Origin of the sequence: Oceanobacillus longus (genome assembly GCF_042650085.1) — a bacterium.
GTDB classification, from domain to species: domain Bacteria; phylum Bacillota; class Bacilli; order Bacillales; family Amphibacillaceae; genus Oceanobacillus; species Oceanobacillus longus.
Map to the genome: position 1 here is coordinate 1 of NZ_JBHSAO010000008.1, position 57,671 is coordinate 57,671.

Consider the following 57,671-nt stretch of genomic DNA (forward strand, 5'->3'; position numbering starts at 1 on the left):
TCCATCTTACCGAGGGGCTCTATTTTTTTCAAACCTTAAATTTAGCGTTCTACAGGAATGCTACGAAACAAAAAAGTTACTTCGGCGACCGCTCTGGGAAATATACTTCGCTTTCCGTGGGCGGCTGGTGAGCCCTCCTCGTGCTTCGCACTCCGAGGTCTCACCGATACCTTTCCTCCCACTGGAGTCTTCGTATATTTCCCAGAGCTGGTTTTAAGCTTACAAACGATTAACTGCATTAGTGATTGTTATAAAAATCTCATCACACAGCTTCACCAGTCCGGGTGAGCGAAGGACGGTGACTCCTGCGGGAACAAATGTTTCCGGTGGGGCGAGTAATCGCAGTCCCAGCACGTGTCCGAAGACCAGAAGAGCGGTTTTCTCTTCGGGGCTGAGGCCGTGCCCTAAGGATGCGCATCCGCCCGTAGCGATCCCGGACGGCAGCAATAGCACACATCTTAGAATACCACCCAGAAGTTAGATAGGATCTAATAAAGATAGAAGTAAGTTCGCATTTTATCTCAACTCTGCGATGATTAAATGCAACAAGCATTACGAAAATAGCCTTTTATTAAGGGAAAAGGTCCAGTCCATACGCATACGTCGTTAACCTAGCTTTAAGCTTTTGTTCTCAATCTCAATCATCATCAATTACAAGTCTTCTTTCAAATCTTGATATATCCTTATCTGCTCCAATAACAATCAGTATATCATCTTCTCGCAGTGCGTCTTCCGCACTTGGCGATACATTGATATCGCGTCCGCGCTTTATTGCTACGATGTTACACCCGAAATTTGCACGGATATCCAAATCGATCAAGGATTTTCCAACCATTTTTTTTCCGGCTTTTACCTCAACAATACTATGTTCATCCGATAATTCGAGATAATCCAAGATATTGTTTGAAATAATATTATGAGCCAATCTTCTTCCCATATCACGCTCAGGATGTACTACTTGATCAACACCTATTTTGTTCAGTATTTTTTCATGATAATCATTTTGAGCTTTAACAGTAATTTTTTTTATCCCAATATCCGTTAAAATTACTGTCGTCAAAATACTAGCCTGAATATTTTCTCCAATCGCAACAATTACATGATCAAAATTCTTAATTCCAATTTCCCTTAACGTATCTTCATCAGTTGAATCTGCAATCACTGCATGATATGCAATGTTTTTATATTCATTAACTCTATCCTCATCAGAATCGATGGCTAGAACCTGCATTCCTTCTTGGCTTAGTTCACGGCAAATACTTCCACCAAAGCGACCAAGACCGATTACAGCAAAATCTTTTGACATAGTTTATCCCCCATTAAAAACGTGATCTCCTACAATAATACTAATTCATAGGAAAAGGAGCAACCTTCAGTAGGAAGATTGCTCCTTCGTTTATGCATATCTACTAATTAAATAGCATCAAGCATTGTAAACTGCGATTTAACAAGATCGAAGTATTTACCATGTTGCTTCATCAGTTCCTCATGATTCCCCCACTCTAAGATACGACCTTGTTCCAAAACAAAGATATTATCTGATTCACGGATAGTTGATAGTCGGTGTGCGATGATAATTGATGTTCTGCCTTTTAATAACTTACGTAATGCTTTTTGTATTTTTACTTCTGACTCCGTATCTATACTTGCTGTTGCTTCATCGAGAATAATAATACTAGGATTAGCAAGCAGTGCTCTCGCAAACGATAGAAGTTGTCTTTCTCCGGCAGACAATATATTTCCACGCTCCTCTACTTCTGTCTGATATTCACTTGCCAGACGTTGAATAAAATCATTTGCGCCCACTATTTTTGCTGCCTGGATAACTTCTTCATCGGTTGCATCTGGACGGCCGAAGCGAATATTCTCCATTATCGTACCTGAGAAAATAAATGTATCCTGCAACACAACACTAATTCGTTGACGTAAACTATCCAACTTCATGTCCCTTAAATCATGGCCATCGATTTTAACGGATCCTGATGTTGGATCATAGAAACGGCTAATCAAATTAGCTATCGTCGATTTCCCACTACCTGTATGACCGACTAGCGCTATCGTCTGACCTTCTTTGATATCAAGGGATATATCATGCAAGGCAATACGATCTTTGTTATAAGAAAAACCAACATGATCAAATTCGATATGACCTTTCATATCTTTAAACACATAGCTATCTTTTTTCTCTTTTACATTTGGTTGTTCATCCAAGAATTCAAATATACGTTCAGAAGAGGCCATCGCCATCAACAGTTGATTGTACATCTGACCAAGCCTTGATATCGGCTCCCAGAACATACCAAGGAAAAACGCAAAAGATACGAAGGTACCAATTTCAATCGTACCATTTAATATCAAGTACGCCCCAAAAGCAATCAGAATAATTGTCCCAGCAGCATCACATATGTCTACCAGCGGACGGAACAAAGCGCTTTTTCTTGATGCATCTTTAAAACTGTTGAAATAACCTTTATTAATTCCATCGAAAAATGCAGCATTTTCATCTTCCTGCGAGAATGATTGTGTGATTCTTATTCCCTGAATCCCCTCATTTAAATGGGAGTTTAAACGCGATTGATGGAGACGAACGTCCTGCCAGGAACGCCTAATTTTTTTCCTGAGTTTTGTTGAAATAAGGAACATAAGCGGAATCACTATAATAACGGCAAGAGCAAGTGGCGGACTCAATACAAAGAGAATAACAATAATTCCGAAAAGCATAACTGCATCCATTAACAGATTAATGATTCCGTTTGTGAACAGCTCTTGCAAGGAATTGATATCATTTAAAACCCGAACTAATATGGACCCGGCTGAACGAGTATCAAAAAAACGATGTGATAGTCGTTGTATATGTGAAAATAACTTCTGCCTGATATCATAAATAACATTCTGCCCTAATATATTCACCCACTTAATTCGAAATGTGTTAGCAACAAAGTTGACTACGTACATGATTGCAATTCCCAGTACTAAATATACGAGCAACGGCCTATCTTCTCCTAATATTGCCATATCGATTGCAACCTTACCAATTAATATAGGTACAGTTAAACGTATAATGGTTGATATCAACATGGCGATAATTGCTGCTGGTAAATATGTTTTTGAATATGGTTTTACAAATTGAAGCAACCGCCCCATTTGTGACCAATTAAATGGCTTTTCAATTACCTGGTCTACTGTATAAGAAAATCGCTTTAAGTGCCTGTTTTCTTCTTTCTTTTGTGCATGTGCCATGAAAGACACCTCCTTATTATCCTACTGTGTTCATAATTGCTTCACGATCCTGATACTGGATATTGTAGATGCGCTCATATGGCCCATTATGCTTCAATAAGAAATCGTGTGTACCACGCTCGACAACTTTTCCTTTTTCTAGAACCAATATTTCATCCGCATGTTTTAAAGAAGATATGCGATGTGCAATAATAAATGTTGTTCTGCCTATCATAACTTCCCTTAAAGCCTTTTGAATTTTAAATTCTGTCTCCATATCAACCGCAGATGTTGCATCATCAAGAACAAGAATACTCGGATTGATACATATTGCACGAGCAATGGCTATTCGCTGTTTCTGACCACCAGAAAGACCCATTCCACGCTCACCAAGCATCGTATCGTAACCATTAGGTAATTCCATTATAAATTCATGTGCCTGCGCTCTTTTTGCAGCACCGATAATTTGGTCATCAGAAATATCCGGACTGCCGTAAGCAATATTTGCTTTAATTGACGTAGAAAATAAAAATGGCTCCTGCAATACAAACCCGATATGACTTCTCAAAGATTTTAGTTTGTAATCAGCTGCTGGTCTGCCATCAATTAGTACATCTCCAACTTGTGGTTCATAAAATCTTGTAATTAACTGTGTAATACTTGTTTTCCCTGCACCTGTTGCTCCAATCAAACCAATTATTTTTCCTGGCGGTGCATCAAAACTAATATCCTTCAACGCTGCATCATCATCTTCCATATAATTCAGTGAGACATTCTTCAACGTAACGTGACCCTGGATTGGAACCTCCATCGCATTTTCTTTTTCGATAATATCTTCTTCCGCTTCGAGAATTTCAATTAATCTTTCTCCAGATGCTTTTGCCTGGGAAAATTGGTTCACAATAAATCCAAGATTCATTAATGGTCCAAGGATATACCAAACAAGGCTGAAAAAGGCAACAAGCTCCCCTAACCCCAGTCTCCCTTCCATAACCAGGAATCCCCCATATGCCAGCAGTGCAACAACACAAACATTACCGATGAATTCCATAAACGGAAAGTACTTAGCCCAAAGTTTAGAAGTTTTAAGATAGTTTTGGCGATAATTATCATTGCTTGAAGAAAATCTTCCAATCTCAAATTCTTCTCTCGACAACGATTTTACGGTATTCATACCGCTTATGTTCTCCTGCACTCTAGTATTGAGCTTACCAAACGATTTTCGAATCTCCCTAAATGCTGGATGCACCCGTTTATCAAACTTGAATACGACAATAGCCAGAAACGGAATAGCAGCCATTGTTACGAGAGCCAATGGAATAGAATAATAAAACATGATACTTAAACTAATCGAAATCAGTAATACTACTCGAATCAACTCTGCAAATCCTACGGAGAGAAAGAATCGGAATCCTTCTACATCAGCAGTTAATCGTGACATTATATCCCCTGTCTTAGCGTTATCATAATAGCTGAATGCCAATGTCTGGAGCTTGTCATACAACGCCCCCCGTATATGATAAACGGTGGTCATCCCAAAAATATCCCCTAAATATTGGAATGAAAATGTAGATAAGCCCTTGAAAACCATCAATCCAAGAAAAGTAATGCAGATCCATGGTATTAATTCATACCTATCCTGCAGAACAACTTCATCTATCGTAACCTGCAAAATAATTGGATAAACCACTGTGATAACTGTTACAAATAATAAGAAGAATAATGACCATAGAAAGTATTTTTTATGGGGCCAATAAAATAATTTTAATTTTTTAAATGTATCCATTTAATTCCTCTCCCTCTTTTGTACTTTTACCGTAATTATTAATATAACGGTTTCCGAAATAAATTGCTATACTTATTTCTAATTTTTTAAAATATTATTTAAATTATTAGGTTCTAAAGTAAAAAGCACGCTTACTATCTCAGTAAGCGTGCTTTTTATCAGTAGTTTGTTTAAGATTCTGCCTTCTTTAATATACGATTTAAACGTCTCTGGAGTGTCTGGATTCCATTTCGACCAGATTGAAAATATCTTAATTGGCCTTTCTCATCAAAAATAAAATAAGCTGGAACGAATTTCACTTGAAATGTTTGAGATAGTATTTCATCCTGGTCCGCAAATAGTGGTTCGGTTAAGTTAAATCTTGCTGCTTCTGATCTAATATTGTCTAGGTCATTATCCTCTTTGTTTAAAGGGGTGTGAATACTTATGACATTCAATTTATCTTTAAATTCATTACGCATTTGGTTTATAAGTGGCATCGCCCCTTTACATAAATGGCAACTTACTGACCAGAAATAAATTAATGTAGGTTTTTTCCCCATTAGTAGGTCAACAGTTTTTATCTCCCTTGAATTTATCCATTCTCCACTTGCTTTAAGATCCGGCATATGTTCCCTTATTCTCAAATTAAGAACCCCCTCGATTTCAAAGAATCCATATAGGAATCTTTTATAAGTTCTTATTTTATATATGTGTACAGCACGTATGTTGATACAAAAAAGCAGCGTATCCTTATAAGGACACGCTGCTTATGCTTTATTAACTATTCAACTTAATTTCGCGTTCACCATTTGACAAACATCTTCAGCACTTTGCCCTTGAGCATTAATTACCGGGCCTTCTATGCTTGTGGATTGCATACCCATCACATCTTTATCCTGGCCGGAAATAACACAACAATCACAATTAGCTGCATCGTTTTCAGTGCGGAGGTCAATAATCTCGTGACCCATTTCCATTAATGCAGTTTTTACATCGGTTAATGTTCCTTCAACACCAATTCTCGCCATACGTATTTCCTCCTCTGAACATGTACATTTACAATCATAGTTTTTACTAAACTATAAACAATATACACATTACTTCGTGAGGGTTTTCAACGTACTGATAACAGATTTCACACCTATTTCAAGTGCGTCTTCATTCGGGTTCAGTTTAGCATGGTGTAAGCCGTATGGTGAATCGACTCCAAGCCAGAACATAAATCCAGGAATTTCTCTAAGCATATCCCCAAAGTCTTCTCCAGTCATGGCTGCATTGGCTTCCTTATAAGTTATATCATTTTCATCCATCGTTTTTTGAAATAGATCAACATAATTCCCTTGATTGTATACCTGATAATAGTTCGCACCATAATCCACCTTGATACGACAGTCGTGACTGATTTCAAAGCCTCTCATGAGTTTCTCCAATTTTTCTTTAATTATCCCGATTGTCTCTGGATTTAATGTCCGAATCGTACCTTCCAATCGTGCTGTTTCTGCAATCGCATTTTGGACAAAGCCACTTTCCATCTTTCCTACAGTAATCACGGCACTGTCCAAGGGATTTAAGCTTCTGGAAATAATTTGTTGCATTTGTACGACAAAAGAGCTCGCTGCAACCGTCATGTCACGTGTTAAATGCGGGTATGCAGCATGTCCACCTAGACCTTTAAAGTCGATAAACAATTCACTTGTATTGGCGAAAAGTAATCCTTTTCTTGAAGATACGGTTCCTACTGGTAGTTCAGGAGCAATATGCAATGCAAATAAACAATCCGGTTTCCATTGCTGAAATTCATCCGATTGCAACATAGGTAAGGCTCCACCTGGGCCTTCCTCTGCCGGTTGAAAAATAAACACGACGTCATCATTAATTGGTTCGGTAATTATTTGCTTCATAACACCAAGGGCAATTGTCATATGAAAATCATGACCACAAGCATGCATTCTCGCATCATGGGTCGATTGGAAATCGAAATCAGTTGCCTCCGTTATTGGCAGACCATCCATATCACTTCGAAATCCAATTGTTTTTCCTGGTGATAAACCATCAATCTTAACAAGTATTCCTGTTCTCCATAATTTTATGGAAACACGATCCGTTTTCATGCTCTCAATTTTCTTCACTACATATTGTTGTGTTTTAAATTCCTGAAACCCTAATTCCGGTATTTGGTGTAACTCTCTTCTAATTTCTTGTAATTCCGTTTTATCCATAGCCATCGTACGCTTAGTTATCCAGTTTGCGAAGTTCTTGTTTAATTTCCGTTTTTGTTTTTGTTTGTTCATCAATTTCTTTAAGAACTCTTGCTGGTGTTCCGCCAACAAGGGTATTCGGTGCAACATCTTGTGTAACAATTGCCCCAGCTGCTACAATAGCACCTTTTCCGATTGTAACTCCCTCAAGTACAACAACATTAGCACCGATAACTACATCATCTTCAACAATAACCGGCTTCGCAGATGGTGGCTCGATTACACCCGCAAGTACAGTACCTGCACCAATGTGACAATTTTTACCAACAGTAGCACGTCCACCTAAAACAGCATTCATATCAATCATTGTACCTTCGCCAATGACTGAACCGATATTAATAGAAGCTCCCATCATGATAACTGCACCATCACCAATCACCACTTGATCACGTATGATTGCGCCCGGTTCAATTCTTGCATTGATTTCTTTCAAATCAAGCATAGGGATGGCCGAATTTCTGCGATCATTTTCGATAACAAAATCCGTTATTACATCTTTGTTTGTTTCCAAAAATGTTTGAATCGTTTTCCACTCACCAAATACTACACCACTATTCGGTTCAACAAAGGATTTAATTGAATCATCCAATTTTAAATTATTTAAATCACCTTTTATGTATACTTTAACCGGTGTGCTTTTTTTACTATTTGAGATAAAGCTGATAATTTCATTCGCATCCATCATTTTCATGTCTATTCCTCCTGATTTTATATAATCTCTTCCTTACTTTAGCAGACAGCATATTTACTCGCAAATATTTTAACATTTAGTAGAAACGAACTCTCAAAAAAAGCCCAACCATTGATATGGAAAGGCTGGAATTTTTTTACTTTTTATACGAATTAATATAAATGTTTTTTTTTATTTCTTTAAGGATTGCTCTTCTCGTTAATATTCCATCAAAGAATCCTTCATCGTCAATGAGACAAATAAACGTATGATCAATAACCGCATTCAAACCATCAAGTAACGTATTTTCTCTAGTTAACGTTGGGGTATTTCTGTCCATCACTTCTTTGACCTTCATCTCTGAAAGTTTTTCGATTTCAAAATTTTCTAATCCTAATATTTGATTTAAAATAACAGTTTTGCCAATAACACCAACAAATTTATAAGAAGCATCCAATACTGGAACGGCTGAATAACCTGATTTCACCAAAACTAATAACGCATGTTCCAGCGGATTATTCAATTGAACATGGGCTACTTTCTCAGAGGGAATCCTCAATTCATCTATGGATATCTCAACTAATTTTCTATCTTGTATGACACTCATTCTAACACACTCCCTTTAAAGAAACTTTCAAACTAATCACTATTTAGAAAGACGCAACTTTACATATATATTACCATATCGCAAATTTTGATACATCATTTACGCTAAACCTGTTGAAAAAGCCATGCACATATTTTATAATATGAACATATGCTCATATATTAGAGAGGGGTAAACAACTTGGAGAATCATTCCATGGACGATCAATTAATTGAACACACATCTCAAATATTTAAAGCTTTGTCCGACCCTACAAGAATTAAAATTCTACAGTTACTTCTTCTAAAAGAATGTTCTGTTAATGAAATCGCAAAACAACTAAATATGAACCAATCGACCATTTCACATCAATTAAAATATTTAAAACAATTGCATCTCGTGAAAAAGCGCAGAGAAAAAACAATGCTTTACTATTCGCCAGATGATGATCACGTAATGAACTTGTTGGAGCAAACAATTGAACATACTAAACACACCCGTTAGGAGGTAACTTATGACACATCACCACCATCACCCAGATGAACATGGTCACAATCATGGACATCATCATCACCATACAAATAATACCCGTGTACTGTTTTGGAGTTTTATTTTCATTTTCACTTTTATGATTGTTGAGGCAATCGGCGGTATATTGACAAATAGTCTTGCACTGTTATCAGATGCCGGTCATATGCTAAGTGATGCTGCAGCATTGGGCCTCAGTTTGCTAGCTTTAAAAATTGGCGAAAAAAAGGCTACTGGAAACAAAACTTTTGGCTATAGAAGATTTGAAATTATAGCTGCTTTTATTAATGGGATTACACTAATTATCATTTCGCTTTATATATTCTATGAAGCTTTTCACCGGTTTGCCAATCCACCAAACGTAAGTGGAAATATGATGATTATTGCCTTCATCGGGCTTTGTGTCAATATAGTGGTAGCCTGGATGCTCATGCGTGGTGATTCGAAAGAAAACCTGAATATACGCAGTGCATTACTTCACGTTTTAGGTGATTTACTTGGATCTGTTGGTGCCCTCATTGCAGGTCTTCTTATTATTCTTTTTGGTTGGAATATTGCGGACCCGATTGCCAGTGTGATTGTCGCACTCTTAATTGTTATTTCCGGGTACCGGATTACAAAGGATTCTTTGCACATCTTAATGGAAGGAAAACCACAAAATGTTAACATGGATTCCATGATAAAAGTCCTTGCCACGATCGAAGGAGTTGAGGATGTGCATGATGTTCATATTTGGTCAATTACTTCTGAGTTTTCATCCATGAGCTGCCATCTTGTTGTCAATGAATCCATTAATCGTGATGAATTATTAACAAAAGCGAATAAACTCATTAAAACTCAATTCGATATTTCACATTGCACCATACAAATGGAGGGTATTCATTCAGGTTACCATAATGATTGTGATTCCTGTAATTGATGTAGTGGTTGGTTACTATTATAATATGCTTACTATCCATGATTCAACTTATTAAAAGGCCCAAATGTCATCCGGCAGAAAAAAACAAACTAAACGTATTAACCTATTTTCGGTTAGTACGTTTTCTATATTCCCCTGTTATTTACAGCACCATCTGTCTTTTAGGATAATAGCAACTGAATATAAAGTCAAGTATTTCACTGATTATTTCAAATACAAAAACTATTGTTATTTTAGAATTTGAATTCATGAAATTTGTACATCTACACGACTACATTCTAATTTTCTCATTAGGCCCTTTCCCTAATCTTTGTTACTTTATAATCCTCCCAGTTGAGATAAACTCCGAACTAGGATAAGTTACTTCGGCGACCGCTCTGGGGAAATATACTTGCGGTTCGCGGGCGGCTGGTGAGCCTCCTCGTGCTTCTTCTTTAGGGGTCTCACCGATGCCTTTCCTTCCGCTGGAGTCTTCGTATATTTCCCCAGAGCTGGTTTTAGGCTTACAAACTGATAACTGCATTATTGATTTATAAAATTCATATCTCCAAGCTTCACCAGTCCGGCATCGCTGTGGGCGGTGACTCCTGCGGGAACAAACGTTTCCGGTGGGGCGAGTAATCGCAGTCCCAGCACGCGTTCGAAGACCCCGCAGAGTGGGTTTCTCGAGGAGGCTGAGGCCGTGCCCGCAGAAAGCATCCGCCCGCAGCAATCCCGGACGGCGAGGCAGCAGTTACATCGTAGTTTATAGATTTTGTGACAAAAACAGTGGGATGAGTAACCGCTGTCCGAATTTCCTAGAAAACAGCCTTTCATTAAATAGAATTTTATATAATCTAAACTACATTTCATGCTATACTCTAACCATCTGTTTTTTTATTATCTGAAAGGTATGAGTAAGATGAACCGACGCGTTTTTTTGAAGAATACTCTCGGAAGTCTGCTGGCTTTTATTGGCATCAGTGGTGGTACTTATTATTATTCCAGAAACATAGAACCATCTTTATTAAAAATTTCAGAAGAAACTATTTCTTCTCCTAGGATAAACACAGCATTTAATAATTTTAAAATCATACAATTTTCCGATACACATATTGGTTTTCATTACTCTTTGGAGCAATTACAGGAATTGGCAAATAAAATTAATCTTCAAAATCCAGATATTATTGTCTTTACAGGGGATTTGGTTGACGAACCAAATCATTATAATTGGGATTCCAGATTGACAACTATCCTGCAATCAATGAAAGCAAACCATGGTAAATATTGGATATATGGCAATCACGATCATGGAGGATATGGTACAGATATTGTGCATGACGTAATGGAAAAATCTCACTTCCATTTATTACAAAACAATCATGTTTCTGTAGAACAAGGTGGATCCACTATAGTGATCGCAGGGGTCGATGATGTCATGCTTGGAAAACCTGATTTAGATGCAACATTACAACATACGGATCCAAATCTCTTTACGATACTATTGGCCCACGAACCTGATTTCGTGGAAAAAACTTTCTCATATCCAATTGATGTGCAACTCTCCGGACATAGCCATGGTGGACAGGTACGATTCCCTTTTATAGGAGATTTGTACACACCAGCTTATGCTGAAAAGTACGTTCAGGGAAAATATATTCTAAACGACGAAAAGCTATCCTTGTATGTGAATAGCGGAATCGGAACGACAAGACTTCCATATCGTTTCCTTTGTAAACCTGAACTGCATGTCTATACACTAAAATCTCAAATGTCATAAAGATTTCAAGGTTCCGTAAATCAAAGTATGTTGTATTAATGATATAATAGCCCTGAATCCATTGAACGACCGCAATAGGTAATAGATCATTTAGAAAGGAAGATAGAATGAAGTACTTATTTTTGATATTGACGCTTAGCATTTTTTTAACGGCTTGTGGGGATTATCCTATTGAAACAACGATGTCACAAGACGTCGAAGCATTTGAATTTACGACACAGGATAATGACAAGTTAAGTCTAAATGATTTAGAAGGAGAATGGTGGATTGCAGATTTCATTTTCACTAATTGTACAACTGTTTGTCTACCAATGACATCCAATATGGCCTCCTTACAAACGAAATTGAATGAAGAAGATATTGATGCACAGCTCGTATCCTTTAGTGTTGATCCTGATTATGATAGCCCAGAAGTTCTAAAAGCTTACGGGAAGAGTTATAATGCTGATTTTAGCAACTGGACATTCCTGACAGGGTATGACTTTAACACAATTAAAGAACTTTCCATTAAGTCTTTTAAAAATTTAGTTGCGGAAGCACCGGATGGAACTGATCAGGTAACACATGGTACTTCATTCTTCCTCGTAAGTCCGGAAGGTAAAGTTATTAAAAATTACAGCGGAGTGGAATCAGCAGCAATTGATACGATTGTCCAAGACTTAAAGGAAGTTCAATAATAATAAATAAAGGAGAGATGAATTATTATTATTTTCACTCTTCTTTTAATTTCTATTTGCCAGCGGACAAGCTTTACGATACGATAGAAACAGAATAATTTTACAGAAAGGAGACGAGAACATGAATCATGAAAATTCACTACGCGATCTAGCACAAGCTATATTTACGATTAATAGACATGCGAAGACAGCTCCAGAACCACAGCATTTATATCAAATAAAAAAAGACACCATTAGTAAACTATTAAATGAAAAGAAAGCGAAAAAAATTGGGCTGCATTTCTCTGACCATCCAAAACTTAGTAATCAGCATTCTACATTACTTGTTAAGGTCGATGATTATTATTTTCATATACCTCCATCCAAAGACGACTTCAAAGCACTGAAACATCTCGGTTCCCTTGATCAAAATTATCGGAATCCCCAAACAAAGATGTCATTGTCACAGGCCAAAAGAATTGTCTATCAATACATTGACTGGAAACCGGGAAAGAAACCACAGACCAGACAAAAACGACAAACTTCTTCCTATTATACTCCTTCCTCTCTAGGGAAAATGGAATGGCCTCCTAGTAGATCACATCGAAATTATTAATTCAGCTTCTTCTCTCTTTTTTACATGTTTTATTACCATGTTATTTAGGGTAATGTACAAATAAAAGGAGGCTGTTAAATGAATTTACAGGATTTCATTTATGAACTTCATCGATACGCCGAGCAGACACATGTTCTAAAGGATAAATTTGAGAAATTATCTGAAACGGAGAAAGCTTTAATAATGGATGCAGCTCCACCTGGTCTGAAGACACCAGAGGAATATTTCGAGCCCGTATATCAATGGTTGGAAAATGTTAATCATTTAATGGATAGATAAAAGCGCATACAGCCTAGGCTGTATGCGCTTTTATCATCAATTCGCCTTTCTAATAAATCGCTGAATCAGAATTCCAACCGAATATAAAATACCGTAAACAGACATACTCTGTAAGGTTATTCTCATAAATACAAGCTGATTCATATTTTCAGCAAAAAACGAAATACTTAAAATTGCGAGTACCGCAAAACAACTACTAATTAAATAACGTAAAAATTTTTGGAGTTTAAATCTGACCGCCCACTCTACCATAGGCTTTATACCGTAAGAAATGATAATAATGCTTGCCAAACCACAAAAAATGTATAAATAATCTTCCTCTATCCCAACGTTTCCTATATGTATGAAGTCCATTAAAATAAACGTTTGCAAGACAAACTACCTTCCTTCTCGATGCAATACTGTAAACTAACCATTTCGTACAATCGTTCCATTCCAACAGCTTTAGCATTCTCTCCCTCTAATTATTGAATTATACCTTTATCTTCCCACTTATTTGTTATAATTACATATAATTACGGAGCTAAGGAGGCTGAAATAATTTGAATAAATATTATCTATTAATTATATTGGGAGCCACACTTTGGGGGACGATTGGCTGGTTTGTGAAACATCTGTACGAATTGGGCTTTACGCCAATGGAAGTTGTCACATTGCGGGCATGGACTTCTGCAATTTTACTGATTACATATATGATTATTGTTTCACCAAAGGATGTGAAACTACAATCAATTCGTGATTGTAAATATTTTATAGGAACTGGTATCTGCAGTATTATATTTTTTAATTATTGTTTGTTTACAGCTATTGAATTATCAACCATTCCGGTAGCAACAGCTTTATTATATACTGCTCCTGCATTTGTAACAGTCATCTCCTTTTTTCTATTTAAAGAACCCCTTACTCGTTTAAAAATGATTGCACTTGTTCTAACAATAATGGGAACCTGTCTAGTAGTAGGAATCACTCCTAACAGTATTCATAACCTGGAATTTGCCAGTATTATTTTAGGACTTGGATCAGGGCTTGGATATGCGCTCTACAGTATAATTAGTAAATTTGCTTTAAAAAAATACTCAAGCTTAAGCGTAACAACTTTTACATTTATCGTTGCTGCAGTTGCCCTTGTACCATTTTTTCCTTATTCGGAAAAATTTCTATTGCTGTTTAATCCTACCGTCTTGTTTTATGCACTAGGATTAGGATTTCTACCAACTGCTATAGCTTATATTGTTTATACTTATGGGTTGATGTATACAGAAGCTTCAAAGGCCTCTATTTTATCTACAATTGAACCAGTAGTAGCAACACTCATTGGTATTTTCGTATTTACCGAGCCTTTTACAGTTGTACAAATGCTCGGAATGGGATGTATTATAGGAGCTGTACTATTGATTCAATTATATGGAAATAGAAAGCTCGTGTACGAATAGAAAAGCAGAAATGATTTATAATCATTCCTGCTTTAATGAGTTAATTTTTATATTCAAGTTCTTTTCGTTGAGCCAAAGCTATTGCTTCCTGTTTCTTTTCTAAACGTAGCTCTATTTGTGTTATACTTTCTTCATCATTTAGAAGCTCCTGTCTATTTTGTTTAACTAATTGTTCAAAGTTTAATGATTTTGGTCGCATATGTGACACTCCTTCTTATATTCTAATTACAGTATACCCTATTTTTCGCACTATAAATCGAAATTGTTTGAACATTTTATTAAATTTTTGTCACATTTAAGGAAATATTTATGAAAAGGTGGTTATTTTGTGGAAAACTTGTTGAATGAAAAGGTAAAAAAGATTCAAATTTCGGGAATACGGAAATTTTTTAATATGGTTGCTGATGAGAAAGATGTTGTTTCGCTTACAATTGGACAACCTGACTTCTATACACCTGACCATGTAAAAAAAGCAGCAACTGATGCATTATTTCATAATAAAACGACATATACAAATAATGCCGGTATTATAGAATTAAGAAAAGCAATCGCAAATTTCAATGAAACCCATTATGGAATTAGTTATGACCCAGAATCAGAAATCATTGTCACAACAGGGGCTTCTCAAGCAATAGATATTACATTCCGAACGATTCTTTCTCCTGGGGATGAAGTTATTCTCCCAGGTCCAATTTATCCAGGCTATGAACCGTTAATTACACTGGCTGGGGCAAAGGTAGTTTATGCGGATACGACAAATACAGACTTTAAATTAACGGCAGAAACCCTGATGAATCAAATAACATCCAAAACCAAGTGTGTTGTCCTCCCCTACCCTTCCAATCCGACAGGCGCATCTTTTTCAAGGGAGGAATTACAGCAGCTAACGGATGTATTAAAGGATAAAGATATTTTTATACTTGCTGACGAAATCTACAGCGAGCTTGTATTTGACAGGAGTCATACTTCCATTGCAGGATTTGACTCTGTAAAGAAGAAAACCATTGTTATCAACGGGGTATCAAAATCACATTCGATGACCGGGTTCCGTATTGGATATGTACTTGCTCCAAAATGGTTGTCCAGCCACCTACTGAAAGTGCACCAATATAACGTATCCTGCGCTTCATCAATCAGTCAATATGCAGCACTGGAAGCATTGTCAGGAAACACTGATAGTACTACTCTTATGCGGGAAGAATATCGAAAAAGAAGAGATTATGTATATAGTCGTTTAATTAAAATGGGATTGCAGGTTAATAATCCAGAGGGGGCTTTTTACTTTTTCCCTAAGTTTCCAATTAAAGAAATGACCTCTTTTGAATTAGGTCTGGCTCTTGTGCGTGAGGCTAAAATAGCTCTCGTTCCAGGTGATAGTTTTTCTATGCTTGGTGAAGGCTATATGAGACTTTCATACGCCTATGATATGGATACGATCACACAGGGGTTAAATCGTTTAGAAACATTTCTACAGAATGCATACTTACGTTAATCTTTCATGTCTGATTTAGATTTATCTTTGACTTCCTCATAAAGATTCAATAACAAGTCAAGTTCCTGACTGATGTGGACAGACTCGATATCGGTAAAACCTTTATCCATGGCCACCTCAGTCATCTTTTTCCGAAGGAATTCAATGCGATTAAGAATATTTTCTACTGTATACATATAAAATAAGCCTCTCTATATTCTAAGATTAGATTCTGTGCTACTATTAAAGTGAAACCTGTAGAGGAAGGATGACTTCTGTGACGGAAGTAAAAAACAAAAACGAATGGTATGAATGGGCAAAAGCAATTATTATTGCAATTTTAATCGCTCTTTTCCTTAGAACATTTATATTCGCTACTTCCATCGTTGAAGGTGAAAGTATGGACCCTACATTGGAAGATGGAGAAAGAGTAATCTTTAATAAACTCATTTATATACTGGATGAACCGGATCGTGGGGAAGTTGTCATCATTCAGAGACCAACAAAAAACTATGTCAAGAGAGTTATAGGTTTACCAGGTGAAACGATTAAATTGACTGGAAATAATTTAATTATAGATGGTGAGGAATATAGCCAAACATTCCTATCTGATGAAGCGCAATACAAAACAGGCAATTTCGGACCGATTCGTATACCGGATGACAGCTATTTTGTAATGGGTGATAATCGTGCAATAAGTAAAGACAGCAGAAACGGACTCGGATTTATTCACAAGGAAGAAATCATTGGCAGATCCGAATTAATCATCTATCCATTTAGCGAATGGGAACGAACAAAGTAATGTGAAGGGGTGGCTTACAACTGCCACCCCTTCTTATCTACTCATGATCAAGAATACAGTATCCTATGTTAACTACAAGAATCCCAAAACAAACTACACCAAGCAATAACTCCATGTAAGTGGCACCCCTTTCATTTTCCCTATTACGAAAAATCATTCATTTCCTTTTATGATATCCAACACCCTCTATCATACCAATAGCCCCACCCTAAATAAAGCAAAATATGATAAAATGAGTAAGAAAAGTATAGCGGGCTTGCCAAGCGACGCGGTACTGGACAAAGAAATGCTGCGGCGACTGTTTAGGGGCGTATGTGCTGGACTGAACCGCAGGAGATAAAGGAAACACGGTAAGCGTAAGCGAACCGATGTTGACTTATCGCACGGAGGTCTCAGGAAGCGCAATAGCCCCTGGTCGCCGAAGCTGGACAAAGAAATGCTGCGGCGACTGTTTAGGGGCGTATGTGCTGGACTGAGCTGCGGGAGAACAAATTGGTTTTGGAGGTAAGTATGATGATTCACTGCCCTTATTGCGGAATAAGCGTAAAGGAAGAAGAACAGTATTGTATTAAATGTGGAAAACGACTACCTAAAGACATAATGGATCGTATATATAACAAGAAAAAAGTGAATAAATTCTGGTATCTACCACTAATAACTGCAGTATTAATTGCTACTTCTGGTGGCGTTTTTCATTTATTTCTAAAAAGTGAATCAGCTGATGCAAAAGACCTCTACATGCAGGGGGAACAACAACTAGTAGATGGTAACTATAAAGAAGCCAGAGACTTATTTTCGCAGGCTTTGGACAAGCACAGCCATTTCACAGCGGCAACAACTTCAATGGAATTCGTGGAATTGGCTATAAACATTGATAACTCCCTAGATAAAGCAAGACAATTTGAAAAAGAGCAGAATTTTCAACAAGCTGCCTCTTTAACATCTGAGGCTTCAGCAACTTTAAAAAATTATGATGGTGCAGCTGTCGACCACATCATCAAAGAAATTGAAGGTCTTCGAAGCAATATAAAAGTGGATGAGCTAAACTACAAGTTAGAACAAGATCCGGCAATTGAGGAGTTAAAACTAATGCTTTGGGATGCAGAATCTGTCAACCATGATGAGGCAGAAGTAATTACCCAAAACATCCGTAATCAGATTATAGATTTTTATTTCTCAAAAGCCAGTGAACAACTTAACCAAAAACAGTTTAATGATGCCCAGCTATTAGTTGAAGATGGGTTGAAATATGCTCCACAATCAGAAAAACTAGAAAGTCTTCAAACAACAATTGATAAAGAAAAATCAGCGTTTGAAACAGCACAACAACAAAGAATTGAACAAGCAATTAATAGCGCAGTCGAAGAACACGAACTAAACGAGAATGATGCTATAAATCTCGTATCTTCAAGTTTGGAAAATAACGATCAAGGTAATCTCGTCGTGAATGGAGAAGTACAAAGTGTTGCCACTGTGCCAATCACTTCTGTTGTTGTGGAATATTCGATTCTCTCTGAAAGTGGTATGGAAGTGCTTTCCAATGAAGTCGTCACCTATCCGGATACACTGTATCCGGATGAAGTCGGGAAATTTGAGTTTACACATTTTGATTTGGACACCGAACCAAAAAATCTCACATTGGAAGTAAACAAAATATCTTGGTATACAGAATAGTAAATACAACTTATTTCAGTAAAGAGGTGTTCATCATAAGAAATAAACGATATCCCCCTATAATTATAGCTCTCATATTAGTATTGATTGGTATTATTGTAGCCTTACAAATCTATGATAATTGGAATTCCGAAGATATAACCATAAATAATCCTGTTGTTAATGAAGTAGCAACCGACAATACTTCCTTGGATCTTAAATCAATAATTCACAAGGCGGAAAAAAATGTCGTTCAAATCGAAGGCCAAAATGAGGTCAGTAAGATAACTGGATCTGGTTTTCTTTATAATGAAAAGGGCGATATTATCACGAACGCCCATGTTATACAAGATGCAGAAGCCATTCACGTAAGAACAGCAAATGCTCAAATTTATCCAGCAGCTGTGATTGGGATTAGTGAGGATGTCGATATCGCTGTAATAAGAGTCCCACAGCTCGCTGGACTTTCTCCCCTTCCGATTGCTGAAGAAACAAATGCAGAAATAGGAGATGAAGTAATTGCCTTAGGAAGTCCACATGGCTTTCAAAATACGGTCACACTAGGGATTATTTCAGGTACGGAGCGTAATTTTTCTGTTGATCGCTTTGATTATTCAAATGTTTATCAGATATCCGCCCAGATATCACAAGGAAATAGTGGAGGGCCTCTCATTAAAAGAGAAACGGGTGAGATGATCGGAATTAACTCTGTTGGCACCCAGGACGGGACAATCGGTTTCAGTATCCCCATTGTTGAGGTGTTCGACCAGGTAACCAAATGGTCAAATGAAGCACAGAATGATCAATTGGATTTTTCAAGCGTTACAGATATCATTGGTTTCTCTGATCCCGATCAGGTAATAGAGGGAGCAGAATATTTAACTACCTATTTCCTTGAGAACCTGTCTATCAGGGATTATGTTGGAGCGTATACGTTACTCGGCAGCTCACTGCAGTTGGAATTAAGCTATCAGGAATTTAGAAATGAATATATCAATATTATAAATCTTGATTTTTCCGAACTAAGCAGTACAATGCTGGAAAACAACCACATTGAAACAATTGTAGAAGTTACGATTGAATCGAATGTCCCGAATGAACAGGATACGATAAAAGAAACTTTTCAATTTGAGTTTGTTATTGGGTATGAAAACGATCAGTTGAAAATTCTTGATTATTCCGGCCCCGAAAGTTGATCACGCTTGAACGGCCTGTGCGAATGTTGAGTTGTTTACAATTATATTTTCTAGTTAAAATGTCTATACACATTATCACCAGATGCATACAGTATTAATGTACCATCGGGAGGTGAAAAAGCATGGGCTATGGATCTGGCGGATACGACTGTGGAAACTACGGCGGTTACAGCGGTGGTGGATACAACAACTTTGCATTAATTGTTGTGCTTTTTATCCTACTAATTATTGTAGGAGCAGCATTTTACTGCTAACAAAACAGGCTTGTGCTATAAATATAGCACAAGCCGTTTTTAATTAACACTTATCCAATAATAATTTTTTCCTTTGGATAATGGTAATTTCGTTTTTCTTTCTTCCCTTTAAATATGAGCAAGAATGTTATGATACCGACCCTACCTATAAACATAAGGAACATGAGCAACATTTTACTCACCGTCGTTAAATCCCCCGTTATACCGAGAGAAAGCCCCACGGTCCCAAAGGCAGAAGTTACTTCAAACAAAACTTGTCCCAAAGAGAACGGTTCAATCACCTTTATGAATAGTACAGAACTAAATACCAAAAAGATTCCAACTAATGTTACTGCAACTGCTTTTGCTAAATCTTCCTCGTAGATTTCCCGATTAAAAATACGAATACTTTTACCTCCACGAATATATGTAAAAACATAAATTGCCGCTAGTGCAAATGTAGTGGTACGAATCCCTCCACCAGCACTGCTCGGAGATGCTCCAATAAACATTAGAAATGACATAAACAACTGATTAGGTTCAGAAAGTAAGCTAACATCCATGGTGGATAGACCGCCACTTCTCGTTGTTACCGATTGAAATAAAGCATAAAAAAAAGATTCATGCCATGATTTGTCCGCAAAAAAAGCATTCATATCTAAGAGGTAAATGCCCATCGTACCCACCACGATTAAAATAAGAAATGTGGATGTTGTTACTTTTGTAAACAAAGTAAATCGAAATAAACTACGTGATTTATTCTTCATAAACAGATATTCCTTTACTTCAATCAGCACCGGAAAACCAATTGCTCCAAAGATAATTAGCAGTATATTGATAAATTGGACAAAGTAATCATCCCGAAAAGGAATAAGTGATGCACCGGTAATATCAAATCCCCCATTCGTTATTGCACTGATTGTACCAAAAAAGCCATGTAAATAGGCTTCACCTGCTGTCGGAAAATATTGTAGAAAATATGTTCCCAAAATAAGAAAACCAATCAACTCAATAACCAATAGTACATAGACAATACCCTTTACTAAACGAACCATCCCTTCAAAACTGGTCTGATTCTGATCTGTCATAATGAGACTTCTTTCTTTCAGCCCTATTTTTTTCCCTAGTAAAAGCCAGATTAACGTACCCATCGCCATAATTCCAACTGCGCCCAATTGCATGATTAGTGCGAGCAATATGATTCCTGTTGTACTTAACGATTCTGCAATTGAAATGGTACTCAAGCCTGTTACACTGATTGCACTTACTGCTGTGAATAATATATCAATAAAAGGAATTTCCACTCCATCCTGATGTGCTACTGGCAAAGCAAGAATGATGGTGGAAAAAAGAACGGCTAAGAGGTAGAAAGACAGTAACATTTGAACTGGTGTTAATTTATTAATCCATCGGTATTTCGCGTAATACAATTTCATATTATTGCTCCTAGCTACTAGAATATTCCGTTTCTATCATTATTAAGCCAATTCTTTAAACTTTTCAAGTAGTTCCTTCCCCTGGAAGCCTTGATTTATTAAATCGGTCAACAAATCTTCAACGATGTTTTTTCTTCTGTCAATAATTTTCCCCATAAACAATACATTCATATCGTCACCAATTTCATTTACACCAAGTACTCTTGTAATAAATGTAGCTGGCTCATTGCTCTCTTTTGTTATCGTAGCCTGTACCATAATTTCATCCTGTTTTTCATATAGCTTACTGAAATACTCGAAGTTTGATTTCTCTATATATGCTTCAATAATCCATTGACTATTGTCGTCTTCTCTATTTATGATGAGTCCATCAAGCAACGTAATATTATTCTGCTCGATTTCCTCGTTGTGATCTAGTATTTCCAATTTCTTTAACTTAAAAGTTTTCAAAGTATTCCCCTCGTTCCTCTATATATTTCAGCTAACTAGAGTGTACCAAAAAAAGAAATAATTTAATATGAATCTTTTCTATTTTATCCTTCAAAATGTTTAGTACTTATTTACCCAGGGTATTTATTAGCAAATAATAAAAAAACTGGAGGTGTTCGTATGGATATAATTGAATCCTATAAAATTCAACTCAACGATACGTTGCATATGAAAGAAATCATGGATCTCCATCAGCTTGCTTCCGACTGTAAAGCTAATATTTATTTATACCGTAAACATATGATAGCAGATGCAGAAAATCTTCCCAAACTATTATCCTTTTTTTTAACTACTAAGAGAGAAGAAACTTTTACAATAATTAATGATAGGGATCCAGAAGAACAAAATAATCTAACTAATTTTCTCCAACAAAAACCTGTACATGTGTTGCTAAAAGTTGATTATAATACAAGTCAAAACGAGTCTTTTGTAATCTAAAACTATATTTTTAACGACAGAGATCGATGAGGTCTCTTTTTATTTTGTAAAAAAATGAAAATGTCCTCCAAATTATTGTATAATTAGATGTATTCACAAAAAAATAATTTGGAGACTTATGTATGATTAAAAAACTTATACTGATTAGTGCACTCCTGCTTATTACAGGGTGCTCGAATTCTTCATCAAAAGTCATTGAAAAATTGGATACGAATTTAAATGAACCAAACCAACAACCGACGCTTTTTGAGCAACGGAAGGAAGAAAAAGTTGAACAGTTTATCGAATTTCCCCTAGAAGATGAACAAGTTCTCATTAATTTAGAAATGGTTCCTATCCTGAGAGAATATCTCAATGGAGTTAAAAGTCGCACTGATTCCATAAGTGAAATGAAATTGGAAAAGTTGCCATTGGATAATCATCAAATTTATCTGCTTGAGTTTTCCTGCTTTCATGACGCTTGTTCCTATTTAATATTTAATCAAACTGGTGAAAATCCTGCTTACTTAGTTGCGGATTTAGCTAAGTCAACAAATTTATTAATATCCCCGGACCAATCTAAAGTCGCACTGCAGTTTAGTCGTTTAAACGGACAGAACATGCAATTAAATAACCTTGTTGTAATTGATTTAACGAATTGGCAAGTTCTCTCTTTGGAAAATGAAACAAGTGATGCTAATATCTTAAATTATACATGGCCATATGTTACAGTTGAATGGATCGATGAACAAAAATTGACAATAAGTACACCAGATGTACTTGAACCAACCTACCAGCATCTTTCAGAGTGGTATGGAACAAATACTAAAATACGATTCGATACGACTTTATCTGTTGCGAACTAAAATAAGGAGGGCCTTCAGAGCAATGAACCAAGTTATTCATACGTTACTTAATCACCGTTCTATACGAAAATTCACAGATCGAAAGCTTTCTCAGGAACAAATTCATACAATTGTAAAATCAGCACAGCAAGCTTCCACCTCTAGTAATGTTATGGCATATTCTATTATTGGAGTAACAGATCAAAATTTAAAAAACGAGCTTTATAAAGTGTCCGGACATACTCATGTTAAAAATAATGCACATATGCTTTTATTTTGTGGAGATTTGCATCGCATAAATCGACTCGCTAATACCGAGGATAACCAACAAACCATTGACAACAATTTAGAGAGTACCGAACAATTAATAGTCGCAACCATCGATGCAGCTCTTGCAGCCCAGAATGCCGCTATTGCTGCGGAATCAATGGGGCTAGGTATTTGTTATATTGGAAGCCTCCGAAATGATATTAAACGGGTAAATGAACTGCTAGAGCTTCCGGGTCATGTTATTCCATTATTTGGACTCGTTATAGGCTATCCAGATCATAATCCTGAAATCAAACCGAGACTTCCAATCGATTCCATTTATCATGAAAATAAATACAAACCATTTGCTGAACAGGAACAATTTATTGAAGCATATGATAATGAAATGAGAAGCTATTATGGAAATCGCTCTTCTAATACAAAATTAGATACTTGGACAGACCAAATGATTCGCAAATTCAGTACACCAACACGCATGGATGTAACCCCATTTGTAAAAAGTAAAAATCTGAATAAAAGATAATCAAAACCGGCGCATATTGTAAATATGTGCCGGTTTATTATTGAAATAACAATTCTTCATCATGATCTATGTGTATTAGGTTTCCATTCGCTTTAAATGTCGCATTAATATAGATATTAGTATCACCAGCTTCGGGAAAAGGCAATATTTCTGTTGGCTGATAATAAATATCTCCACTCTCCAATTCCTGTGAAATAAAACGATCACCTTCTGTAAAATTATGAATCGTATTAGTAAAAGATACAGATACTAATGGTAATTGATGTTCAATCAACATTCTGTCTTCACCAATAAATTGGAGCGAACACTGTACTTGAATGCCCTGATTTGATTCCTCAATCCTTATGTGCAGTAAAAAGTCTTCTACTTTACTTAACGTAGACGTTGCAGTTACAACGGTCCTCTGTCCCCCTACATCAAAAAAAATACTGTACCCAACAAAAATTAGAAATAAAATAAAAACAGATCCGCCCACTTTTAATTTGATATTTTCCCCTCCCCCACTTTTTAATCACTATCTGTATGACGAAATCATTTTAAAAAAGTTTCATATTTACCATATATTTATTTTTATTACAATTAATGGTAGTTGTTATACAGTATATTTACCTCTTTTTTCTGCAAAATAATCAATGTATTTATGAGGAGGGATGAAATGACCGTAGCCACTCAAGTCAAACAAACGATAGCAGGATTAAAAAGTGCTCAGGCAAGTTTCGAACAATTCGCACTCGAAACTGAAAATAAACAAGCTAAACAACTATACCAAGATGCTGCACAACAAACAATGGCAATACTAAACAACGTTGAACCAAGAGTTACCCAAATAGAACAAGAAGAACCACAATACAAACAATAATTAAAAATGAAGGCAACCAGTTAGGTGCAGGTGAAGGGGGCAGATTTTTAATGCCCCTTACATACCTTAAATGATAGAGATGGGTGTGAGATATGCGAAAAACCACAATGATTTTTTACTGTTGTATTGCTCTTATCTTGACCGCTTGTGGTAATGAACCACCAACGGAACAAGGTCAAATAAATAATGATTCCATTGATATTACAAAAATTTCTAATAATAAACTAGTGAGTCAGCAACCATCGAACAAAGCGAAAGATATTTTAAGCGATCATGAAGAAATTACTGCCGTAAAAGCTGTGAATACGGAGGACACCCTATTTGTTGCAATTGAAGTTGAACATCATGAACGATTTACACTGTCACAGCTCGAAAAGAAATACAAAAAAGAAATGAAAGATAAATATAAAGACTTGAAGGTCGAATTTTCAACCGACAAAAAGATTGTTATTGAACTGAATAAGCTTGAGCAGGACATCAATAATAACAATATCTCAAAAAAAGAAATGGAGAAAAAATTTAAACAGCTTGTTAAATTGGCAAAGGAACAGACCTAAAAGAAAGAGTGAGTACGCTATGGCTGATCAGAAAAAGAAAAACTTACCACCCGAGGCACAGAAATACCAGGACTTTCAAACAAAAAGGGAAGTAAAAAGACCCTTGCTGAAAAACTGCATAAAAGCTTTTTTAGTTGGCGGGATCATATGCTTTATTGGACAAATTATTACCACATTTTATATATACAATTTCAATTTCACTGAACAAACAGCCGGCAACCCTACAGTGGCAACACTTATTTTCATTACCATGCTTTTAACAGGTTTTGGTGTTTATGACCGTATCGGCCAGTTTGCTGGAGCAGGTTCGGCAGTTCCTGTAACAGGGTTTGGGAATGCCGTCATAGCATCCGCAATAGAATATCGTACAGAGGGATTTGTACTTGGAGTTGGTGGAAATATGCTTAAATTAGCGGGTCCCGTTATTGTGTATGGTGTATTTTCAGCTTTCGTAGTTGCTTTAATAAAAACAATTCTAGTTCAATGGGGTGGCTTATAAATGCTAGCAGGACATCAAACTTGGATATTTAATAAAAAGCCAGTTATTCTAACCACTGGTACTGTCGGTGGTCCCTTTGAAGCTAATGGTAATATCCCAGAAGCATTCGATACACTACATGATGATATGTGGTTGAAACAAGCTTCTTTTGAAAAGGCCCAGCAGAAGATGATGGAAGAAGCTTGTCAAATAGCTATTAAAAAAAGTGCGATTGAAAAAGAACAAGTAGAATTTTTTATTAGTGGGGACCTAATTAATCAAATCACTCCGACTAGTTTTGCGGCAAGCACAATGGGTCTTCCCTATTTCGGATTATTTAGTGCTTGTGCCACCTCTATGGAGAGTCTAGCTTTATCTGCTGCTATTATTAATGGGGATGGTGCTAATTATATATTAAGTGGTTCTTCCAGTCACAATGCTGCCACAGAAAAGCAATTTCGTTATCCTACTGAGTATGGTGGCCAGAAACCTCCAACCTCCCAGTGGACTGTAACTGGTGCTGGTTGTGCATTGGTAGCAAAAGAAGGTGTTGGTCCAAAAATAACTTCAGCTACCATAGGAAAAGTTGTCGATATGGGTATGACTGACCCTTTCAATATGGGTGGCGCAATGGCTGCTGCAGCTGCTGATACAATCGAAATTCATTTAAGAGAAAGAAATGTTGATCCCTCTTACTATGATCTAATTATAACCGGAGACCTCGGTCATATCGGCAGAGAGGTCTCATTGGATTATATGCATAAGCAAAATATTCCGATAGACGAAAAAAAATATGTGGATTGCGGACTTACGATATATCGAGAAGGTCAACCAGTTCTTGCAGGTGCAAGTGGTTCTGCTTGTTCTGCAGTAGTAACTTATGGGCACTTTCTCAAGCAAATGGCGCAAGGCGAAATTAAGAAAATACTAGTAGTTGCCACTGGATCATTACATTCCACATTAAGTGTACAGCAAACTGATCCTATACCGTGCATCGCACATGCTGTATCAATTGAATCAGGAAGTGATACGATATGATATTTTTCTGGGCATTCGTCGTAGGGGGACTTATTTGTGTTATCGGCCAGATTATGTTTGATGTTTTCAAACTGTCCCCCGCACATACATTGACTATTTTAGTTGTCAGTGGCGCCATACTCGATGGATTTGGCTTGTATGAACCCCTTATTGACTTTGCAGGTGCTGGCGCCACCGTACCGATTACAAGCTTCGGAAATTCACTTGTTCATGGTGCAATGCAGGAAGCAGAGAAACATGGGATTATTGGAGTGGTGACTGGGATGTTTGAAGTTACAAGTTCCGGTATTTCTTCCGCTATTATTTTTGGTGTAATAGGCGCCTTAATTTTCAAACCAAAAGGATAAATGGAGTTGATTTGTATGACTGTCGGGTCACAGGTTAAAGGATGTTATTCATCGATTAAAAGTATAGAAGCAAGTCTCGATATTTTAACAAACAAAGCACAGGAAGTAGATTCAAAACAAGCATTTGAAAATGTTGGACAAATTATTGAAGAAATTAAGAATGACCTTCAAAAACAAGTGGTAGAGCTTTCAAAAGAAGAGCCCCAATATAAATAGAGAGGAAGATTTGCTGTGCCGGAATGGATTCATGTTGTACTCAGATCCTTAACATTAATAGCCTTGTTATTTTTCCTCATCAAATGGCTGGGTACAAAGCAACTATCACAATTAAATATTTTTGAGACTATATCCGGAATTGTCCTGGGTGGCATTGCCGCCATTCACACAATAGATCCGAATACAAATTTCAGCTATGCCCTTATAGCTATGGTCATTTGGTTCGTTATTCCTTTCGGAGTGGAAAAAATATCGTTAAAAAGTAAAGCATTTCGGGATTTTACAGAAGGAAAAAGCACCGTGTTTATTCAGGATGGGAAAATTATGGAAGATAATTTGAAGAAAGAAGGATATTCGACAGATGACCTTCTGGAAAAACTTCGTGATAATAATGTATTTCTTGCGTCAGATGTTGAGTTTGCTGTCCTTGAACCATCCGGTACATTAAGCGTACTGCCTAAACGGGAAAATCGTCCACTTACTGCGAAAGATTTAGGCATCAAGCTTGCCTCTGCAAAGGAACCGCAAACAGTCATAATGGATGGTAATGTATTACTGGAACCATTAGCAAACCTATCTCTGAATCCGAACTGGTTGGAAACGGAGCTTGATAAAATGAACGTCAGTATTGAAAATGTCTTTCTGGCACAGGCAGATAGTGATGGCCAGCTGACTATTGACTTATATGATGACATGATTGCAGTTCCTGAACCGACAGAAAAGCCATTACTTCTGGCAACGATGAAGAAGTGCCAAGCTGATTTGGAACTATTTGCTCTTTCTACTGAAAATCCACAATCAAAGGGTATGTACCAACGAAATAGCAAAAGAATGCAAAATGCCATTGATTCGGTGTCCCCTTATTTAAGTTAATTTTCTTTTTTATCATTCACCTTTCGTGTACTATAATAGAGTCATTATAAATTAAACACGAAAAGGACTGAATACATGTGAAAGAAAAATTAAAAGCATATCGATTTCCTATTATTCTTCTCTCATCCATTATTATTGGCTCCGTGATTGGCCTTATCTTTGGTGAAGAGGCAACCGTTATCAAACCGTTAGGCGATATCTTTATTAATCTGCTATTTATGATTGTTGTACCACTGGTTTTCTTTACCATTTCTTCAGCTATTGCCAGCATGAACAGTATGAAAAGACTTGGGAAAATCATGGGATCCATGATGACCGTATTTATTGTCACAGCTATTATATCTTCCGTATTTATGTTAGTAGCAACGGTGATTTTCCAACCTGGATCAGGAGTTGATATTCCATTGACTACTCCTGAGGAAGTCGAGGAGGTTAGTCTTGGAGACCAGCTTGTAAATACATTTACAGTTCCTGATTTTGTGGATTTATTTTCCAAATCTAACATGCTCGCATTAATAATTTTTTCGGTATTGGTAGGTGTTGCAACGGGCTTAACTGGTGAACAAGGTCGGCCATTTGCACGATTTTTGACGAGTGCTTCCGAAGTATTCATGAAAATTATTCAGCTTATTATGTATTACGCACCAATTGGACTAGGAGCTTATTTTGCATCATTAATTGGTGAATTTGGAACAGCGCTTATCGGTGATTATGCAAAAGCCATAATCATTTATTATCCGGTTGCTGTTTTATACTTTGCAATCGGTTTTACATTGTATGCATTTATAGCTGGTGGAAAAGAAGGTGTTACCCGCTTTTGGAAAAATATTCTCTCTCCTGCCGCTACCTCGCTTGGGACGGGCAGTAGTGTAGCATCTCTTCCTGTCAATTTACAAGCAGCAAAAAGAATTGGAGTTCCAAAAGACATTCGGGAAACCGTGTTACCACTTGGAGCAACGATTCATATGGATGGTTCCTGCCTCTCTGCAATGTTGAAAATTGCTTTTGTATTCGGGGTATTCAATATGGATTTCAGTGGAATCGACACATTTTTAACAGCTATCGTTGTATGTTTATTGTCTGGAATCGTAATGAGTGGTGTTCCTGGTGGAGGCTTTATTGGTGAATTGATGATTGTTACATTATATGGTTTACCAATTGAAGCATTGCCGATTATCTCTGCGATTGGGGTTGTCGTAGACCCACCTGCAACAATGGTTAACGCAACAGGTGATACGGTATCCAGTATGCTTGTTACCAGGCAGGTTGAAGGTAAAGATTGGATGAAAACAACTGAAGTTAACTAACTGGTAACGTAAGGTCTAGATTTTGGTAATAGCAAGAGCCAGCAGATATCTGCTGGCTCTTCCCTTATATTCGAAGTGCAACCTTCCCAAATTGCGCTCCTTCTTTTAAATAATCCATCGCCGCTTGTGTATCATCAAGTGAAAAGATCTTGTCGACAACCGGCTTCATATTGAAATTAACAACATGATCCAAAGCAGCCTGTAGTTCCTGTCTGCTCCCCATTGTACTACCAATCAATTGATACTGCCCATAGAAAAAGCGACGTAAATCGAAGTCTACGTGATCATCTGTAGTGGCGCCAAAGATGACGATACGTCCACCTTTCTTTAATACATCCAAGGATCGATTGAATGTCGCCTCTCCAACACTATCAATTACAAGATCCACTGTTTCATTCGCTAATGCTTCTTCCCAGTTACTATTCGTATCAAGAACTACATCCGCTCCTAGTTCTCTCGCCTTATTTCGTTTATCTTCACTGCGAGAAGTAACGATAACCCGGGCCCCTACATTTTTAGCAAAAGAAATTAAATACGATGCAACTCCACTTCCAGCCCCAGGTATAAATATAGTCTCTCCCCTTTTAATTTGACCTTTCGTAAAAAGAGCACGATAACCGGTTAATGCTGCAAGAGCAAATACACCAGCTTCATCCCAGGTAAAGTTTTCCGGTTTTCTCTCCACTTGTTCCTCAGACAAAGCTATTTTTTCAGCAAAGGTACCATTTCCTGGCATTCCTAATATATCAAAACCTTTTGGAGGAGCATCACTATTTTCGTACCAGCGAAGCGCAGGATTAATAATTACCTCGTCACCTACGTTAAATCGGGTAGCACCTTGCCCAACGGATTCAATAACGCCTGCTCCGTCTGAACCTAGAATTAGTGCTTCTTTATCATTACCTCTTCGATTTGGAATAGACAAGTCCCTTCTATTCAGTCCTGCAGCACGTATCGCCACAACAACCTCCTGTTTCCCTGCAGATGGCTCGTCCATTTCTTTTACTTCTAATTTACCATTTTCCAGTACAAATGCTTTCATTTTCTTCATCCTTTCGTGTAATACTTACTCATATATTCCAATTCCTGTTTACTAGTAATATCCCCAGAAAATAGAGGCACATAAATTAGCTCTTGCTCCCTAAATGTTTCTTCAATCATTACGACATATCTTTTTTCATGGACCTTTCTCTTTTCGAAGAATTCTCCAACCGCATCTTCTGGCAATAGTTTATTTACAATTAAAGTTTTAACATGTAAATGATATTTATCAAGTAATTCAATTGCTTTTTTTGTTTCTAATATCGGCAGCCTCTCTGGATTCAATACGAAAATAAAACCTGTTTGATGATGATCAAGAAGTACTTCTCTAGCCCTGGAGAACTTTTCCTGTCTTTCTTTTAAAACATCATAAATAGGATCTTCTATCGGTTCACCGTCATTTAATAATTGCGTGTAATTTTCATTGGTTTTCTGCCTCTTCTGCAAAAGCCCCTCTATCCAGATACCCATTAATTCAGGAAGCGTCAAGAGTCTAATCGTATGACCTGTTGGAGCAGTATCAAATATAAGTCTATCAAAATTACTTCGCTCTTCCAAAATAATAGCTATTAATTTATCAAATAAAGCAGCCTCATCTGCACCGGGTGATGCTTTTGCAGTATCCAACTGGCGATGTACTTCCTCCATCATACTAGAATGTACAATTCCCTTGATATTTTCTTTTACACCATTAATATATTTTTCCGTTTCCGTATCAGGGTCGATTTCAAGAGCGAACAGATTATCGGCTACTTGCTTCGTCTTTCCACCAATATTTTGATCAAATATATCTCCAATATTATGTGCCGGATCTGTTGAGATTAATAATGTCTTAAGGCCATTCTGGGCAGATTTCCAAGCTATTGCTGCAGCAGTAGTAGACTTACCCACGCCTCCCTTACCACCTATAAAAAGAATCTTTTTATCTATATCTTGCATTATTTTTAATTCCTTTCCAGATTCACTTAACAGCAGCGAATCCCTGTCATTGGGGACTTTTCCATTCCCATACGTAAATGCCAATCGTGGAAGTTTTCTATCATATATGGATATAATTCAAGTGTATAATAATATACTGGATTTGGAATACCAATCATTTCGGAATAGAGTAACAAAAGGAAGAAATCATCTTCATCCCTCAGTTCTCTAGCTACTTCCTGACGATGCGGCATACTTAATACTTCCTCATAAAATGCGATTAGCTGCTTTAGTCTAGCCAACATATTTTCTCTCACCTTCTCTATCAGACTATGTAGAGAAGGGGCCATCAACTACATGACCCCTCCCATTTCCTATTTATTTATCTTTATCAAGTGGGTCTTCATACTTCTTTGTTAGCGCCGAGAACGCTGTTAGACTAATCCAAATTGCAAATACGAATATGATTGCTCCGAGAACGAATAATAGTGTACTGGAGTTATTCCCAAACCACGACCATTCGAATATGACCTGCTGGAACATTGCATACATAGTCATAAACATTAGGAAGATCATCGGGATTAACGCAACTGCATAATTTCTTCCTAATCGTTTAAGCCAAATTGCAATTAACATTAAACTGATTCCTGCAAGTAACTGATTCGCAGTACCAAAGAGTGGCCAAATTAAGTATCCACCAGAGCCAAAGCCATTTGGCCCTTCCGGTATTAATACAAGTGCCGCACTAGAAACAACTGCAATCGTTGTTGCTACATGTGTTTTAGTAAGCGCAGGCACTTTGTATTCCACTCCTAGTTCAGCAATAATATAGCGCATTAAACGAACAGATGTATCAAGTGTCGTAGCCGCAAAGCTAACAACAATAATTGAAACGATTGTTGTAGCTATGTCTGGCGGAATAGCAATTCCTTCTGCCAACTTTGCTGCGCCTTCTACAAAAGTGCCAAGCCCAACAGCATTTGCTTGTGTGAAGCTTGAGTATGTTGCCATAAATGCATCTGTGTTGGCAAAAAACGTTGCTACAGCAATTATAGATACCAAAGCTAAGATACCTTCACCAACAGCTCCAAAATATCCAACAAATCTGGCATCCGTTTCTTTATCCAACTGTTTGGAAGTTGTACCTGATGATACTAATCCGTGGAATCCAGAAATCGCACCACAGGCAATGGTTATAAATAAAAGTGGGAGCCAATTCCGATCTGGGTTTTCATTTACTAATGGAGCTGTCATTTCAGGATTCAAAAAAATTAAACCTAAATATAAAATCGCAAGTCCTACGACAAGCTGATGGGAGTTAATGAAATCCCTTGGTTGAAGCAGCTTCCATACCGGCAGTGTTGATGCTATATATACATAGACCATTAAAATTACAATCCAAATTAAAAATGCAGTGGATACCGCACCTAACCCAAATAGACCTGCAGCCTCCTCACCGCCCATATACTGCACCAAATTAATTTGTAAAAACTCAAACCTACTCGCAAAGATTGCAGTAATATACATGATTGCCAAGGCAATCAAAGAAGGAATGAGCATCTTCGTATTACGTTTATAGGCAGCATATCCAATCCAGATTGCCAATGGAATCTGAATAAATACTGGAATGACACTTGCTGGATAATTAATGAATAAATTAGAAATAACCCATGCAAAAACAGCATTTACCATTAGTACTAATATTAAAATAATAAATAAAAACAATACTTTTGCTCGATTTCCAATTAATTTATCAGCTATTGTACCAACCGACTGCCCTTTATTCCTAACAGACAATGCAAGTGTTCCAAAGTCATGAACACCAGCAGCGAAGACTGTTCCTAATATTACCCAAAGAAAAGCTGGCAGCCATCCCCAATACACAGCTATAGCAGGTCCAAGTATCGGCGCTGCTCCTGCAACTGAAGTAAAATGATGTCCCCATAATACAAATTTGTTCGTTGGCACAAAATCGACACCATCTTTGTACTTATGAGCGGGTGTTACATAATTTGGATCAAGTCGAAAGATTTTTTCTGCTACAAATTTTGAATAATAGCGATAACCTAATGCAAAAACGACCATTCCAATCAGCGCTACCAAAATACCACTCATTTTTACTACCCCCTCTTATTTAATGGAATTATAATTTCTCTTACAAGCTATGTGAAAACGCTTTAATTTAGTACAATTACATTTTATCTATTGTTTATAAAAAAGTAAAACATTAAGAATTTTGGAATAACAATTAATTCATTAAGTATAAAAAAAAGAAAAGACAAGTCTTTTCTTTTTTTACATTTAATCTATTTTTTTAGTTTAGAGAAAAAATACAGCAATAAGCGTTGCAATAATTAAACCTGATATTACTGGAAGAAAATTCTTTCTTACTAAATCCATAACCGATACACCACAGAAACCTGCTATTGCAATCAAGGATGACCAGGCAACTATGGTACCTCCACCTGTCCAGATAGCCCCCATTTGACCAATTGCAGCAAGGGTTGCAGCATCAATAGATGTTGTTTCCAATGAAGCAGCAAGTGCGCCGGTAAGTGGTAATCCGGAAAAACCAGAGCCATCAAGCCCCGTAATAATACCAATAATTAGTACACTTAAAGCTGCAAGCAATGCACTTTGTGGCAAGTAGTCCTGCGTGGATGCAACGAGATCAAATAATAATGCAGGTCCCTCTTCTACCCCTAAAATAATTCCAGAGAAATCAGGACTCCCTAAAAAGAAGAAGCCAGCAATTGGAATTACAGGTCCCATTGCTTTAAATGCAAATACAAATCCATCTGTTATGTGATTCGTAACATAATCCAGAGCATGATGTTTACCAAAAGCGATGGTGGAAAGTAATAATAAGATAACTGCAACACCACCGACAAATGCTGCTCCATCTCCTCCAACCAGACCACTGTCTCCAGAAAAGAGTTTACTGTACATCATAAAAATCACGACACCAAGTAAGGAGATAGGGACAGCAATTGCAAAGACTTTGCTCCAAGTATTAAGATGAGCCGTTCGTACTTTATTTTTTGAACCTTCAGCAGTTTGGAGCTTTTGTAGTTCGATTTCATTTAGAGGATCATTTATTGAACGAATCGATTTCCGATAGAATAGATAGGCTAAAAGAATAGCCACCCCTCCGGCAATCAAGGATAGTACCAATGCTTTATCAGCAACAGAACCAACATCGATGCCAGCCGATGCAGCAGACAAGCTCGGGGCAACCTGAACAATATAATCTGATGACAGCGCCATTCCTTGTCCGGCTATTGCAATCGCAACTGCTGCGGTCATTGCTGGTAATCCTGCTCTTACTGCTGCAGGTACAAGCAATGCACAAATCAATGGAACTGCTGGTGTCGGCCAGAAAAACAAGGAAATAACATACGTTACAGTGATTAGGACAAAAAAGGACACATGCCCATTTACCATCATCTTTTGAATAGGTTGAATCATTCTGACATCTGCCCCTAAATCACGTAGCGAATGCAAGAGGGCCAGCATAAACGTGATGATTAAAAAGATACTGAATAATTCTTGAGCAGCAACTAAATTCGCATTAAATATTGCGGTAAAACCATCAATAATATTTCCTTTATATACAAAAGCGATTACGAATGTGCCAAGTAACGTTGGTAAAACAACTCCTTTGCGGAAGACCATTGTAACAATAATAATTAAAGTAAATAATCCATACAACAGATGGGGTATTGTTAAATCCATTCATCCTCTTCCTTTCTTCGATTGTGCTATAGCCTATGCATAATCGAAGAGAAACGCTACCAGATTCCAAATCACTATGATGTTTATTTCTATAATGAGCGGGAATAAAACAAGTAACAACAAAGGAGGAATTATTTTATGAAACCTTTTATTAGAGAATATATAAATGAAGAACAATTAAAAACGGATGTAAACAAACTACAAGCTCGCGGAGTAAAGAAGGGTGATATCTATCTACTCACACACGATGATGAGAGAACTGGCCGTTTAGCCGACGGATCAGAAACTAATACGATCGGTATGAAAGAAATGGATTTTAGTAGTGCTGTAGGAAATATGTTTAACAGCCAAGGGGACGAATTACGTACAAAACTAGAAGAAATGGGCTTCTCCAAAGCAGAGGCAGAGAATTACGAAGAGGACTTGGACGACGGAAAGATTCTGCTAATGGTTACTAATCATGACAACGTAGAAAACTTCATATTATAATGCCACAGGGATAACCTAATCAACAAGGTTGTCCCTTTCTCATGTATTCAAAAATAAGATACTCAACTTTCGCACCATTAAAATAAGTTCGAGCATTTAACTGGTTTAAATTTAGAATGTTTCTAATAATCCCCTTGCTAAACTTGATTAAAACAAGGCTGTTTTTCGTACTGTTTATAGCCTTTTAATCATCGCAGAGTTGAGATAAAATGCGAAGTAGGACAAGTAACTTCGGCGACCGCTCTGGTAAATATACTTCGCTTTCCGTGGGCGGCTGGTGAGCCCTCCTCGTGCTTCGCACTGCGGGGTCTCACCGATGCCTTTCCTCCCACAGGAGTCTTCGTATATTTACCAGAGCTAGTTTTAAGCTTGCAATTGATTAACACCTTAGTGATTGATATAAAAACCGGATCACACAGATTCAACAGTCCGGGTGAGCGGAGGGCGGTGACTCCTGCGGGAACAGCACGTGTCCGAAGACCCCGCAAAGTGGGTTTCTCGAGGAGGCTGAGGCCGTGCCCGCGGAAAGCATCCGTCCAGAGCGATCCCGGACGGCGGGAAAAGCACTTACTTATAGAAATCAAATCAACCAGCAGTTACTTCGTAGTTTATATAAAATCCGACGATAAAAGAGGGAAATTAACGAAAAGATCCTTGAATATAGATGTATCCAGACTGCACAGCGCAAACAGTTAATCCAAAGTCAACTTAAACAGTGTAGCTCCAGTCCTCCTAATTCTATCAAGGCTTATTTATCCATTTCATTCTGCGAAAGTTGAATAAGATAGAAAACAAGAATTGAAAGACTATTTCTTTTCTTTCCTATTCATACAGTCATTACATATTAACTTCCCATTTTCTTGAATACCATTAAAAAAACCACTCTCACAATATATATTTTTCTTACATGATGTACACGTCCCTATTAATTCACGCATATGATCAACCTCCAATAAATATAAGGTAACCTCATTGATTATGAGGTTACCTTATTGTGAGCGAATATACAATACTTCTAAGCTACGTTCAATAATGTTCTAGGTTGTTTATGGAACAAGAAGAACACAATAACCGTACATAAAATGAAGGATGGAACCATGTAAGAACCATTATAAATTAATGAATATAACCATGCAGGTTGTCCTTCAATTGCGGAGCCGAAGAATACGAGCCCTGCTACATAGTGAGCAATAAATCGTAATGTAGACCCCAATAATACCCCTAGCGTGATATAAGTAAGATATTTCTTTGTTTCACCTGACTTTACTGCCTGTTGAATTCGATTGGCAAAAATACCGGCAAAGCCTATGACTGTAAAGGCTAGCGCGTAATCAATAAATCCTTGTAATGGTGTTAAAATATATGCTGTTCCGGTTGCAACTTGTAATACTCCCCACAAAAACCCAGAAAGCAGACCACCTTTTAACCCCCAACGAAATGCAACTATAAATACAGGAATCATTGCAAAAGAAATCGACCCACCCTGAGCCCATATTTTAAATGATAATGGTAAGATATCCAAAAGTAATGCCAATGCAGTAAAAATGGATACTTCAACTAAGAATAAAATTCGTTTTGACCTCAACTGTATTACCTCCCTTTTAAATTTCCACGCAAAAAAGCAATGCCGAGGGGAAGCTTCCTGATGGGGGAATCCGCTCACATTGCTTTTTAATCCATCAAAAAAACCACCAATCCCTACGCTAGTACTAACTAACAGGTTCAAAGGGTCTGAACAAAATGTTCACTCTCAGCCAAATGGCTCCCCCTGTAGGCTTTTATTCTATATGCTTCATTTGTTATGTGTATTGTACCTTATTATCAAGAAAATAACAATCTCTTGTAATCCATAAAACGATAAAAATTATGTTTCAAATCGAAGAGTAAGGGAACATTAAAGTATTCCTACCTTTTATTAAATTAATTTAAACTTAATTCATTTATTTTTAATTAAAAACACTTGACTTTAAACACATATCAATTTATACTAGGTAACAGAAAGTAACTATCGGGTTACAGAAAATTATTTGGAGGGATTTATAATGACAAAAACAGTTTGGACAGTTGACCAAGTCCACAGTGAAGTTGGTTTCTCAGTAAAACACATGATGATTTCAAAAGCTAAAGGCACATTCGATTCATTTGATGCTGTAATTGAAGCAGACGTAGAAAATTTAACAGATTCTAAAGTAGAAGTAACTGTAGATACTGCAAGCGTGAATACACGTAATGAAGATCGCGATAATCATTTACGCTCAGGAGATTTCTTTGATTCAGAAAACTACCCTAAAATGACTTTCGTTGCTACAGATATCAAGAAAAAATCATCTCATGATTATGAAGTAAGTGGTGATTTAACAATTAAAGGGACTACTAAACCTGTTACGCTTGATGTTACATTTGAAGGTCAAAGCAAAGACCCAATGGGCGGAGCTACAGTAGCTGGTTTTAGTGGCAAAACATCCATTAACCGTAAAGATTTCGGCCTTACTTGGAACGCAGCAGTTGAAACTGGTGGCGTACTTGTTGGTGAAGATGTTAAAATCAACTTTGAGCTTGAGCTTCATAAACAAGCATAATAACCGACCATATTTAAAAGCTGTATTTCCTTTGTGAAATACAGCTTTTTGTATAGAATTGACTTATATTATTATTGGAGGTAATTCAATATGATTGTCTATTATGATAGTTACTGCAAAATCTGTACAAATTCTTCAACCATTTGGAAAAGGCTCGATTGGAGAAATAAGCTTACATTCGATTCATTTCGGAATATGAAAGATTATCCACTTGAAATGGAAAAGAGTCTTCATGTTAAATATAATAATCGATGGTACAAAGGGTATTCAGCAATAATTCAAATAGCTAAAATGCTCCCACTCTTATGGGTTCTCGTGCCATTCATGTATATTTTCAAGTTCATTGGACTCGGAAACATTATTTATAAACTGGTTTCTAATAATAGAAGACTTGTCCCTGTTAATCAGTGTGCAGACGGAGATTCGTGTCAAATCAATCCTCACTCCCGTTAAAGTACTCCACAGTATCTGAGGAGTGTACGGTGACATTCATTTGGCCATTCTCTGATTTGGCACGAATTAAAATCGGCTCGTTATACAGGTTCTTAAAAACAAAATCAGGGCCCCACCAGCTTACGGTTGCGTCCCTTCCTGGTGGAACATAGGGAACTCGTCTGCTATGGGCATATCTTTCCACTATTTGAACACCTTTTAGATCTACTGCATTATAAAGCGTGGAAGAAACCTGACAAATACCACCACCAATATCCTCGGAGAGTTCTCCCTTTACAATGACTGGCGCTTGTTTATACCCTCTTTCTGTTGTTCTTTCACCTACTACACCATTAAAGGAAAATGTTTCCCCCGGAAATACAACCGTGTTATTGATAGCTTCTGCAGCTAAAGCTATATTGTGAGATCTTTCTGAATTGCTTTGTTTATAGAAGGTGACATATCTCCCAAGCTCTTTCATACTAACTTCCCTTAAGAGTCCCTGATCTACTTTTGGATAAACAGAAGTTTTCGGAACTTTTAGTTTTCCTTTTTTATCACTATAATATAATTTTCTGAATAAACGATTGAATTCTCTCCTATCTAAAGTAACCCCCAATTTTTCCTTTATTATTGTACCGTCTTTATTAAATTGCGCATCCTGAGCTTCTTTATAGATGACTTCGTCCAGGCTGTCCATTAAATTTATTAGTTTATATTCATCAATTAAAGCGTGATCAATCAAATCTAATCCGTATTGTTGAATTTCTACGGTATCTAATGTGATTTCATTATTATTAATAATAACATTAGCATCTTCGGCATTCACCGAAAGGCTTGCTACCAGTAGAACTGACAAAAAAGTAAACACGCTCACACCTCCTATGGATAGTATGAAGCAAACCTGATAATTCCATTCTGGGGTAGAAAGAATTCGTTAATTCTACCCTAAAATAATAAACACCATCCAAAATGGATGGTGTTTATTATTTATCTGAAATCTCTATTGTCTTCTAAATAATCACTTGCAAGACGGTATCCTACGATAGATGCCAGTACAAGTATTAATCCATATAAAGTCTTTTTCATTAATTAGTTACCTCCTTAGTTCTGGAGCTTATTTATATTCAAATTTACTTCCAATTCTTAGAAAGGACGGAATTTCCCTTTTTTAAGTACTGCTTTCGCTCCGCCGACCATAAATAGGGAACGATCATCAACTACTTTCTTCATTGCTGCTGCTGATTTTCCTCGTATTTTATTACCATCAAGGATATTTCCAATTCCATCAGTAACTCCAAGAGATGCAACAGTTCCTTTGTTATGGAATACAAAATCTTGTAAAGGTTGATTGCGTAGTAATGCTGCAATATTATCCGCAGCTACTGTACCTTCTTGTGTAGCCAATTGGCCTGTTGGTGGATATGGACGACCGGATTCTTTATCCATAACCCATGAACAGTCTCCGAGAACAAAGATATTTTCTTCTCCTGGTACTCTTAAATCTGCATCTACATTTACTTTACCTTTAACTAATTCGAAACCGGATTTAGCTAGAACTGGGTTACCAGTAACACCGCCAGTCCAAATAACGGTACCAGCTTTAATTAATTCTTTATCATCTCCAACGATAAAACCTTCTGGAGTTGCTTCTTTAATCGGTGTTCCAATTCTGAATTCCACACCACGATCTTCAAGCGATTTTTTCGCATATGTAACAAGATCTTCGTCAAACATCGGTAAAATAGATGGTGCTGCTTCCACATTGATGATACGTGCTTTACTGCGGTCAATATCATATTTTTTGCAAAGTTGAGGAACTTTTTCAGCTAATTCCCCTACGAATTCGATTCCAGTGAAACCACCGCCACCAACAAGAATGGTCAGTTCATCTTCATTCGGATTTTCTTCTGAAGCATATTTGGCAAATTGATATTCAATATGCTCGGCAATTAGGCGACTTGAATCAATATCAGTGATTGCAAAGGCATTTTCTTCCATACCCGGAATTCCGAAAGTATTGGATACCCACCCTAGAGCAATTACTAAATAATCATATGAAACTTCACTATTTTCCAGCACTACACGTTGCTCGTCTTTTTTCACTTCAAGAACACTATCATAAATTAAACGAACCTTTTTCGGATTCACTGCATCAGTAAGCATAAAACGCGCCTGATTTGGATTGATTGTTCCTGCAGCCACTTCATGTAACCACGTACTTTCATAGTGATAATTATGTTTGTTAATTAATACAATTTCTGCTTCTTCTGGTGATAGTTTTTGTGCTAAACGTCTGGATGTAACAAGGCCAGCATAACCAGCACCGAGTACAACTATTTTTGGTTTACTCATAAATATTTTCCATCCTTTCTTTTCCCCTTGAAAATCAGGGATAATAAGCGCTTTCAACAATTAAACATACTATAAAGTCATAAATCGCTTAAGTCAATTAGAATTTTAGTCATTACTTCATTATAATATCAAACTTTTTGTGAATACGCTAATAAACGAAACTTTTTTTCATCAAAATTTTTTTAAACTTTGCCCCCATAGCCTCAATCGATCAAATAGGTCTTACCGTTATTTCATTTACATTCACATAGCTTGGTTGGGTAGCTGCATAGACAACTGCTCTAGCTATATCGTCTGTTTGTAAAGGTTCCCGATCTGTAGGAAGTCTTTCCGAATTACGCTCCGTTTCAACCATACCTGGTGATATATTTGTTATTCTCACACCTGTTCTGGCCAATTCTTTTTCAAGACCAGATGAAATTGCCCGTACTGCGAATTTCGTAGCACTATAGACCGTACTTTTCTTTGTAACTTCATGACCAGAAACCGAGGAAATATTAACAATGTGGCCAGCAGACTTTTCAATCATACCCGGCAATACTGCATGGATTCCATACAATACACCTTTAATATTGACATCAATCATTTGATCCCATTCTTCTACGTTTGCTTCTCTTACAACACCATTACCTACTAATCCTGCATTATTCACATAAATATCGATGTCCCCAATAACTTCTCTCGCTTTCTTCACCATGGATTCAACATCTTCTTGATTGGAAACATCGGTTGGAACACCAACTGCTTTCCCTTTGCCGCCATTGTTTATCTGATTTACTATCGCATCTAGCTTGTCCTTTCTACGTGCCGCAACAACGACATTTGCACCTTCCTCCGCCAAATGCTTGGCAATTGCTGTTCCAATTCCACTGCTTGCTCCGGTTACGATTGCATTTTTCCCTTTAAGTTTTAACAATGGGCATCCTCCTTCAATCTCTTTAAGTCAAGTTTACATTACTCTTGAGCTGGTAGTTCTGCTGTTCCCTGGTCTTTAGATCTATTTTCAGGTCCTGGTTTCTGTTTTTTTTCTTCTTCTTCTTCTGGATCTGGTTCTGGATCTGGCTCCGGTTTTGGATCTGGATCTGGATCTGGATCTGGATTTTGTTCTGGGTTTGGTTCTGGATTTGGCTCTGAATCTAAATCTGGTTCTGGAGCTGATTCCTCTTTCTCTTTCTCTTTCTCTTTCTCTTTTTGATTTTCTTCTTTGACTTGTTCAACTGTCTCTTCTTGAGTTGTGTCTTTCTTCTTACTTTCTTTAGGGGTGGATATTATCTGCTTTTTTTCAACCTTTTTAACTTCATTATTACCACTTGATTTGCTGCTTGACTTCCATGTGCTGCTTTCAGAACTTTCTGTAGGGAAATGGTTGTTTTCTTCTTCGTTTTCCACTACTTCGATCCATTCTTCTTCTTTCTCTTCTACCTCTTCTACTGGTTCTTCTTGAATGGCAAACCGATCCATATTCTGCAATGCGATAGATCCCGCATTTCCTCTTTTTACAAAAGCTGTTGGAGTAAATATCTCCACATTTTTATTTGGGCTGAGCTCCTGTATTTCAGTTTCTGGCTCGGCGATAACAACATCCTGTATTGCTTCGTCGTCCTTGTCATTCTTTTCATATTCATCTTTTGTAGCTTCAGCACGATGAATACCGGCACTCACAACGATAAAGAAAGCAATCAATGTCAACACATTAATGATTATCAGTTTTTTATTCTTCATTTCTCCGCTCCCTATATATCGATTTTTGTCTGTTATTATCGATATTTAGTATTTATCTTATTGTAAGCCTTAATTGGTATATTTTTCAAACCTTTTTAGCTATTTAATCCCATTTTAAGTTTATTAGAATAAAAAAACTGCCCCAATGCAGGTTCAAGACCTACTGGGACAGTTCTTTTATAAGCTTTATATCGTTTTTTTCTTGTTGGAAAAAGCTTTTCCTCTTTCCATCCACTTTTGTTTTGCTTCAATTTTCTTGTTTTGTCGAGTTTCAGCAAGGACAGGGAAATCATTTTCAGCAAATTCCTGAACATCTTCCCAGTTTGGGAAAAATAAAACCTTCACATCTTTTGCCCCATTATCAAGACGTCGATTATTTAAACAAACACCGAAAATTCTATCTGATTTTGCAAGCATACGGTCAAAAAGTGCGGGTTGCTTTTCCTGATTTCGATAAAGCTCGTGGACTTTCCCCATATAATGTGAATCGTACTCACTGAATGCTGCATCACCATCAATGCACCTACTGCTGTGATATACTTTTTTATTACTCGCATAGATCCATATAAGTGTGCCGTAAACTAGGTTTTCCTTCGTACTTACGATAACTTTTTTCATGTGTATCATCCTTCTGTTTCGAGGAAAATTAGCATCGTAAATATAATTCTTCAAGATATCCGTTTATTGAATTATGCTACCTCTACTTCTTAGTATACACCATTTGGCAACTAAAAGCTTGAAAAAATATTCCATGCGCTCATACCACTTTGTTATTTTGAGAAATCCATTTTCCAACTGTAATAGTCATTTTCTGCATTCTTTTCATAGCTTAAATAAGCATTAAATTTTTTCCCGTTTTTGCTTGTTAGTCCCCTTACATAGGCTTTATTATTTTTCAGCAGATCCTTAACCATTGTTTTGGTTGGTTTCTTTTTCATTGTTGCTAAAAACTTATCATTTTTCCAAATGACAAATTTACAGCCCTTTTTCCAATTACTGCAACCAAAGCTTTTATATCCGTCTGTTATTTTCCCATCACATTTTGGGCAAATCCCTAACACTTCATTCGTAGCTCTGGATGAGCTCACTTCTTTAATAATAATTGCTTCCCCATTTTTAATCGTTTCTACTGAATTATTCGTAAAATGAAAAACAAGATCAAGGAATTCCTTTTTGCTTGCTTTTCCTTTTTGAATATCCGACAATGCTTTCTCCAGTCGCCCGGTAAATTCCAGGTCAAACAAATCATGTACAGGGAAAGTTTCAACAAGTCGCTTGCCAAGATCAGAGCATAGCAGATTTTTACTTTCTGTAGTAATATAACCTACGTCTTTTAGTTTCTTGATTGTTTCTGCCCTTGTTGCAGGTGTTCCTATACTAAATCCTGTTAAAATGCTTCCCATTAATTCTTCACTGTCATCTTCTTCTTTGAAGTTTTTTCCACATGTTTCCATTACGCGCAGTAATGTTCGCTCTGTATGGTGTTTTGGTGGCTTGGTAACATGAGAAGTCACCTCGGAATCTATTAAACGAACACGGTCTTTCTCTTCAACCAATGGTAATAAGGTATCCTTGGACTGGATCTTCTCGACTTTTTTCCAACCTTCTACAAGCTGCACCTTTCCTTTGGATACAAAAACTCCTCGCAAATCCTGCCCTTCGATTTTCGTGATCAGCTTCGTTTCTTCATATTCAGCAATTGGCATAAATTGCATGATAAAACGGTTTTTAATTGCTGTATAAACAATATTTTCATCAGCGGAAAGTCGTTTTGGCTTTAAGTACGTTGGAATAATGGCACTATGGCTTTCCACTTTTGCATTATTAAAGACTCTCTTTGATTTCATAAACTTTATTTCGTTCCTATATGGCAAATCTTCGGAATGCGTCTTTAATACAGTAGCTGTTTTACCAACAATGCTTTCTTCCAAGGCCATACTGGATGTTCTTGGATATGTAATATATTTTTTTTCATAAAGCGCTTGGGCCACTTTCAATACTTTATCCGATGTCCAGCCTCTGAATTTATTCGTGATATACCCTTGAAGATTAGAAAGGTTGAATAAGAATGGCGGAAACTCTTTCTTTTTCTCCACCTGTTTATCAATGATTTCAGCTTGCTTATTTTGAATAGCATCATGAATCGCGTTCAAAGTTTCCCTTTTCTTAAATTTTTCCTCTTTGTCTTCCATATATGTGCCTTCATATTCTTTATTATTCAGTGTCTGAAATGTTGCTTTCAGCTTAAAATAATCTTCCGGCTTAAAATTTTCAATTTCTTTATCACGATCATAGATTATTTTGAGCGTGGGTAATAAGACCCTGCCAATATTTAATGCTTTCCCTTTTCCTTTTTGATACTTTAAGGTTGCTACAGATGTTAAATTAATGCCAATCACCCAGTCGGCCCACTGTCTGCTAATCCCAGCATCCCGAAGCGACTTCATAGCAGTATTTAGTTTTATTGTTTCCAAACCATGTAAAACTTCATTTTGCGTCCATTCATTTAACAAAAGACGATAAACTGCAGCTTTTGGCTTCACACCACCACGGTAAATAATACTGTCTCCGATTAACTGACCTTCCCGATCATAATCACATGCGGAAATAATTGCTTCTACATCTGATCGCTTCATTAATGATTGAATTGTTTTGAGCTGTTTGGCTGCTCCAGCATCAGATTTTGCTCTGTTTTGCGGACTGCTCTTCACTTTATATTTAAAATCAGATGGGATAAAAGGAAAGTTATCCATTTTCCAGCTTTTCATCTTACTGTCATAATCCTTGGCATCATAAAGTTCAACGAGATGACCGAAAGCCCATGTAATAATATGGCCGTTTCCTTCAAAATAGCCGTCTTTTTTCGTTTTAATTTTTAATGCGTCTGCAATGTTTTTTGCAACGGATGGTTTTTCAGCTAAAATTAATTTCATAAGTTAACCTCCAAATAAAAACACACGTTCGTTTATTTCATTATAAACGATGGCGTGTGTTTTTGAAATAGCATTTTCCTATATTTCTTACTAAGGCCACAAAGGAACACTGTGTGAATAAACATTGCGCAGACGAAAAAAAGAATTGATCTAAGCCAATTCTTTTTCCTATTTAGAAAAGCTCCCGTGCCAATAAGCGATAAACTTCCAAACGTTTTTCCTGTGAGTGTGGGATACTGCAAATCATTGCTTCATCAAATCCGTATTGTGCTTGTTCTTTTTGTAATTGTGTTGCGACTTCTTTAGCTGATCCTACTAAATGCAATTTACGATCTTTTTGGATGGTCATTCGATCTATTTCAGTCAGCGGGTAATCTTGGGCTGCTTCAGGTGTTAACGTTTGACCCATTCGCCCTTTCGAAAGCCATAAACGGGAAATATCTTGTGGTAGCGCCTCAAATTCCGCTTCTTCTTTTGTTTCAGCAGTTGTAACCATGTATGCAACATTAATTTTGGGTTTCTCCATAAATACGGATGGCTGAAAATGATGCTTGTATGTATCTAAAATCTCTTTTGACATCTCCCCATTAAAAAATTGTGCAAAAGAATAGCCAACACCCATTTGTGCAGTTTTTAAAGCACTATTACCGCTTGATCCCAGCATCCATGCTTCGGGCAAAGTTATTTGAGATGGTGTTGCTACCATATTGTACAAGCTATCTCCAGGTACTTCATCATTGATTAATTTTAATGTTGTCTCAAATTTTTCATACATATTGTTTAACATCGGCTGACGCCCTTCGGATAACGCATATATCGCATCCCTATCCCCACCAGGAGCACGACCGACGCCAAAATCAATCCGCCCTGGAGAAAAGGCGCTAAGTGTTTTGAACACCTCGGCTAGTTTTAAAGGAGAATAATGCATCATCATAATGCCACCAGTTCCGATGCGAATATTTTTTGTTTTGGCAGCCAAACGAGCAATCGTTACTTCTGGCGCTGAGCTAACATGAGTTTCTGTCCCATGGTGCTCTGCCATCCACAATCGGTGATAGCCTAAATCATCTGCCAAGATAGATAATTCTTCTGCTTTTCTCAATGCATCCACAGCTGTATTTCCACTTGTAACAGGTGCTTGATCCAGTACACTTAATTTCATATGTAACCGTTCCTTTCTTCTATTCTAAATTGCTCTTTATTTACTTCCTGAACTTTCCAACGTTTTAATACACACAATTTAAATAATTCCTAAACAGTCGATTTTTATGGGGGTATATATTCATTGTATGGTGAATTTTTTCAGTTGTCTATTCAGACCAAGCAGTGTTGGGGGTAAAATGAAAATGAGCCTGGGACATAACTAAAGTGTTTAACTCAAAGCCGAACATTTCGCCATAATAGCGAAGGAAATACACGGAGACTCCTGCGGGATGAAAAGCCTAGGTGAGACTACGTAGAGCGATAGCTCGGAGTAGGCTCAGCAGCGCCCGCGGAAAGCGTAGTGTATTTCCGTAGCGGTATATACACCAACTATGTTCGGATTTTACTTTGGTTAAAACACTTTTGTCCCAGTCTCATTCTGTATGTTATTTCATATCCGGTTCCGGCAAATCGTCGGACTTTCTCAATGCCCATAATGGTGTATTAAAAATGTACGGTGGGGCTGGCGAAAGTTTCGGTGCTGGTGCCAACGGAACTGGGTCCTCAACATAATTAAACGTTCCACACCCATCCATACTTGGGCCGTGTGCCCATCTTCCAGCAGCACTTTCATTCCCCATAGAAAAGTTGAATAATGTGTAGGCTACTTCCTGCTTTTCTAATTCCCTTGGGAACGTACTCGGTACAACGATATTTTCTTTTTCTTCCAGTTCTCTGATTGCGGCATACCATTGATTTTGATGCATGGTATCTCTTGCAAGTAACCAGGAAAGCATATCTTTAACACCACGGTCATTTGTCATTTCATACAGACGTGCAACCTGAAGACGCCCTTGTGATTCAGCAGTCAGGTTCATTCGAAAATCCGCAAGCAGGTTTCCACTTGCAATAATGTAATTTGCTGTCCAGCGATTTCCCATACTGTCTGCCGGCATAGCTCCTAATCCGGATACAATTGCATGTTGCGGATTCATTCCTCCTAGAATTGCTGCCACCATTGGATCCTTTGCAGCATCTTCCAATTCCATGTCAGGAGCACCGTCCAAGAGTCTTGCAATCATCGTTGCAAGCATTTCCACATGGGCAAGTTCTTCTGCCCCGGTATCCATCAACAAATCTTTATATTTTCCATCGCCGCGCGTGTTCCAGCCCTGGAATAAATATTGCATGGCTACCGACATCTCACCCCATTGACCTCCGAGTACTTCTTGCAGTTTCCGAGCAAATACGGGATCTGGACGTTCCGGCTTTGCGTGGTATTGCAATTCTTTTACATGATAAAACAATAGAGTCACTTCCTTTGAATTAATTGAATATCTGGTAAGTCTATAGGCTATAAACCACCCTCTTTATTAGGTATTCATGTAGCATCATAAAAGTGCTTACTCCTTTCCTTTAACTTTCCGCATATGCAATATATTCAGATGAAATATTATATTCTTCTTGCTTTTTTTAATTTTATATTGTAAGGTGAAAGTATTATTTAGAAAAATTACATAAATTAGTTTAATCTCTTATCAAGAGAGACGGAGGGACTGGCCCTTTGATGTCTCAGCAACCAAACCATGCAGGTTATGGTGCTAATTCCAGTAGGCGTTTTATGTTTATGCCTAGAAGATGAGAAGAATGCATACATATTAGAGCCTTCTTCTTAGTTGAAGAAGGCTCTTATTTACATTTGGAGGTTGAAAAATGTCAATCAGAAGTATTGAAACCAAATTAGCTCAATTAGGAAATAAAAGCGATGAGAAAACCGGAGCAATCAATCCACCCATTTATTTATCAACAGCTTATCAGCATAAGGGACTTGGACAATCCACTGGCTATGACTATACGCGAACAAAAAATCCTACTCGTAACATTTTGGAAGCTGGGATCGCTGAATTAGAAGCTGGTGATACAGGTTTCGCCTGTAGCTCCGGAATGGCAGCTATCCAATTGGTCCTCTCCCTTTTCCGGTCTGGTGACCATTTAATTGCACCCGAGGACTTATATGGTGGAACATACCGTATGCTGGAACAATATGCGGATATTTATAATATTAAAACCACCTATGATACATTTGACGATGTTGAAAAGACAAAGCAACTAATAACACCCAATACGAAAGCAATATTTATCGAAACACCAACAAATCCATCGATGCAGGAAATAAATATAAGCCTGTATGCAGCGTTGGCAAAGCAACATAGTCTACTATTAATTGTGGACAATACATTTTTAACGCCATACTTGCAGCAGCCAATCAGTCTCGGTGCTGATATTGTCATTCACAGTGCCACAAAATATATTGGTGGTCACAATGATGTTTTAGCAGGGTTAGTCGTAGCTAAAGGTGAAGAGATTTGTGCTAAATTATCTTTGAATCATAATGCTAATGGTGCTGTTCTCTCCCCATTTGATTCCTGGTTGCTAATTCGGGGATTAAAAACATTGTCCCTCCGAATGGATAGACATGAGGAAAATGCTAGAACCATTGCTAAGTATCTAAAAGAACACCCCGCTGTTACAAAAGTTCTTTATCCCAATAAAGGTGGCATGCTTTCATTTTGCCTAAAGAAGAGTAAATATGTCGATTCTTTCTTATCGAAGCTGCAATTGATTGTTTTTGCCGAAAGTCTTGGTGGTGTCGAAAGTTTTATTACGTATCCAACCACCCAAACTCATGCAGATATGCCAGAAGAAGAGCGATTAAGACGGGGTATCAGCAACGAACTACTACGTTTTTCCGTTGGTATTGAGAATGTGGAAGATTTAAAAGCTGACTTACAGCAAGCACTATCAATTTTGGAATAGGAGGATGTTAATAATGAGTCAACATAATAATCATTTAGAAACAAAATTAATTCATGGCGCACAAAGAGGAGAAACACAGACAGGGGCGGTGAATGTTCCTATCTATCTTTCTTCCACTTTCCACCAAAATAGTTTTGAAGAATTTGGAGCCTTCGATTACAGCAGATCTGGAAACCCAACCCGCCAGGCGCTCGAGGAAAAAATCGCTGAACTCGAAGGTGGAACCCATGGCTTGGCATTCGCATCTGGGATGGCTGCCATCTCGTCTGCACTATTACTCTTATCTGCTGGCGATCATGTAGTAGTGACAAAAGATGTGTATGGTGGAACTTTCCGATTTGTATCAGAAGTTTTAAAACGATTTAATATCGATCATACGTTTGTGGATTTAACGGATCTTGATGAAGTATCAAGTGCAATCAAGCCGAATACAAAAGTGATCTATGCGGAGACCCCTTCCAATCCTTGTATGAACATTACTGATTTACCAGGGTTAATAAAAATTGCCAAAGCAAATAACTGTCTGACATTTGTTGATAATACATTTATGACACCACTTTATCAGAATCCACTTGACCTTGGTGCAGATATCGTGTTGCACAGTGCGACTAAATTCCTTTCCGGACACAGTGATGTCATTGCTGGTCTAGCAGTCACAAGAAATCAAGAACTCGGTGACAAATTAGCGTTCATCCAAAATTCCTTTGGTTCGATTCTTGGTGCACAGGATTCATATCTATTACTTCAAGGGATTAAGACACTGGGTGCTAGGTTGAATCAATCCAGTAATTCTGCCGGACGTATTGCTGAATACTTAAATGCGCATTCCTTTATTGAAGAAGTCTATTATCCAGGTCTTCCAACACATCCTGGATACGAACTGCATAAAGAGCAATCGACAAGTAGCGGAGCCGTTCTTTCTTTCAAATTACCAAATAAGGCTGCTGCCAAAGCATTCGTCGATCATGTCCGAATTCCAGTTTTTGCTGTAAGTCTTGGTGCAGTCGAATCAATTTTATCGTATCCGGCGACAATGTCTCATGCTGCAATGCCTAAGGAAGAACGCGAATTGCGTGGAATCACAGATGGGCTGCTTCGGTTCTCTGTAGGTCTTGAGAATGTTGATGATTTAATTGCAGATTTTGACCAAGCACTTAAAGTTGCTGAAAAAGAAGCAGATTCCGGAGTTACAGTTTCTTAATATCGTATTAAACCCGAACTACGTAAAAAAGCCCCGACTCCAAGTCAGGGCTTTTTCTATTAAACTTCAGCAGCCTCAGGCAATCTTCCACCTAAATAATTTGCTGTTTCCAGCATACTGCATTTTCCGCTTTTTGCTTCAGCGTCACTATTATATTTTGTGTTTGTATTAGTACGATTAATTAGCCTTCAACCAATCTAAGGTTATTTAATCGCCATTTTAGCCATTGATATTCACGTGTTTTTCTTGGGAGAAATTGACGTATATCGTCCTCGTGATACCCAACTTGAAGTCTCTTTTCATCAATAATAATTGGACTTCTAAGTAATCTTGGATATTTATGAATGGTTTCAAGCAAATCCTGTAATGGAAGATCGTCGAAATTCAAATTAAGATCTTTATATATCTTTGATCGGGTAGAAATAATTTCGTCTGTCCCCTCGACTGTCATACGAAGAATCCCCTGAAGTTCACTTACAGTTAATGGATCTCTTAGAATATTCCGTTCTACATAAGGAATCTCATTCTTTGCAAACCATTGCCTTGCCTTCCTTGTTGATGAACATGCTGCTCCATATATTGTAGCAATCATATATCCTACTCCTTCGTTTCATATTTTTAACTTGAAATTTTTTTGGTTCATTTTAAAATTCATTCTCATTTGTAAAGTCCTTGTTTTAATAGATTCATCTCAATATTAAAGTTTTCAATAGCTTCCTCATCGGATAATTCCTTAGAGAACTTTTCAACGAAATTGCGAAAAGCTACCGCTGTAATAATTTGCATAATATGAAATATATCTTTGTCTTCTTTAATATTTAAATGGTCCTTATTAACCAGTTTCTTCATTTCACTTAGATCATCCGCGCCATGTTCAATATCGAATACATCCGTAAAGGTATTTTCAACTTTATGTGTCACATTTAACATTGCATTTTTTAGAAATTTATGTTCTTCCTCATCCGGCATTTGTACAAGAAAGTCATAGTACATTTCAATTGTCGCTTCAATAATATCTCCATTATGCTTTTTTAATAAGGAAATAAAATTATTTTTTCTCTCTTTTGTCTCTTCACCCAATAAAAAGTAATAGAGATCCTCTTTGTTTTCAAAATACTGATAAAAACTTCCTCTTGGAATTTCAGCTGATTTAATAATATTAGCAATAGATGCTTGAGATAATGGTACTCTTGCAAATTCTTTTTCAGCTGCTTCCATTAATGTTTTTTTTTTATGGACAGGAAGGTTAAAAAATGTTTGTTTCGGCAATGTTCTTCCTCCAACCTCTCATGAAGTGACATGATGTCATATATTTATAATTACATAATAAGAGACGCCGTGTCACTTGTCAAAGATTTTGCTGACATTGTGTCACTTCACTATATTTACCTTAACATTTAATTGTGGTATAAATATGGGAATCTTGCGGCAATACTATTTAAAGGGACTAATAACCTTTCGTCGCTACAATTTCTAAAATTTCGTCCTCAATCACTTTCCCCGCATCTTCATCGAGCAGATTATTTACCATGAGAGAAATAATCAACTCTTCTCCATCTTTCGTTTCCATGTACCCTGATAACGTGCTCACACCTTCGATGGTTCCTGTCTTCGCTTTTACTGTAAGACCTTTCATCCGATCCCTTAGTGTGCCGCCAACCATTCGATCTTCTGCTCCCGCGATTGGGAGTGCATGCAAGAATACTGGGAACCAGACGCTTTTTTGCACTTCATATAAGAGATGTGAAATTTCATTAGCCGGAATCAAATTGCTATGGGATATTCCGGAGCCGTCTTTGATCATTATACTTTTCATTTTCATCCCAAATTGGTTCATTTCGTTTTTCAATACGTCTAGTCCTTTTTCCCAGCTCCCCTCTCCATACCTTTTTTTACCCATTTCCTTAACTAAAATCTCACCGATCCCATTATTGCTTAACTTCATGAATGGAACCATCAACTCAGCAAGCGGCACAGAACTGCGTGATAAAAGTAATTTTGCATGTTCTGAAGCCTGACCTTGTTTGATGAATCCGTTCCAAGTAATCCCCTGTTTTTCCAAAGATTGTGCAAATAGCTTCATGGCATATTCAGTTGCTCCCCATATCGCCATCCATTCCTTAACTGGTTCTGAGTGAAGGGAAATGTTGCCTTTAATTGTTATCAGATTACCTCCATGTTCACGTTCGATAACCAGTTCATCCTTAACATCATTAATCGTTACAGCTTCGTTTCGGATTGTTATGTAATCTGTGCTAGGCAATATAAGAAGCGATGGCTTTTCTCCGACCTTTGCAGGACTCACTTCGATCATGACAGAACCTGTATCATAATCATCATTCGGTGATGCCGTCAAAGCAGAAACCTGCGCTCCATAATAATACTGTTCGTCCTTCCACACTAAATCACGGGAAAGTCGAACGTCATCATACCAAGTATCATCTCCAACAATGTTACCTGTGATTCTTTCGATACCCTTTGCTTTTAGTTTTTCTGAAAATGCTTCAAAATCTTTCAGTTGTAACGTTGGATCCCCTTTTCCAATGAGATAAAGATTCCCTTCAAGCGTATTGCCGTTTATATCCCCATCCATTCTAATTTCCGTAGTGAATCTATAGTCACCACCGAGCACATTAAGTGCCGCTACACCAGTTAAAAGCTTCATATTAGAAGCTGGATGGAGACGAATGTCACTATTATATTCATACAATACTTCTCCAGTAGTTGCTGCCCGAATACTAATTCCAATTAATCCACCTTTTAGTTTTTCATCATTCTCTATGTAATATTTTATCTTTTGTTTCATCATTTAAACTCCTTCCTTTTGCCTGACGGTTAAGAATTAGTACGCCATTACATAATTCTACATTGGTTATAAAAACCCTTTATTAGCTTAATTATTTTATAGAATAAGTCTTTATTATATTTTTTCACATCTAGTTTTAATGCCCTTCCTAATCTCAAGAAAGTCCATATACTGTGTGTATACGAATACAGGAGGTGAAAATTTATGAGCGGTTATGGTGATAGCGGCAAAGGCTTTGCTTTGATAGTCGTTTTATTCATCCTTTTAATTATTGTTGGAACATCTTTTGGAAAATCCTATTAATATGTCACCTTTTATCTAAACTTCTTTCCTCCTCTATAAGCGGAATTTTTAAAGGATGCACTGGCATCCTTTTTGTTTTTGGAAAAATTTGGCATCCGTCAAGCCTTTTCGGCGAATGCCTTAGTTGCACTTATGCAAGTAAGAAAGTTTATACTTTCTTACTTGCTAAATAAAATAACTTGTCCAAACCTAACGCTGAATCCGAATAATTCTAATGCCATTAATTATTCAATTAAGCTTTACAATAAATTTCCAATTGATGTTTCCTACAAAACTGCATATAATAGGAACAAACGTTCTTATTAGGTGGTGTCTTGATTTGAATTATTCTTCTTATCCTCGTAATGATGTACTTTGTATCGACATGCGTTCATTTTACGCAAGTGTGGAGGCAGTAAAGCTAGGCCTGGATCCTATGAAAACCATGCTGGCAGTAGTAGGCGATCCAAACAGGTCAGGGAGTATTGTACTTGCAGCCTCTCCGCAATTAAAACAAAAGTATGGGATTAGCAATGTCAGTCGTTTTTTCGAATTGCCGGACGACCCGGATATCCATATCGTCCCCGCCCATATGGCAGATTATCTTCATGTTTCCGTGGAAATAACGAAACTTATCAATCAATATGTACCTAAGGAAGCAATCCATCAATACTCCGTTGATGAAGTATGGGTAACGGTAAATGGTCTTCAGAAACTTTTTGGAAACCGCTTTGAAGTTGCAAATAAAATCAAAAACGATATTTTAGAAAACTTTGGGATTACTTCTTCGGTCGGGATTGGTGATAATAAATTTCTGGCAAAAGTCGTGATGGATCTGCATGCCAAAAAGGTTGGGATTGCCGAGTGCACTTATGAAGATGTGGAGGAAAAACTGTGGCCGTTTCCCATCGAAGACATCTGGGGCATCGGCGGAAGAATGAAACGCAATCTGAACCGCATGGGAATTGTTACCCTCGGCCAGCTTGCAAATTATAATCTAGAACATTTGAAAAAGCGGTACGGAGTTATGGGAGAACAATTATATTGGCATGCATGGGGGATTGATTTAAGCCCTGTTTTTGGTAACTTCACAAAGCAGGAGCAAAAAGGTTATGGCCATGGAATTGCTCTGCTTCGTGACTACACGGAAGATGAAGTTGCCTATTGTATTCTCGATCTTTGTGAAGAAGTATGCCGCAGAGCTCGAACAGCACATAAAACAGGTAGAACCATTCATCTTGGCATTTCCTATTCGAAAGAAACCGGTGGCGGATTTTCCCGTTCCAAATCCATTGAAATCCCTACAAACGTGACAATGGACGTCTATCATGTATGTATGGAATTATTCAACGAATTTTATGATGGAAAAAGCAACATACGGCATGTATATGTCACCCTGACTAAATTAGTGGAAAAAGGTGAAACCCAGCTTGATTTATTTGAGGACCGCACAAAGAAAAACGATATCGGCTATGTCATGGATGCGATTCGTGATAAATATGGATCCACTGCAATTCTCCGTGCCTCGAGCTATACCGATGCAGGCGTTACATTGGATCGGAGTAAGAAGATTGGTGGTCATTATGCGTAAAAAAAGAAGTATATCAATTAAAAGGCCCGGAATCATCCGGGGCTTTTTCATTTGTTAACAGTAATCGTTTACATGCTATAATATATTCATTCACTGACAAATGAGGAGGTTTATGATGAGAAGGACAAAACAAGGTGTACTTATTTTCGCATCGATACTATTCTGTTTATTTTTAGCAGCTTGCGGAAATCAGTCCGAAAATGAGACAGCAGACGATTCCGGTGAACAATCTGGTGAGGAAACAGCATACCCGGAAGTAGAAGAAAATCCAACTGTCACGATAACAATGGAAAATGATGAGAAAATCATTATAGAGCTGTATCCGGACATTGCTCCAAATACAGTAGCTAACTTTATTTCCTTAATAAAAGATGGCTATTATGATGGATTGAATTTTCATCGGGTGATCCCAGGATTTATGATTCAAGGTGGAGACCCGAGTGGAGATGGCACTGGTGGACCTGGTTATTCCATCCCGGGTGAATTCAGTTCGAATGGCTTTGAAAATGAACTCGTACATGAACGTGGTGTGCTTTCTATGGCAAGATCCAATCAGCCCGATTCAGCTGGGTCCCAATTCTTTATTATGGCAGAGGATTCCCCACATCTTGATGGAGAATATGCTGCTTTTGGACAAGTTACAGAAGGAATGGATGTCGTCGATGCCATTGTTGCCGGGGAACGAGACGCATCAGATAAACCGCTGGAAGATCAAACAATGAAGACCATGGAAGTAGACACAAAGGGATACGACTATCCAGAACCTGAGAAGATCAATAACTAAACATTATATAGTAAGGGCAGCTGAGAAACTTATGGTTTTCCAGCTGCCCCTACTATTTTCCGGCATCGACAGGGCGTTCGTTTATTTAGTATAAAATTTTGTATTATATTGCGATATTTGTCACAAATAGTATAATAGAAATCTAGTATAATAGAAGCAGGCCGTATGTATGTGAGAGAGGTAAATCCAATGAACTATACAACTAAGTTAGACGAGGCACATCAAAAACTGAAGGATATCGAATTTGCCCTGGATGCGTCATCTATTGTTGCAATAACGAACAGTAAAGGGATTATTCAGCATGCAAATGATAAATTTTGCGAAATCTCAAAATATACTCTTGAAGAGCTAATTGGAAGCAACCAAAGCATCGTCAACTCCGGATTCCATCCAAAGTCTTTCTTTAAAGACATGTGGAAAACGATAGGTACTGGCAATGTGTGGCGTGGTGAAATTAAAAATAAAGCTAAAGATGGCGATTATTATTGGGTGGATACAACCATTGTCCCATTCTTGAATGCGGATGGTAAACCATACCAGTATATTGCAATCCGTTATAATATTACGACACGAAAAAAATATGAAGCTTATATCGAAGTAATGGCATACACAGACCCGCTAACGAAACTGCCAAACAGAAATCAATTCAGTAAATGGGTTGATAACCAACAAAAAGAACCAAATGAAACCGCAACAGCAATGTTTCTTGACTTGGACCGATTTAAATCAATTAATGATAACTTTGGACATGCTACAGGAGATGTCGTCCTCACAGCTGTTGCAGATCGCTTAAGAGCTTGCCTACGTGAATCAGACTTCATTTCTCGACAAGGTGGCGATGAATTCATTATCATATTAAGAAATAATGATTGTGAAAAGGCAATTGAGCAGATTGCTGATAATATATTGAAGCAGCTAAGTTTGCCTTACCAAGTTGGCGAAACGCAACTATTTACTACAGCAAGTATAGGTATAAGTAGAGCTGTTGTTCCTACTGAAGGTTCAAGAGTGGATTTCGTGGATAAATTAATTAAAAATGCCGACACCGCCATGTATCATGCAAAAAGGCAGGGCGGGAATCAGTACTGCTTCAATACAGCTCATCAAAACATTGTGCTTGAAAGAAATTATCAAATAGATCT

Annotated in this window: 61 protein-coding genes, 1 pseudogene and 2 riboswitches (1 of these 64 running past the window's edge); of the genes and pseudogenes, 32 read left to right on the forward strand and 30 right to left on the reverse strand. The window is 37.4% G+C overall.

The window, feature by feature from the left end:
- Positions 1-637 precede the first annotated feature (637 nt).
- The 8 genes from ACFOUV_RS10645 to cbpB form a co-directional block, all read right to left on the reverse strand.
- Positions 638-1,306, reverse strand: a complete 669-nt coding sequence (locus ACFOUV_RS10645) for a potassium channel family protein (protein WP_379496753.1) — start codon at positions 1,304-1,306, stop codon at positions 638-640.
- Positions 1,307-1,413: 107 nt separating this feature from the next.
- Positions 1,414-3,240: an ABC transporter ATP-binding protein gene (locus ACFOUV_RS10650; RefSeq protein ID WP_379496754.1), complete on the reverse strand. Its 1,827-nt coding sequence runs from the start codon at positions 3,238-3,240 to the stop codon at positions 1,414-1,416.
- A 16-nt stretch (positions 3,241-3,256) separates the two neighbouring features.
- Positions 3,257-5,005, reverse strand: a complete 1,749-nt coding sequence (locus ACFOUV_RS10655; RefSeq protein WP_379496755.1) for an ABC transporter ATP-binding protein — start codon at positions 5,003-5,005, stop codon at positions 3,257-3,259.
- Between the two features lie 170 nt (positions 5,006-5,175).
- Complete coding sequence (locus tag ACFOUV_RS10660) at positions 5,176-5,631, reverse strand: TlpA family protein disulfide reductase (RefSeq protein WP_379496756.1); 456 nt, start codon at positions 5,629-5,631, stop codon at positions 5,176-5,178.
- A gap of 141 nt (positions 5,632-5,772) precedes the next feature.
- A complete protein-coding gene (locus ACFOUV_RS10665; protein ID WP_379496757.1) occupies positions 5,773-6,015 on the reverse strand; it encodes a YkuS family protein in 243 nt (80 codons plus the stop codon).
- A 69-nt stretch (positions 6,016-6,084) separates the two neighbouring features.
- On the reverse strand, positions 6,085-7,206 hold the full coding sequence (locus ACFOUV_RS10670; protein ID WP_379497248.1) for an N-acetyldiaminopimelate deacetylase: 1,122 nt from the start codon (positions 7,204-7,206) through the stop codon (positions 6,085-6,087).
- A 13-nt stretch (positions 7,207-7,219) separates the two neighbouring features.
- A complete protein-coding gene (dapD, locus tag ACFOUV_RS10675; protein ID WP_379496758.1) occupies positions 7,220-7,936 on the reverse strand; it encodes a 2,3,4,5-tetrahydropyridine-2,6-dicarboxylate N-acetyltransferase in 717 nt (238 codons plus the stop codon).
- A 136-nt stretch (positions 7,937-8,072) separates the two neighbouring features.
- Positions 8,073-8,522, reverse strand: a complete 450-nt coding sequence (cbpB, locus tag ACFOUV_RS10680) for a cyclic-di-AMP-binding protein CbpB (protein ID WP_379496759.1) — start codon at positions 8,520-8,522, stop codon at positions 8,073-8,075.
- A gap of 195 nt (positions 8,523-8,717) precedes the next feature.
- Between cbpB and ACFOUV_RS10685 the strand changes: the two genes are divergently transcribed.
- The 7 genes from ACFOUV_RS10685 to ACFOUV_RS10715 all read left to right on the forward strand — a co-directional run bounded on the left by ACFOUV_RS10685 (position 8,718) and on the right by ACFOUV_RS10715 (position 14,691).
- Entirely contained in the window at positions 8,718-9,005 is a 288-nt protein-coding gene (locus tag ACFOUV_RS10685; protein WP_379497249.1) for an ArsR/SmtB family transcription factor, read from the forward strand.
- Between the two features lie 10 nt (positions 9,006-9,015).
- Positions 9,016-9,948 (forward strand): cation diffusion facilitator family transporter, encoded by a 933-nt coding sequence (locus ACFOUV_RS10690; RefSeq protein WP_379496760.1) that lies wholly within the window; start codon positions 9,016-9,018, stop codon positions 9,946-9,948.
- A 901-nt stretch (positions 9,949-10,849) separates the two neighbouring features.
- Complete coding sequence (locus tag ACFOUV_RS10695) at positions 10,850-11,707, forward strand: metallophosphoesterase (RefSeq protein WP_379496761.1); 858 nt, start codon at positions 10,850-10,852, stop codon at positions 11,705-11,707.
- Between the two features lie 107 nt (positions 11,708-11,814).
- Positions 11,815-12,384 (forward strand): SCO family protein, encoded by a 570-nt coding sequence (locus tag ACFOUV_RS10700; protein WP_379496762.1) that lies wholly within the window; start codon positions 11,815-11,817, stop codon positions 12,382-12,384.
- 121 nt (positions 12,385-12,505) lie between these two features.
- The gene (locus ACFOUV_RS10705; protein WP_379496763.1) at positions 12,506-12,979 is read left to right on the forward strand and encodes a YkyB family protein; all 474 of its coding nucleotides are present in this window, start codon (positions 12,506-12,508) and stop codon (positions 12,977-12,979) included.
- 78 nt (positions 12,980-13,057) lie between these two features.
- Positions 13,058-13,258, forward strand: a complete 201-nt coding sequence (locus ACFOUV_RS10710; RefSeq protein WP_379496764.1) for a hypothetical protein — start codon at positions 13,058-13,060, stop codon at positions 13,256-13,258.
- Positions 13,259-13,800: 542 nt separating this feature from the next.
- A complete protein-coding gene (locus ACFOUV_RS10715; protein WP_379496765.1) occupies positions 13,801-14,691 on the forward strand; it encodes a DMT family transporter in 891 nt (296 codons plus the stop codon).
- Positions 14,692-14,731: 40 nt separating this feature from the next.
- Here ACFOUV_RS10715 and ACFOUV_RS10720 read toward each other — a convergent pair whose 3' ends face one another.
- Complete coding sequence (locus tag ACFOUV_RS10720; protein WP_379496766.1) at positions 14,732-14,890, reverse strand: FbpB family small basic protein; 159 nt, start codon at positions 14,888-14,890, stop codon at positions 14,732-14,734.
- A 129-nt stretch (positions 14,891-15,019) separates the two neighbouring features.
- Here ACFOUV_RS10720 and ACFOUV_RS10725 point away from each other — a divergent pair, with 129 nt between their 5' ends.
- On the forward strand, positions 15,020-16,183 hold the full coding sequence (locus ACFOUV_RS10725) for an aminotransferase A (protein ID WP_379496767.1): 1,164 nt from the start codon (positions 15,020-15,022) through the stop codon (positions 16,181-16,183).
- On the opposite strand, the gene ACFOUV_RS10730 is transcribed toward ACFOUV_RS10725, so the two are convergent.
- Positions 16,180-16,359, reverse strand: a complete 180-nt coding sequence (locus ACFOUV_RS10730; protein ID WP_379496768.1) for a Spo0E family sporulation regulatory protein-aspartic acid phosphatase — start codon at positions 16,357-16,359, stop codon at positions 16,180-16,182. The genes ACFOUV_RS10725 and ACFOUV_RS10730 overlap by 4 nt on opposite strands.
- A gap of 80 nt (positions 16,360-16,439) precedes the next feature.
- Between ACFOUV_RS10730 and lepB the strand changes: the two genes are divergently transcribed.
- From lepB to ACFOUV_RS10750, 4 genes and pseudogenes are all read left to right on the forward strand, one after another.
- Entirely contained in the window at positions 16,440-16,964 is a 525-nt protein-coding gene (gene lepB, locus ACFOUV_RS10735; protein WP_379496769.1) for a signal peptidase I, read from the forward strand.
- Positions 16,965-17,474: 510 nt separating this feature from the next.
- A complete protein-coding gene (locus tag ACFOUV_RS10740; protein WP_379496770.1) occupies positions 17,475-18,638 on the forward strand; it encodes a zinc ribbon domain-containing protein in 1,164 nt (387 codons plus the stop codon).
- Positions 18,623-19,813: a S1C family serine protease gene (locus ACFOUV_RS10745; RefSeq protein WP_379496771.1), complete on the forward strand. Its 1,191-nt coding sequence runs from the start codon at positions 18,623-18,625 to the stop codon at positions 19,811-19,813. The genes ACFOUV_RS10740 and ACFOUV_RS10745 overlap by 16 nt, the downstream gene beginning before the upstream one ends.
- A 170-nt stretch (positions 19,814-19,983) precedes the next feature.
- Positions 19,984-20,067 (forward strand): annotated as a pseudogene (locus tag ACFOUV_RS10750) (YjcZ family sporulation protein); the annotation flags it as partial.
- Positions 20,068-20,117: 50 nt separating this feature from the next.
- Here the strand turns inward: ACFOUV_RS10750 and ACFOUV_RS10755 are convergent.
- Together ACFOUV_RS10755 and ACFOUV_RS10760 are read right to left on the reverse strand one after the other, a co-directional pair.
- Positions 20,118-21,482 (reverse strand): TrkH family potassium uptake protein, encoded by a 1,365-nt coding sequence (locus tag ACFOUV_RS10755; protein ID WP_379496772.1) that lies wholly within the window; start codon positions 21,480-21,482, stop codon positions 20,118-20,120.
- Between the two features lie 42 nt (positions 21,483-21,524).
- The gene (locus ACFOUV_RS10760; RefSeq protein WP_379496773.1) at positions 21,525-21,932 is read right to left on the reverse strand and encodes a YwpF-like family protein; all 408 of its coding nucleotides are present in this window, start codon (positions 21,930-21,932) and stop codon (positions 21,525-21,527) included.
- Between the two features lie 159 nt (positions 21,933-22,091).
- On the opposite strand from ACFOUV_RS10760, the gene ACFOUV_RS10765 reads away from it, so the two are divergent.
- The 3 genes from ACFOUV_RS10765 to nfsA all read left to right on the forward strand — a co-directional run bounded on the left by ACFOUV_RS10765 (position 22,092) and on the right by nfsA (position 24,026).
- The gene (locus ACFOUV_RS10765) at positions 22,092-22,409 is read left to right on the forward strand and encodes a hypothetical protein (RefSeq protein ID WP_379496774.1); all 318 of its coding nucleotides are present in this window, start codon (positions 22,092-22,094) and stop codon (positions 22,407-22,409) included.
- Positions 22,410-22,531: 122 nt separating this feature from the next.
- A complete protein-coding gene (locus ACFOUV_RS10770; RefSeq protein WP_379496775.1) occupies positions 22,532-23,254 on the forward strand; it encodes a hypothetical protein in 723 nt (240 codons plus the stop codon).
- A gap of 22 nt (positions 23,255-23,276) precedes the next feature.
- On the forward strand, positions 23,277-24,026 hold the full coding sequence (nfsA, locus tag ACFOUV_RS10775) for an oxygen-insensitive NADPH nitroreductase (RefSeq protein ID WP_379496776.1): 750 nt from the start codon (positions 23,277-23,279) through the stop codon (positions 24,024-24,026).
- A 37-nt stretch (positions 24,027-24,063) separates the two neighbouring features.
- Here the strand turns inward: nfsA and ACFOUV_RS10780 are convergent, their stop codons facing one another.
- Positions 24,064-24,303, reverse strand: coding sequence for a hypothetical protein (locus ACFOUV_RS10780; protein WP_379496777.1), 240 nt, complete (start codon positions 24,301-24,303; stop codon positions 24,064-24,066).
- 378 nt (positions 24,304-24,681) lie between these two features.
- Here ACFOUV_RS10780 and ACFOUV_RS10785 point away from each other — a divergent pair, with 378 nt between their 5' ends.
- The 8 genes from ACFOUV_RS10785 to ACFOUV_RS10820 all read left to right on the forward strand — a co-directional run bounded on the left by ACFOUV_RS10785 (position 24,682) and on the right by ACFOUV_RS10820 (position 29,701).
- Positions 24,682-24,885, forward strand: a complete 204-nt coding sequence (locus ACFOUV_RS10785; protein WP_379496778.1) for a DUF1657 domain-containing protein — start codon at positions 24,682-24,684, stop codon at positions 24,883-24,885.
- Positions 24,886-24,977: 92 nt separating this feature from the next.
- Positions 24,978-25,442: a hypothetical protein gene (locus ACFOUV_RS10790; RefSeq protein ID WP_379496779.1), complete on the forward strand. Its 465-nt coding sequence runs from the start codon at positions 24,978-24,980 to the stop codon at positions 25,440-25,442.
- A 19-nt stretch (positions 25,443-25,461) separates the two neighbouring features.
- Complete coding sequence (spoVAC, locus tag ACFOUV_RS10795) at positions 25,462-25,941, forward strand: stage V sporulation protein AC (RefSeq protein WP_379496780.1); 480 nt, start codon at positions 25,462-25,464, stop codon at positions 25,939-25,941.
- Positions 25,942-26,958, forward strand: a complete 1,017-nt coding sequence (gene spoVAD / locus ACFOUV_RS10800; RefSeq protein WP_379496781.1) for a stage V sporulation protein AD — start codon at positions 25,942-25,944, stop codon at positions 26,956-26,958. It abuts the gene before it with no gap.
- Entirely contained in the window at positions 26,955-27,305 is a 351-nt protein-coding gene (gene spoVAE / locus ACFOUV_RS10805; RefSeq protein ID WP_379496782.1) for a stage V sporulation protein AE, read from the forward strand. The genes spoVAD and spoVAE overlap by 4 nt, the downstream gene beginning before the upstream one ends.
- A 15-nt stretch (positions 27,306-27,320) precedes the next feature.
- The gene (locus ACFOUV_RS10810) at positions 27,321-27,521 is read left to right on the forward strand and encodes a DUF1657 domain-containing protein (RefSeq protein WP_379496783.1); all 201 of its coding nucleotides are present in this window, start codon (positions 27,321-27,323) and stop codon (positions 27,519-27,521) included.
- 15 nt (positions 27,522-27,536) lie between these two features.
- Complete coding sequence (locus ACFOUV_RS10815) at positions 27,537-28,394, forward strand: DUF421 domain-containing protein (protein WP_379496784.1); 858 nt, start codon at positions 27,537-27,539, stop codon at positions 28,392-28,394.
- A 77-nt stretch (positions 28,395-28,471) separates the two neighbouring features.
- Positions 28,472-29,701 (forward strand): dicarboxylate/amino acid:cation symporter, encoded by a 1,230-nt coding sequence (locus tag ACFOUV_RS10820; RefSeq protein ID WP_379496785.1) that lies wholly within the window; start codon positions 28,472-28,474, stop codon positions 29,699-29,701.
- A 64-nt stretch (positions 29,702-29,765) separates the two neighbouring features.
- On the opposite strand, the gene ACFOUV_RS10825 is transcribed toward ACFOUV_RS10820, so the two are convergent.
- From ACFOUV_RS10825 to ACFOUV_RS10845, 5 genes are all read right to left on the reverse strand, one after another.
- Positions 29,766-30,743 (reverse strand): zinc-binding dehydrogenase, encoded by a 978-nt coding sequence (locus ACFOUV_RS10825; RefSeq protein WP_379496786.1) that lies wholly within the window; start codon positions 30,741-30,743, stop codon positions 29,766-29,768.
- A 5-nt stretch (positions 30,744-30,748) separates the two neighbouring features.
- Positions 30,749-31,681: an ArsA family ATPase gene (locus tag ACFOUV_RS10830; RefSeq protein ID WP_379496787.1), complete on the reverse strand. Its 933-nt coding sequence runs from the start codon at positions 31,679-31,681 to the stop codon at positions 30,749-30,751.
- A 26-nt stretch (positions 31,682-31,707) separates the two neighbouring features.
- Positions 31,708-31,965, reverse strand: a complete 258-nt coding sequence (locus tag ACFOUV_RS10835) for a cory-CC-star protein (protein WP_379496788.1) — start codon at positions 31,963-31,965, stop codon at positions 31,708-31,710.
- A gap of 73 nt (positions 31,966-32,038) precedes the next feature.
- On the reverse strand, positions 32,039-33,775 hold the full coding sequence (locus ACFOUV_RS10840) for a carbon starvation CstA family protein (RefSeq protein WP_379496789.1): 1,737 nt from the start codon (positions 33,773-33,775) through the stop codon (positions 32,039-32,041).
- Between the two features lie 204 nt (positions 33,776-33,979).
- Complete coding sequence (locus ACFOUV_RS10845) at positions 33,980-35,395, reverse strand: hypothetical protein (protein ID WP_379496790.1); 1,416 nt, start codon at positions 35,393-35,395, stop codon at positions 33,980-33,982.
- Positions 35,396-35,533: 138 nt separating this feature from the next.
- On the opposite strand from ACFOUV_RS10845, the gene ACFOUV_RS10850 reads away from it, so the two are divergent.
- Entirely contained in the window at positions 35,534-35,884 is a 351-nt protein-coding gene (locus ACFOUV_RS10850) for a general stress protein (protein WP_379496791.1), read from the forward strand.
- A 1,015-nt stretch (positions 35,885-36,899) separates the two neighbouring features.
- Here ACFOUV_RS10850 and thiT read toward each other — a convergent pair.
- Positions 36,900-37,469, reverse strand: coding sequence for an energy-coupled thiamine transporter ThiT (gene thiT, locus ACFOUV_RS10855; protein ID WP_379496792.1), 570 nt, complete (start codon positions 37,467-37,469; stop codon positions 36,900-36,902).
- Between the two features lie 92 nt (positions 37,470-37,561).
- Positions 37,562-37,663: riboswitch (TPP riboswitch) on the reverse strand.
- 263 nt (positions 37,664-37,926) lie between these two features.
- Between thiT and ACFOUV_RS10860 the strand changes: the two genes are divergently transcribed.
- Positions 37,927-38,463 carry a YceI family protein gene (locus ACFOUV_RS10860; protein ID WP_379496793.1) on the forward strand — a complete coding sequence of 179 codons (537 nt, stop codon included), beginning with the start codon at positions 37,927-37,929 and terminating at the stop codon, positions 38,461-38,463.
- A gap of 90 nt (positions 38,464-38,553) precedes the next feature.
- The gene (locus ACFOUV_RS10865) at positions 38,554-38,916 is read left to right on the forward strand and encodes a thiol-disulfide oxidoreductase DCC family protein (protein ID WP_379496794.1); all 363 of its coding nucleotides are present in this window, start codon (positions 38,554-38,556) and stop codon (positions 38,914-38,916) included.
- On the opposite strand, the gene ACFOUV_RS10870 is transcribed toward ACFOUV_RS10865, so the two are convergent.
- The 8 genes from ACFOUV_RS10870 to ACFOUV_RS10905 form a co-directional block, all read right to left on the reverse strand.
- The gene (locus tag ACFOUV_RS10870; protein ID WP_379496795.1) at positions 38,897-39,766 is read right to left on the reverse strand and encodes a VanW family protein; all 870 of its coding nucleotides are present in this window, start codon (positions 39,764-39,766) and stop codon (positions 38,897-38,899) included. The two genes, ACFOUV_RS10865 and ACFOUV_RS10870, sit on opposite strands and share 20 nt — an antisense overlap.
- A gap of 275 nt (positions 39,767-40,041) precedes the next feature.
- A complete protein-coding gene (locus tag ACFOUV_RS10875; protein WP_379496796.1) occupies positions 40,042-41,250 on the reverse strand; it encodes an NAD(P)/FAD-dependent oxidoreductase in 1,209 nt (402 codons plus the stop codon).
- Between the two features lie 211 nt (positions 41,251-41,461).
- Positions 41,462-42,166 (reverse strand): SDR family oxidoreductase, encoded by a 705-nt coding sequence (locus ACFOUV_RS10880; RefSeq protein WP_379496797.1) that lies wholly within the window; start codon positions 42,164-42,166, stop codon positions 41,462-41,464.
- 38 nt (positions 42,167-42,204) lie between these two features.
- Positions 42,205-42,972, reverse strand: a complete 768-nt coding sequence (locus tag ACFOUV_RS10885) for a hypothetical protein (RefSeq protein ID WP_379496798.1) — start codon at positions 42,970-42,972, stop codon at positions 42,205-42,207.
- A gap of 186 nt (positions 42,973-43,158) precedes the next feature.
- Positions 43,159-43,590: a hypothetical protein gene (locus ACFOUV_RS10890; RefSeq protein ID WP_379496799.1), complete on the reverse strand. Its 432-nt coding sequence runs from the start codon at positions 43,588-43,590 to the stop codon at positions 43,159-43,161.
- Positions 43,591-43,742: 152 nt separating this feature from the next.
- A complete protein-coding gene (locus tag ACFOUV_RS10895; RefSeq protein WP_379496800.1) occupies positions 43,743-45,905 on the reverse strand; it encodes a type IA DNA topoisomerase in 2,163 nt (720 codons plus the stop codon).
- Between the two features lie 172 nt (positions 45,906-46,077).
- Positions 46,078-47,067 (reverse strand): LLM class flavin-dependent oxidoreductase, encoded by a 990-nt coding sequence (locus ACFOUV_RS10900; protein ID WP_379496801.1) that lies wholly within the window; start codon positions 47,065-47,067, stop codon positions 46,078-46,080.
- A gap of 427 nt (positions 47,068-47,494) precedes the next feature.
- A complete protein-coding gene (locus ACFOUV_RS10905) occupies positions 47,495-48,355 on the reverse strand; it encodes a manganese catalase family protein (RefSeq protein ID WP_379496802.1) in 861 nt (286 codons plus the stop codon).
- Positions 48,356-48,580: 225 nt separating this feature from the next.
- A riboswitch (SAM riboswitch) is annotated at positions 48,581-48,693 on the forward strand.
- Between the two features lie 68 nt (positions 48,694-48,761).
- Between ACFOUV_RS10905 and ACFOUV_RS10910 the strand changes: the two genes are divergently transcribed.
- Together ACFOUV_RS10910 and metC are read left to right on the forward strand one after the other, a co-directional pair.
- Positions 48,762-49,865, forward strand: coding sequence for a methionine biosynthesis PLP-dependent protein (locus ACFOUV_RS10910; RefSeq protein WP_379496803.1), 1,104 nt, complete (start codon positions 48,762-48,764; stop codon positions 49,863-49,865).
- Positions 49,866-49,878: 13 nt separating this feature from the next.
- On the forward strand, positions 49,879-51,066 hold the full coding sequence (gene metC, locus ACFOUV_RS10915; RefSeq protein WP_379496804.1) for a cystathionine beta-lyase: 1,188 nt from the start codon (positions 49,879-49,881) through the stop codon (positions 51,064-51,066).
- A 181-nt stretch (positions 51,067-51,247) separates the two neighbouring features.
- Here metC and spx read toward each other — a convergent pair whose 3' ends face one another.
- From spx to dacB, 3 genes are all read right to left on the reverse strand, one after another.
- Positions 51,248-51,658 carry a transcriptional regulator Spx gene (gene spx, locus ACFOUV_RS10920; RefSeq protein WP_379496805.1) on the reverse strand — a complete coding sequence of 137 codons (411 nt, stop codon included), beginning with the start codon at positions 51,656-51,658 and terminating at the stop codon, positions 51,248-51,250.
- A 65-nt stretch (positions 51,659-51,723) separates the two neighbouring features.
- Positions 51,724-52,335 (reverse strand): TetR/AcrR family transcriptional regulator, encoded by a 612-nt coding sequence (locus ACFOUV_RS10925; RefSeq protein ID WP_379496806.1) that lies wholly within the window; start codon positions 52,333-52,335, stop codon positions 51,724-51,726.
- A gap of 178 nt (positions 52,336-52,513) precedes the next feature.
- Positions 52,514-53,875 carry a D-alanyl-D-alanine carboxypeptidase/D-alanyl-D-alanine endopeptidase gene (gene dacB, locus ACFOUV_RS10930; protein ID WP_379496807.1) on the reverse strand — a complete coding sequence of 454 codons (1,362 nt, stop codon included), beginning with the start codon at positions 53,873-53,875 and terminating at the stop codon, positions 52,514-52,516.
- A gap of 201 nt (positions 53,876-54,076) precedes the next feature.
- On the opposite strand from dacB, the gene ACFOUV_RS10935 reads away from it, so the two are divergent.
- The 4 genes from ACFOUV_RS10935 to ACFOUV_RS10950 all read left to right on the forward strand — a co-directional run.
- On the forward strand, positions 54,077-54,175 hold the full coding sequence (locus ACFOUV_RS10935) for a YjcZ family sporulation protein (protein ID WP_379496808.1): 99 nt from the start codon (positions 54,077-54,079) through the stop codon (positions 54,173-54,175).
- 319 nt (positions 54,176-54,494) lie between these two features.
- Entirely contained in the window at positions 54,495-55,745 is a 1,251-nt protein-coding gene (locus tag ACFOUV_RS10940; RefSeq protein WP_379496809.1) for a DNA polymerase IV, read from the forward strand.
- A gap of 112 nt (positions 55,746-55,857) precedes the next feature.
- Positions 55,858-56,529 (forward strand): peptidylprolyl isomerase, encoded by a 672-nt coding sequence (locus ACFOUV_RS10945; protein WP_379496810.1) that lies wholly within the window; start codon positions 55,858-55,860, stop codon positions 56,527-56,529.
- Positions 56,530-56,718: 189 nt separating this feature from the next.
- Positions 56,719-57,671 carry the 5' portion of a sensor domain-containing protein gene (locus tag ACFOUV_RS10950; protein ID WP_379496811.1) on the forward strand. 742 nt of this gene lie beyond the right edge of the window, so the window shows 953 of its 1,695 coding nt (coding positions 1-953); its start codon is at positions 56,719-56,721; its stop codon lies beyond the right edge, outside the window.

Coding starts and splice junctions, on each gene's coding strand:
- ACFOUV_RS10755 (WP_379496772.1), bottom strand. CDS start 21,482: ATGAAATTGTATTACGCGAAATACCGATGGATTAATAAATTAACACCA.
- ACFOUV_RS10840 (WP_379496789.1), bottom strand. CDS start 33,775: ATGAGTGGTATTTTGGTAGCGCTGATTGGAATGGTCGTTTTTGCATTA.
- ACFOUV_RS10705 (WP_379496763.1), top strand. CDS start 12,506: ATGAATCATGAAAATTCACTACGCGATCTAGCACAAGCTATATTTACG.
- ACFOUV_RS10865 (WP_379496794.1), top strand. CDS start 38,554: ATGATTGTCTATTATGATAGTTACTGCAAAATCTGTACAAATTCTTCA.
- nfsA (WP_379496776.1), top strand. CDS start 23,277: ATGAACCAAGTTATTCATACGTTACTTAATCACCGTTCTATACGAAAA.
- ACFOUV_RS10885 (WP_379496798.1), bottom strand. CDS start 42,972: ATGAAGAATAAAAAACTGATAATCATTAATGTGTTGACATTGATTGCT.
- ACFOUV_RS10860 (WP_379496793.1), top strand. CDS start 37,927: ATGACAAAAACAGTTTGGACAGTTGACCAAGTCCACAGTGAAGTTGGT.
- ACFOUV_RS10890 (WP_379496799.1), bottom strand. CDS start 43,590: ATGAAAAAAGTTATCGTAAGTACGAAGGAAAACCTAGTTTACGGCACA.
- ACFOUV_RS10850 (WP_379496791.1), top strand. CDS start 35,534: ATGAAACCTTTTATTAGAGAATATATAAATGAAGAACAATTAAAAACG.
- ACFOUV_RS10765 (WP_379496774.1), top strand. CDS start 22,092: ATGGATATAATTGAATCCTATAAAATTCAACTCAACGATACGTTGCAT.
- ACFOUV_RS10730 (WP_379496768.1), bottom strand. CDS start 16,359: ATGTATACAGTAGAAAATATTCTTAATCGCATTGAATTCCTTCGGAAA.
- ACFOUV_RS10645 (WP_379496753.1), bottom strand. CDS start 1,306: ATGTCAAAAGATTTTGCTGTAATCGGTCTTGGTCGCTTTGGTGGAAGT.
- ACFOUV_RS10710 (WP_379496764.1), top strand. CDS start 13,058: ATGAATTTACAGGATTTCATTTATGAACTTCATCGATACGCCGAGCAG.
- spoVAD (WP_379496781.1), top strand. CDS start 25,942: ATGCTAGCAGGACATCAAACTTGGATATTTAATAAAAAGCCAGTTATT.
- ACFOUV_RS10910 (WP_379496803.1), top strand. CDS start 48,762: ATGTCAATCAGAAGTATTGAAACCAAATTAGCTCAATTAGGAAATAAA.
- spoVAC (WP_379496780.1), top strand. CDS start 25,462: ATGGCTGATCAGAAAAAGAAAAACTTACCACCCGAGGCACAGAAATAC.
- ACFOUV_RS10835 (WP_379496788.1), bottom strand. CDS start 31,965: ATGTTGGCTAGACTAAAGCAGCTAATCGCATTTTATGAGGAAGTATTA.
- dacB (WP_379496807.1), bottom strand. CDS start 53,875: ATGATGAAACAAAAGATAAAATATTACATAGAGAATGATGAAAAACTA.
- spx (WP_379496805.1), bottom strand. CDS start 51,658: ATGATTGCTACAATATATGGAGCAGCATGTTCATCAACAAGGAAGGCA.
- cbpB (WP_379496759.1), bottom strand. CDS start 8,522: ATGAGTGTCATACAAGATAGAAAATTAGTTGAGATATCCATAGATGAA.
- metC (WP_379496804.1), top strand. CDS start 49,879: ATGAGTCAACATAATAATCATTTAGAAACAAAATTAATTCATGGCGCA.
- ACFOUV_RS10650 (WP_379496754.1), bottom strand. CDS start 3,240: ATGGCACATGCACAAAAGAAAGAAGAAAACAGGCACTTAAAGCGATTT.
- ACFOUV_RS10895 (WP_379496800.1), bottom strand. CDS start 45,905: ATGAAATTAATTTTAGCTGAAAAACCATCCGTTGCAAAAAACATTGCA.
- ACFOUV_RS10655 (WP_379496755.1), bottom strand. CDS start 5,005: ATGGATACATTTAAAAAATTAAAATTATTTTATTGGCCCCATAAAAAA.
- ACFOUV_RS10690 (WP_379496760.1), top strand. CDS start 9,016: ATGACACATCACCACCATCACCCAGATGAACATGGTCACAATCATGGA.
- ACFOUV_RS10670 (WP_379497248.1), bottom strand. CDS start 7,206: ATGGATAAAACGGAATTACAAGAAATTAGAAGAGAGTTACACCAAATA.
- ACFOUV_RS10945 (WP_379496810.1), top strand. CDS start 55,858: ATGATGAGAAGGACAAAACAAGGTGTACTTATTTTCGCATCGATACTA.
- ACFOUV_RS10700 (WP_379496762.1), top strand. CDS start 11,815: ATGAAGTACTTATTTTTGATATTGACGCTTAGCATTTTTTTAACGGCT.
- ACFOUV_RS10770 (WP_379496775.1), top strand. CDS start 22,532: ATGATTAAAAAACTTATACTGATTAGTGCACTCCTGCTTATTACAGGG.
- dapD (WP_379496758.1), bottom strand. CDS start 7,936: ATGAAAATGATGGATGCGAATGAAATTATCAGCTTTATCTCAAATAGT.
- ACFOUV_RS10875 (WP_379496796.1), bottom strand. CDS start 41,250: ATGAGTAAACCAAAAATAGTTGTACTCGGTGCTGGTTATGCTGGCCTT.
- ACFOUV_RS10935 (WP_379496808.1), top strand. CDS start 54,077: ATGAGCGGTTATGGTGATAGCGGCAAAGGCTTTGCTTTGATAGTCGTT.
- ACFOUV_RS10790 (WP_379496779.1), top strand. CDS start 24,978: ATGCGAAAAACCACAATGATTTTTTACTGTTGTATTGCTCTTATCTTG.
- ACFOUV_RS10780 (WP_379496777.1), bottom strand. CDS start 24,303: ATGTTGATTGAACATCAATTACCATTAGTATCTGTATCTTTTACTAAT.
- ACFOUV_RS10685 (WP_379497249.1), top strand. CDS start 8,718: ATGGACGATCAATTAATTGAACACACATCTCAAATATTTAAAGCTTTG.
- ACFOUV_RS10825 (WP_379496786.1), bottom strand. CDS start 30,743: ATGAAAGCATTTGTACTGGAAAATGGTAAATTAGAAGTAAAAGAAATG.
- ACFOUV_RS10785 (WP_379496778.1), top strand. CDS start 24,682: ATGACCGTAGCCACTCAAGTCAAACAAACGATAGCAGGATTAAAAAGT.
- ACFOUV_RS10845 (WP_379496790.1), bottom strand. CDS start 35,395: ATGGATTTAACAATACCCCATCTGTTGTATGGATTATTTACTTTAATT.
- ACFOUV_RS10830 (WP_379496787.1), bottom strand. CDS start 31,681: ATGCAAGATATAGATAAAAAGATTCTTTTTATAGGTGGTAAGGGAGGC.
- ACFOUV_RS10665 (WP_379496757.1), bottom strand. CDS start 6,015: ATGGCGAGAATTGGTGTTGAAGGAACATTAACCGATGTAAAAACTGCA.
- ACFOUV_RS10810 (WP_379496783.1), top strand. CDS start 27,321: ATGACTGTCGGGTCACAGGTTAAAGGATGTTATTCATCGATTAAAAGT.
- ACFOUV_RS10720 (WP_379496766.1), bottom strand. CDS start 14,890: ATGCGACCAAAATCATTAAACTTTGAACAATTAGTTAAACAAAATAGA.
- ACFOUV_RS10740 (WP_379496770.1), top strand. CDS start 17,475: ATGATGATTCACTGCCCTTATTGCGGAATAAGCGTAAAGGAAGAAGAA.
- ACFOUV_RS10695 (WP_379496761.1), top strand. CDS start 10,850: ATGAACCGACGCGTTTTTTTGAAGAATACTCTCGGAAGTCTGCTGGCT.
- ACFOUV_RS10900 (WP_379496801.1), bottom strand. CDS start 47,067: ATGAAATTAAGTGTACTGGATCAAGCACCTGTTACAAGTGGAAATACA.
- spoVAE (WP_379496782.1), top strand. CDS start 26,955: ATGATATTTTTCTGGGCATTCGTCGTAGGGGGACTTATTTGTGTTATC.